This window comes from Leifsonia sp. Soil_N53 (assembly GCF_057655165.1).
Map to the genome: position 1 here is coordinate 1 of NZ_JBDGMM010000042.1, position 55351 is coordinate 55351.

The window sequence follows — 55351 nt, forward strand, 5'->3', positions numbered from 1 at the left end:
GACGCGCTGACCGAGCGCGTCATCGTCGGCGGTCCGGCGCGCACCCACCGCGTGCACGCTCTCGGCCGGCCCGCGCGGCTCGAACCCGGCGCGACGATGGCCGAGGTCGCGGGCCTCTACGCCGAGCTGCTGCGCGGCCGCTTCCGCACGCCCGCCGTGATCATGGGGGTGTCGACCGGAGCCAGCATCGCCCTCCAGCTCGCCGTCGACCATCCCGACCTCGTGGGCTCGCTCGTCGTGGCGGCGGGGGCGGCCGCGCTCGGGCGCGACGGCAGGGCCGTCCAGCGGCGCTACGCCGACCTGCTGAGCGCCGGCGACGCGGGCGCGACCGCCGAGCTCGCGCTGGCGACGATGGACGCCCCGCTGCTCGCGCCGGCCGTCCGGCTCGTGACCCGGCTGCTGCCCGGCCCGGCGGACCCCGTGGGTCTGCGCGCCCTGGTGGAGGCCGAGGACGGCTTCGACGTCCGCGACCGGCTGTCGCGGGTCTCCGCGCCCGCGCTGGTCGTCTCGGGGGGCCGCGACTTCTTCTACCCGCTGCCGCTCGCCGACGAGACCGTCCGCGGGCTCCCGCGCGCCACGCACGTCGTCTACCCGAACCGCTCGCACGCGGGCGTGCCGCTGCATCCCCGGTTCGCCCGCGACGTCGGCGCGTTCCTCCGCGCCTCCAGCTCGACGCCGGATTTGCGCGCCGGCCGCCCCATCACGTACCCTTGACGAAGCCAAAGACCGCTGGTCGAACGTGCATGCACGTTGAGAAGATCCACTCAGGTGGGCGCCCGCGCAGGTGTGTGAAGTGATTCCCGCAGTTTTCTGCGAGTCGAGCTCCGTGCCCCGCGCCGGAGCTTTTTTCTTTGCCCCGCGGTCGAGGCGCACACCGCTCCCGCGGTGTGCATGAAGACAACCGAGGAGTAGCCATGGCGAACAAGGAAGCCACGGTCGCCGAGCTCGAAGGACTGTTCGAGAGCTCGACCGCCGTTCTGCTGACCGAGTACCGCGGTCTCACTGTTGCTCAGCTCAAGACGCTGCGCAAGTCCATCAGTGAGCACGCGACGTACGCCGTGGTGAAGAACACGCTGACCAAGATCGCGGCCAACAACCAGGGAATCTCGTCGTTCGACGAGGAACTGGTCGGGCCGTCCGCGATCGCGTTCGTGCACGGCGACCCCGTCGCCGTCGCGAAGGCTCTGCGCGACTTCACCAAGGCAAACCCTCTGCTGGTGGTCAAGGGCGGTTACTTCGACGGTAACCCGCTGACCGCAGAAGAGGTAGGCAAGCTCGCCGACCTCGAGTCCCGTGAGGTTCTGCTGGCCAAGCTGGCCGGCGCCTTCAAGGCCTCGCTGTTCGGAGCCGCATATCTGTTCAACGCACCGCTGTCGAAGGCCGTTCGCACGGTCGACGCGCTGCGTGAGAAGCAGGAGTCCGCTGCCTAAGTCCTCCCGGGCTTACAAGCGGTGAGTAACCACACACACTAAGGAGAAAATCATGGCAAAGCTGTCGACTGAGGAGCTGCTCGACGCGTTCAAGGAGCTCACGCTCATTGAGCTCAGCGAGTTCGTGAAGAAGTTCGAGGAGACCTTCGAGGTCACCGCCGCCGCCCCCGTCGCCGTTGCTGCGGCCGGTGCCGGCGCTGCCGCCCCCGTGGAAGAGGTCGAGGAGAAGGACTCCTTCGACGTCGTCCTCGAGGCCGCTGGTGAGAAGAAGATCCAGGTCATCAAGGAGGTGCGCGCCCTCACCAGCCTCGGCCTCGGTGAGGCGAAGGCCCTCGTTGACGGCGCACCGAGCACCGTGCTCGAGGGCGCCAACAAGGAGACCGCCGAGAAGGCGAAGGCTCAGCTCGAAGAGGCTGGCGCCACCGTCAACCTCAAGTAGTCGACGCCCCATCGGGGCTTCTTCTACCGCAGGCTGACACAGCCACGCGACGCGGACTCCTTCTGTAACAGAGTGTTCCGCGTTGTGGAGGGCGTCGCCCCCGTAACGGGGCGGCGCCCTCCGTGGTTTAAGCCACGAAGGCCGGCCGCGACGCGGACGCTCGACCCACCAGAGCGTCCGATCGCGCCTGCCCGCGTGCATCGGTGTGCAAGGACGCACGACCGGAAGAAGAAACCACGATGAATACCTGGCGCACGTTCGCCTCCACCCTGCGCGGGCTCGGGTCCGCGCTCCTGTTCGGTGACGACCGCGACAGCGGCGCCCACCCGCCGGATCTGTGCCGCAGGACCCTCCTGTACGACCGGTACCTGCGGTAGACCCGAACCCATATGAAACGCCCCCGTCCGCGCGGACGGGGGCGTTTCCGCGTCCACTAGGGTCGGACGGATGGACAGTGAGAGCGAGGCGCGCACCGCCTACGACCTGGTGGCCGAGGACTACGCGGCGCTGCTGGAGGGCGAGCTCGCGACGGTGCCGCTAGAGCGGGCGATGCTCACCGCATTCGCCGAACAGGTCGCGTCCGACGGCGGCGGCGCGGTGGCCGACCTGGGCTGCGGCCCCGGCCGGGTGTCCGGCTTCCTGGCCGGCATCGGGGTGGACGTGCGCGGCGTCGACCTGTCGCCCGGGATGATCGAGGTCGCCCGGCGCGACCACCCGGGCATCCCGTTCGAGGTGGCGTCGATGGTGGCGCTGCCGTTCCGGGACGGCGAGCTCGCCGGCGCGCTGGCCTGGTACTCGATCATCCACATCCCGCAGGACCGGCAGGACGCCGTCTTCGCCGAGTTCGCGCGCGTGCTGCGACCGGGAGGCCGGCTGCTGCTCGGCTTCCAAGTGAGCGAGAGCGGCGACGAGGATGTCGTGCACCTCACCCAGGCCTACGGCCACGAGCTCGACCTGCGCACGCGGCGCCAGTCGCCGGCGCGCGTGACGGAGCGGCTGGCGGCCGCGGGCTTCACGCTGACGGCCGAGCTGACCCGCGAGCCGGTCGCGCCGGAGAAGTCGCGCCAGGCGTTCCTGCTGGCTCAGCGCAGAGCGGACTCGTCCTCGGAGGCCACGGCCCCGGCCTCCTGAGCGGTGTGCGCCCGCACGCGGCCGCGCACCAGGTACCAGCCGCCGACGAGCAGCGGCACGATGACGACGACCGCCGTGCCGACCGTGATGGTGCCCGTCGGCCAGTCGAGCAGGATCAGCACGCCGACGAGCCCGAGGAAGCCGAGCGTCAGATAGCTAGTGAACGGCGCCCCCGGCATCCGGAACGACGGCCGGGTGAGCCGCCCCGCCGCGGCCAGGGACTGCAGCTTGAGCTGGCAGATCACGATCACCGCCCAGGTCCAGAGCAGCCCGATGGAGGTCAGGTTGATCCCGATCTCGAACGCCTCGCCCGGCATGACCAGGTTCAGTCCGACACCGGCCAGGGCGACGACGCCGGTGATGAGGATGCCGCCGTACGGCACCCCGGCCCTGTTCATCCGGAGCGCGAACCGGGGCGCCGCGCCGCGCAGGGCCAGCGCGCGGGCGATCCGGCCGGTCGAGTAGAGGCCGGCGTTGAGCGACGAGAGCGCCGCGGTCAGCACGACGAGGTTCATGATCGCGTCGGCGCCGTCCACTCCGATCGAGGAGAAGAACGTGACGAACGGGCTCTGGTCCTTGCGGAACGCGGTGTACGGGAGCAGAAGCGAGAGAAGCAGCACGGAGCCCACGTAGAACAGCAGGATCCGCACCAGGATCGTGTTGATCGCGCGCGGCATCGTCTTCTGCGGGTCCTCGGTCTCGCCCGCGGCGGTGCCGATCAGCTCGATCGCACCGTAGGCGAAGACCACGCCCTGGACGACGAGGATCAGCGGCATCAGCCCGTTCGGGAAGAGGCCGCCGTTGTCGGCGAGCAGCGCGAAGCCCGGCGTGCGGCCGTCCACCGGGGTGCCGAAGACGACGAAGGCGATGCCGATCACGAGGAAGGCGACGAGCGCGACCACTTTGATCAGCGCGAACCAGAACTCCAGCTCGCCGAACACCTTCACCGAGAGCAGGTTGAGGAGCAGGACCACCGCCAGGGCGATCAGGGCGAAGATCCACTGCGGGATCTCGCCGAGCACCGGGACGTACTTGCCGAAGAAGTGCATGTACAGGGCGACAGCGGTCACGTCGACGATGCCGATCATGCCCCAGTACATCCAGTACATCCAGCCGGTCACGAAGGCGAGCTTCTCCCCGTAGAACTCGCGCGCGTAGGACACGAACGATCCGGAGTCCGGCCGGTGCAGGACGAGCTCGCCGAGCGCGCGGAGGATCAGGTAGGCGAAGACGCCGCAGATCGCGTAGACGACGAGCAGCCCGGGGCCGCCGGAGGCGAGGCGGCCGCCGGCGCCGAGGAACAGCCCGGTGCCGATCGCGCCGCCGATCGCGATCATCTGGATGTGCCGTCGCTTGAGGCCCTTGTGATACGTGCCGTCGCCGGCCGGGTCGGGGGAGGTCATCCGGCGATTCAACCAGCGACCGGCCGACTTGATTTATATAGGCTAGCTATATAAAATGGCTGTCGTGACCGAGACCCTGCACTCCCAGCCCCGCACCGCCGAGCCCGACACCGCCCAGCTCCGCCAGACCCTCGGCGACCTCGTCGTCGCGGCCCACCGGCTCACCCGGCTGGCCGCGCGCGTCACGGGCAGCACCGAGTCCCCGGCGACCTGGCGCACGCTCAGCGTGCTGCAGGCGTTCGGCGCGATGCGGCTCGGCGAGCTCGCCTCCCAGAGCCGGGTCTCGCAGCCCACGATGACCAAGCTCGTCCGCAACCTGGTCGAGGCGGAGTGGGTCAAGCGCATCGCCGACGTCGACGACGCCCGCGCCTGGCAGATCGCGATCACGCCCACGGGCGCCGCCGCGCTCCAGGATTGGCGCGACACTCTGTCCGACGCGCTCGTGCCGATGTTCGCCGGCCTCCGGGACGACGAGCTCGCCGCCATGCGGGCCACCGTCGAGGTCATCGCGTCGCGCGTCGATCTGTCGACGGCAGCCTCCGCCGCGGTCGACGGCCACTAGCCCGATTCACCTCTCCGTTCACTTTCACTCACCAGCAGCCCAAGGAGGCCTCACCCTTCCATGTCCCACCAGAAGCCGGACAACATCCTCAACCAGCCGACCGCCGTCTGGGCGGTCGCGTTCGCGTCGGTCATCGCCTTCATGGGCATCGGCCTCGTCGACCCGATCCTCCCGGCGATCGCCGCGAGCCTGCAGGCGACTCCGACGCAGACCGAGATGCTCTTCACGAGCTACCTGCTGATCACGGGTGTCGCGATGTTCTTCACGAGCTGGATCTCCAGCCGGATCGGCGCCAAGCGCACCCTCCTGATCGGCCTCGCGCTGATCGTGGTGTTCGCCCTGGCGGCCGGGCTGTCGCAGAACGTGGCCTCGATCATCGGCTTCCGGGCGGGCTGGGGCCTCGGCAACGCGCTGTTCATCTCGACGGCGCTGGCGACCATCGTCGGCGCCGCGGCGGGCGGCACCTCGGCGGCGATCATCCTCTACGAGGCGGCGCTCGGGCTCGGCATCGCCATCGGCCCCCTGCTCGGCGGCCTGCTCGGCAGCTGGAGCTGGCGCGGACCGTTCTTCGGCACGGCGACGCTGATGGCGATCGGCTTCATCGCGATCGTCGTCATGCTCAAGAAGAACCAGGAGAAGCCAGCGCCGACGACGCTGTCCGCCCCGTTCCGCGCCCTCGGCCGGCCCGCGCTCGGCTTCCTGGCTGCGGCGGCGCTGTTCTACAACATCGGCTTCTTCGTGCTGCTGGCGTACACGCCCTTCGCCCTGGCGGACCTCGGCATCACCGATGCGATCACGCTCGGCCTGATCTTCTTCGGCTGGGGCCTCGCGCTCGCGGTCACTTCGGTCCTGGTCGCCCCGCTGCTCACGGCGCGGCTGCCGCGCACCCGGGTGCTGTGGCTGATCATGCCGCTGCTCGCGCTCGACCTCGCGGTGGCCGGCCTCCTGGTTGGCTCTATCGTCGCGCTAATCGTCTGCGTGATCGTGGGCGGCCTGCTGCTCGGCATCCTGAACACCGTGCTGACCGAGAGCGTGATGGAGGCCACGGACCTGCCGCGCTCCGTCGCGTCGAGCGCCTACTCCGGCGTCCGGTTCCTCGGCGGTGCGATCGCCCCGCCCGCGGCCACCCTGCTCGCGGGTGTGTTCGCCCGGTCGACCCCCTTCTACGCCGGTGCGATCTCGGTCCTGATCGCCGCCGCCCTGATCGTGCTCGGCCACAAGCACCTCAAGCGCGTCGACGCCCCGCACGAGACGCGTGAGCAGGAGGCGGAGGTCCTGGCGCTGGCGGACGCCGACTGATCCCGCAGGCCGTCGAGCGCTGAACCGGTTCAAACGACGAAGAGCCGCCCTGTCCTAGTCAGGGCGGCTCTTCCCGTACGCGAGGCGTACGGACGGGCAGTCGGCGGTCGATCGTGCCTACCCGAAAGGCGCGATCGGCCAACGGCCGCGTGACCTATTGTTTCAGATCCGCGGACTCCGATCGTTCATATTCGCAAAGAGTCGCGTAAATCGCCGATTCATCGCGGCGGCGCGGTCGAAGTGCGCACCACGAGGTGTGCCGCCGACCGCACGGATCCGGCCTTGGGCTCGCCGCCGCCCAGCTCGTCGAGCAGGATCCGCGTCGCCGTCGCACCCTGCTCGAACGGGCTCTGCGCCATCGTCGTCAGCCCGAACGACTTCGAGTAGTCGTGATCGTCGATGCCGATGACCGAGAGGTCGTCCGGCACCCGGAGCCCATGGTCGGCCGCGGCCAGCATCGCGCCCATCGCCATCTCGTCGGAGCCGGCGAAGACCGCCGTCGGCCGCGGGCCCGGCCGGTCGAGCAGCCGGTTCGTCGCCGCCCGGCCCTCGGGGAGGGAGAACCCGCCGGGGATGACCCACTCCTGGCGCACGGCCAGGTGCGCGGAATGCATGGCCTTCTCGAAGCCGCGCAGCCTGCCGGTCGGGACGTTGCTGTTGAGGCCCTCCTCGTCCTCGCCGCCCAGGTGCGCGATCTCGGTGTGGCCGAGCCCGATCAGGTGGTTCGTCGCCTCCCGGGCCGTGGCCTTCTCGTCGATCCCGACGCTGCGCAGCCCCTTCACCGGGCCGCCGACGACGATCGTCGGGTGGCCGAGCGACGCGAGCTGCTCGCGCTCGTCCTGCGTGAAGTCGAGGCACAGCGCCAGCAGGGCGTCCGTGCGCTTGCGGAGGATGCTGCGGTGGAAGACGCGCTCCCGGTCGCCGCGGTGGCCGCCCAGATTGAAGAGGATCATGTCGTAGCTGGCCGAGCGCAGCTCGGCGTCGACGCCCTCCAGCACCTGCGTGTAGAACCAGCGGCTCACCGACGGGACGACGACGCCGAGCGCGAGCGTGCGCCCGCTGGCGAGGCCCGACGCGCTCGACGACGCGACGTAGCCGAGCTCGTCGGCTGCGCGGCGCACGGCCGCGCGGGTCGTGTCCGAGACGTTGGGGAGCCCCCGGAGCGCCCGCGAGACCGTCGCAGTGGAGACCCCGGTCGCGCGCGCGACCTCCTCGATGCCTGCCATGCTGCCCCCGTCAGGAGTCCTGGCCCGCTCGTGCCTCCTCCGCCCGCAGACGCGACGCCTGGATACGGCGCCGCGCCTGCAGCAGAGCGATGAAGACGATCACGAGCACGAGCGAGACCAGCGCCCAGGTGAGCGCGGGCTGGCCGGTGAGCTCGCAGACCGCCGTGATGATCACGAAGGCGACCGCGAAGAAGCCGACGAACCCCAGTCCGAGGTCGACGAGCTCCTTCGGGTCGTTCCTGCGCATCCGCTCAGCCCTTCACTCCACCGGCCGTGAGGCCCGCGACGATCCGGCGCTGGAAGATCAGCACCAGGATGATGAGCGGGACGGTCACGATCGTACCGGCTGCCATGATGGCGGTGTACGGCTCCTGGTGCGGCTGGCTCCCCGTGAACGAGGCGATGGCCACCGTCACCGGCTGCGTCGCGTCGCTTGAGAGCTGGCTGGAGATCAGGAACTCGTTCCACGAGGAGATGAACGCCAGGATCGCGGTCGTGAACACGGCGGGCGCCGCCAGCGGCAGGATGATCTTGCGGAACGCCTGCGCCTGCGTGCACCCGTCGATCCGTGCGGCCTCCTCCAGGTCCCACGGCATCTCGCGGAAGAACGACACGAGCGTGTAGACCGTCAGCGGGAGGGCGAAGGAGATCTCCGGGATGATCAGCGCCTGGTAGGTGCCCATCCACCCGATGTTCGTGAACAGCTGGAACAGCGGGGTGATGAGCGCGACGCCCGGGAACATCGACGCGGCCAGGATGACGCCGAGGATGATGCCCTTGAACTTGAACTCCAGGCGGGCCGACGCGTACGCGGCGAAGATGCCGACCACCAGCGAGATGATCGTCACGCACACGCCGATGAACAGCGAGTTCAGCAGCGCGCCGGGAAGGTTGTTGCCGAGCTTCGTCGACAGCGCTGTCGCGTAGTTGTCCCAGGTGAAGTGCGTGAACCACGGGGTGTTGTCGTTGGTGTAGCCGACGTCGCGGAACGACGTCACGACCATCCAGTAGAACGGCAGCAGACACCAGAGCACGACGACCAGCGCCTGCACCATCGTGCGGATGTTCTGGTTGCGGTTGCGCGACTTGCTGCGGTTCTTCGTGCGGGTGCGGGGGAGGGCGTTCGCCTCCGAGGTGGCCGATGCGGGCCCGGCGACGGTGGTCATTACTTCGCTCCCTTCGCTTGCGTCTCCTGCGTTCGCACCACGTTCGTGCCGAGGAACCGCACGAAGATGAAGGCGACCAGGAAGATCAGGATGAACGTGATGGTGGAGAGGGCGGCAGCGCTGTTGAAGCCCTGCCTGATCTGATCGACCACGAGGATGGACAGCGTCGTCGTCGCATGGCCGGTTCCGCCTCCGCCGCCGGTGAGGATCTGCGGCAGGTCGTAGATGCGCAGCGCGTCGAGCACGCGGAACAGGATCGCGACCATCAGCGCCGGCTTCAGCAGCGGCATCGTGACGCGCCAGAAGCGCTGCCAGGTGCTCGCGCCGTCCATCTTCGCCGCCTCGTAGACGTCCTCCGGGATGATCTGGAGGCCGGCCAGGATGAGCAGCGCCATGAACGGCGTCGTCTTCCAGGTGTCGGCGATGATGACCGCGAACCGGGATGCCCACTCGTCGCTCGTCCAGAGGATGTGCGCGTTGAGCACGGCGTTGGCGACACCGGCGACCGAGAAGATGAAGAACCACAGCTTCGCGGTGACGGCGGTGGGGATCGCCCACGGGATCAGGATGGCCGCGCGGACGAAGCCGCGGCCGCGGAAGGCGCGGTTCATGATCAGCGCGAACCAGAGGCCGAGGGCCGTCTCCAGGATCACGGTGGTGACCGTGAAGAAGAAGGTGACCCCGACCGCGCTCCAGAACGTGGAGCCGAGGTTGCCCGGCGGGCACGAGATCGTCGTGCCGTTCGGTCCCTGGCACTGCTGGAACAGCCAGTGCGCGTAGTTCTGGAATCCGGCGAAGCCGCCCTGCACGAACAGGCCGGTAGCGGGGTCGAGGCCCGCGTCCTTCTGGAACGACATCACGACGGCGCTGACGATCGGGTAGCCGATGACGATGGCCAGCAGGATCAGTGTCGGGAGGATGAGGTAGAGCGCCCAGCGGCTCTGCTGGCGGCGGGTGTGCTTGACTCCGGCGCGCTGCTCAGGCGGCCTGTTCTTCGTTGATGAGGGGGCGACGACGTTCGACGTTGACATGTGCTGCCTCCGGGAGGAAGGGGGGAAGTGTAGGGAGCCGGGCGGCGGGAGAGGTCCCGCCGCCCGGCGACCGTGCTGGGCCTTACTGGCCCGAACTCGCGGTCTTGATGGCCGCTGCCATGTCCTTCAACGCCTGGTCTACCGACTTGTCACCCTTGAGGGCGGCGTAGGAGTTGTCCTGAACGGCCTTGGTGATGGCCGGGTAGAACGGCGAGACGGGACGCGGGACCGCGTTCTCGATCGACGTCTTCAGGGTGGACAGGTAGGGCAGCTGGCTGTTCAGGCCGGCGTCGTCGTACAGCGAGCTGAGCACCGGCGCGAGCGAGCCCTGGGTCACGAAGAACTTCTGGGTCTCTTCGCTCTGCAGGAACTTGAGGAACGCGAACGCGGTCGCCTTGTGCTTGCTGTAGACGCTGATGGCGGCGTTGTGACCGCCCAGGCTGGACACGCCCGGCTTGTCCGCAGTGACGCCCGGCAGCGGTGCGATGCCGAAGGTGTCCTTCACCGTCGACGAGCCGTCGGTCTTGGCCAGGTTGTAGACGTACGGCCAGTTGCGCAGGAACATCAGCTTGCCGGCCTCGAACGCCTGGCGGCCCTGCTCCTCCTGGTAGGTGATGGCCTCGGCCGGGATCTGGCCGTTCTTGAAGCCGTCCACCAGGCGGGACAGACCCGCGTTGGCCTCGGAGCTGTCGACCGTGACGGTCTTGCCGTCGTCACCGACGATGGTGCCGCCGTTGGTGTTGATGGCCTCCGCCACGTTCACCGTCAGACCCTCGTACTGGGCGAACTGACCGGCGTAGCAGCCGATGCCCTTCGCCTTGGCGATGTCGCAGTCCTTGAGCATGTCGTCCCAGGTCTTGGGAGGCGTGGAGACGAGGTCCTTGCGGTAGTACAGGATGCCGCCGTCGGACGTCTGCGGCGCCGCGTACTGCGTGCCGTTGTAGGTGCCCGACTTGACCGTCGGGGCGAGCAGCTTCGAGTTGTCCATCTTCAGGTTGCCGGTGAGCGGCTGCAGCCAGCCCTTCGCGGCGAATTCACCCGTCCACACGACGTCGACATCGACCACGTCGTAGTTGGGGTCCTTCGCCTGGAAGTGCTGCACGAGGTCGTCGTGCTGCTGGTCGGCCTGGTCGGTCTGCTCCTTGAAGGTGACCTTCTCGCTGGGGTGTGCTGCGTTCCACTTGTCGATCAGGGGACGGACGACGTTGGAGTTGTCCTTGCCCTGCACGTACGTGATGGGGCCCTTGCTGTCGAGGTTCGCGTTGGCGTCTCCGCCCCCGCTGCCTCCTGAACCGCCGCCGGTGCATCCCGCAAGGGCGAGGCCCGCGAGGGCGACCCCTGCGATCACGGAGAGACGTGCTGCTTTCATTTCACTCCTCATTGAGCTGTTGGTGCTCCTGTCGAGCGCAGTGCTCTTGGTGCAGGCGCGGGTTGCGCCGACGCTCAAGGTACTCTGGGGGGCCGATCGAGTGCAAGCGTTTACGTCAAGCGCTTGCATTGCGATTCGGTCACGGCGGCGTCTACCCGCGGGCGGGGGGACGGGACAGATGGCGCGGGATTCCGCGGTTCCGCGCGGGGTTCCTCCGAGGGCGTAACGGGCTCGGCGCCTGCGCTTCCGGCCGGGACGTAGGCTTTCCGTGTGAGCGGGATGCGCGGCATGGGCGGTGGCGGTGGCGCCATGCGCTCGCGGGTCAGCGGCGGAGACGCGGCGGCGCAGCGGGCGCTGAACTCGGAGGCTCCGCGGATCCCGCACCTGCTCCGCCGGATCGTGTCGCTGTTCGCGCCGTACCGGGGCCCGATCATCACGACGATGGTGCTGGTGCTCATCGGCGCGGCGCTCTCCGTCGTCCCGCCGCTGCTCACCCAGCGCGCCTTCGACCACGGCCTCTTCCCGCCGTCCGGGGAGCCGGACCTGCCCGTGCTGATCGAGATCGTCGTCCTGATGATCGTCGTGTTCGTGGGGTCGGCGCTGCTGGGCGTCTGGCAGACCTACCTGACCTCCTCGGTCGGCAACCGGGTGATGGGGGCGCTGCGGGTGCGGCTGTTCTCGCACCTGCAGTCGATGGAGCTCAGCTTCTTCACCAAGACCAAGACCGGCATCATCCAGTCCCGGTTGCAGAACGACGTCGGCGGCGTCGCCAACGTGCTCACCAACACGATGTCGAGCATCCTCGGCAACACGGTCACCGTGATCGCCGCCTTGGTGGCCATGCTGCTGCTCAACTGGCAGCTGACGATCGTCGCGGTCATCCTGATGCCCATCCTGGTGATCGCCCAGCGCCGGGTCGGCCAGGTGCGCGCACGGATCGCGACCAGGACGCAGGAGTCGCTGTCGGACATGACCGCGATCACCCAGGAGACGCTGAGCGTGTCCGGCATCCTGCTCTCCAAGAGCTTCAACCGCCAGCAGGCCGAGATCGAGCGCTACTCGGACGAGAACCGCACCCAGATCCGGCTGCAGGTGTCGCAGTCGATGAGCGGGCAGTGGTTCTTCGCGATGGTGAACATCTTCCTGTCCTCCATCCCCGCGATCGTCTATCTCGTCTCCGGCTGGCTCATCCACGGCGGGACGACGGACATCACCGCCGGCACGATCGTCGCGTTCACGACGGTCCAGGCGCGGCTGCTCTTCCCGCTGCTCGCGCTCATGCGCGTGGCGCTCGACCTGCAGACCTCCGGCGCCCTGTTCGCACGGATCTTCGAGTACCTCGACCTGAAGCCCGCCATCGCCGACCGGCCGGAGGCGGCGCCGGTCGACCCGGGCCGCTACCTCGGCCGGATCGAGTTCGACCACGTCGTCTTCCGCTACCCCGACGCCCGGCCGGGGGAGCGCAACACCCTCGACGACGTGTCGTTCGTGATCGAGCCGGGCGAGTTCGCCGCGTTCGTCGGGCCGAGCGGCGCGGGCAAGACCACCGTGAGCTACCTCATCCCGCGCTTCTACGACACGACCTCGGGACGCATCCTGTTCGGCGACACCGACCTGCGCGACCTGCAGCAGGACTCGCTGGTGTCGCACATCGGGGTGGTGAGCCAGGAGACCTACCTGTTCCACGCGACCATCGCCGAGAACCTGCGCTATGCGCGGCCCGGCGCGACGCAGGAGGAGCTGGAGGCCGCGGCGCAGCGCGCGAACATCCACGAGACCATCGTCGGCTTCCCGGACGGCTACGACACCGTGGTCGGGGAGCGCGGCTACCGGCTGTCCGGCGGCGAGAAGCAGCGGATCGCGATCGCGCGGGTGCTGCTGAAGGACCCGGAGGTGCTCATCCTCGACGAGGCGACGAGCGCACTCGACACCATCTCGGAGCGGGTGGTGCAGCAGGCGCTCGACACGGCCTCCCGCGGGCGCACGACCATCGCGATCGCGCACCGGCTGTCGACCATCGTCGCCGCCGACGTCATCTTCGTGATCGACCACGGCCAGGTGGTCGAGCGCGGGACGCACCGCGAACTGCTGGAGGTCGGCGGCGTCTACGCGCGGCTCTACCGCGAGCAGACCGAGACGGCGCTCCTGGAGGACTGACCTCGTCCTGCCGCCGCCGCGATGTTAGACTCGCCTAACATTCGGATCAGCGGAGGCGATGATGGCGCTGAAGGTCGTGGAGCAGCCCGCGCGCTCCCGACTGCGCCTGTGGTTCCTGCTCGGCCCGGCGTTCGTGGCGTCGATCGCGTACGTCGACCCGGGCAACGTCGCCGCCAACCTGACCGCCGGCGCACGCTACGGCTACCTCCTGGTCTGGGTGCTCGTCGCCGCCAACGCGATCGCGGTGTTCGTGCAGCACCAGTCCGCGAAGCTCGGGATCGTCACCGGCCGCAGCCTCCCCGAGCTGCTCGGCGCGCGGCTCGGCAACGGACCCCGGCGCGCCTACTGGGTGCAGGCCGAGCTGGTCGCGGCCGCGACCGACATCGCCGAGGTCATCGGCGGGGCGATCGCGCTGAATCTGCTGTTCGGCCTCCCGCTGCCGCTGGGCGGGCTCATCGTCGGCGTGGCTGCCATCGCCCTGCTGGCCGTGCAGACCCGGCGCGGGCAGCGGCCGTTCGAGGCGGTCATCCTGGTGCTGCTCGGCGTCATCGCCGTCGGCTTCCTGGCCGGGCTCGTCGTCAGCCCGGTGGATTGGAGGGCGGCGGCCGGGGGACTGGTGCCCCGCTTCGACGGCGCACCGACCGTGCTGCTGGCCGCGAGCATGCTCGGGGCCACGGTCATGCCGCACGCGATCTACCTGCACTCCGCGCTCGCCCGCGACCGGCACGGCGTCAGCAGTGACGAGGGGCGGACGCGCACCCTCCTGCGCGCGACGCGGCTCGACGTCGTGCTCGCCCTCCTGCTCGCCGGGGCCGTCAACATCGCGATGCTGCTGCTCGCCGCCTCGGCCCTGCCGGGAGTCCCCGGCACCGACACCATCGAGGGGGCGCACGCCGCGATCAGTGCGGCGCTCGGCCCGGCGATCGGGGTGATCTTCGCGATCGGGCTGCTGGCGTCCGGGCTGGCGTCGACCTCGGTCGGGAGCTACGCGGGGGCGGCGATCATGAGCGGCCTGCTGCACGTGCGGGTGCCACTGCTGGCCCGGCGGGTGGTGACGCTCATCCCGGCCGTGATCATCCTCGCCCTCGGCGTCGACCCGACCTGGGCGCTGGTGCTGTCGCAGGTCTTCCTGAGCCTCGGCATCCCGTTCGCGATGATCCCGCTGCTGCGGCTCACGGGGTCGCGCGCCGTGATGGGCGACCGGGCCGACGCCCGGTGGGTGCGCGTGCTCGGCGGGGCCGTGGCGGGGCTGGTGGTCGCGCTGAACCTCACGCTCGTGGTGCTGACGGTGATGCCGGGCTGAGCCCGTCAGCCGGCGACGCTGACCGGTCAGCCGGCCACCCAGACGGCAGCCGCCGCCGTCGCGCCCAGGACGACCGCCGCGCCGTCGAGGCGCACGGTCACGTCGCCCGCGAACGCGCGGTGCTCGTCGATCGTGAGCACGGCGTCCAGGCCGATGCCGCGCTCGCCGAGGTAGCGCAGGACGGCCGGATCGGCGTCGGAGATGCGCACGACGCTGAGCGGGACCCCGGTGCCGGCGTCCAGCAACGGCACGGCCTCCGGTCGTCTGGGTGTGCCGTCGGCGGTCGGGATGGGGTCGCCGTGCGGATCGCGGGCCGGGTAGCCGAGCCGGCGGTCGATGCGGTCGACGAGCGCGTCGGAGACGGCGTGCTCCAGCACCTCGGCCTCGTCGTGGACCTCGTCCCAGCCGTAGCCGAGCTCCTCCACCAGGAAGGTCTCGATCAGCCGGTGCCTGCGCACCATCGCGACCGCCCCGCGGCGGCCGTCGTCGGTCAGCTCGATCGCGCCGTACGGCTCGTGCACGACCAGCCCCTGGTCGGCGAGCCTCCGGATGCCGTCGGACACGGTCGCCGCCCGCACGCCCATCCGCTCGGAGAGCTGTTTGACGGTGATCGGATCGCCGGACCACTCGGTCGCCGACCAGATCAGCTTCAGGTAGTCCTGAGCCACGGGCGAGAGATCGGACACGGGCATGGGTGAAGTCTAGGCGGCGGGTCCGAGCGCGGATGAGCCGCCGGCGCGCATGAGCGCGTAACGCAACAGGGCACCTCCGCGAGCGCCCTGTTACGGTGGAGCGCGTGAAGTACGCAGAGACCATCATCGACTTGGTCGGCGACACTCCGCTCGTGAAGCTCAACAGGCTGACCGACGGAATCGCGGCGACGGTGCTCGTCAAACTCGAGTACCTGAACCCCGGAGGTTCGTCGAAGGACCGCATCGCCTCCCGCATCATCGACGCTGCGGAGGCCGAGGGGCAGTTGAAGCCCGGCGGGACCATCGTGGAACCGACGAGCGGCAACACGGGCGTGGGCCTCGCGCTCGTCGCCCAGCAGCGCGGCTACCGCTGCGTGTTCGTGCTGCCCGACAAGGTCGGGGAGGACAAGCGCAACGTCCTCACCGCCTACGGCGCGGAGATCGTGGTGACGCCCACCTCGGTGCCGCCCGAGCATCCGGACTCCTACTACTCGGTGTCCGACCGGCTGGCGGCGGAGATCCCCGGGGCCTTCAAGCCCAACCAGTACTTCAACCCGAACGGCCCGCGCAGCCACTACGAGACCACCGGTCCGGAGATCTGGCGCGACACCGACGGCCGGATCACCCACCTGGTGGCGGGCGTCGGCACCGGCGGCACCATCACGGGCACCGGGCGGTACCTCAAGGAGGTCTCCGAGGGCCGCGTCCGCATCGTCGGAGCCGACCCGGAGGGCTCGGTCTACTCGGGCGGCACCGGCCGGCCCTACCTGGTGGAGGGCGTCGGCGAGGACTTCTGGCCCGGCGCGTACGACCCGAGCGTGGTCGACGAGGTCATCCCGGTCAGCGACGCCGACTCGTTCCACATGACCAGGCGGCTCGCGCGCGAGGAGGGCATCCTCGTCGGCGGCTCCAGCGGCATGGCCGTGGTGGCGGCGCTGCGGGCCGCGAAGGACCTGACCGCGGACGACATCGTCGTGGTCATCCTCCCCGACGGCGGCCGCGGCTACCTGGCGAAGATCTTCAACGACAAGTGGATGCGCTCCTACGGCTTCAGCGAGGTGCCGGACGAGGCCACCGTGCACGACGTCATCCGCACCAAGCGCGGCGACCTCCCCGACCTCGTGCACGCGCACCCGTCCGACACGGTCCACGACGCCATCGAGATCATGAACACCTACGGCGTCTCGCAGCTCCCGGTGCTCACGGCGGAGCCGCCGGTGGTCATGGGCGAGGTGGCCGGCGCGCTCGACGAGCGGTCGCTGGTCGACGCCGTGTTCGGCGGCCGCGCCCGGATGAGCGACCCGGTCGGGGCGCACCTGGGCGAGCCGCTGCCGCTGATCGGCATCAACGAGTCGGTGACCGCGGCCCGGGCGGCGCTCGCCGTCGCGAACGCACTGCTCGTCACCGAGGACGGCAAGCCCGTCGCCGTGCTGACCAGGCAGGACCTGCTCACCTACCTCAGCGAGTAGCCGCTCGCTCTCCCGCATCCCCACCCAACGCATCGAAGTAAGGATCCCGATGACCCACGGTTTCGCCACGCGCGCCATCCACGTCGGCCAGGAGTTCGACCCCGCCACCGGCGCTATCATCCCGCCGATCTACCAGACCTCGACGTTCGTGCAGGACGGCGTCGGCGGCCTGCGCGGCGGCTACGAGTACGGCCGCGCCGGCAACCCGACGCGCACCTCGCTCGAGTCGCTGCTGGCCTCCCTCGAGGGCGGCGTGCGCGCGCTGTCGTTCGCGTCGGGCCTCGCGGCGGAGGACGCCCTGCTGCGCGCGGTGCTGCGCCCGGGCGACCACGTCGTGCTCGGCAACGACGTCTACGGCGGCACCCACCGGCTGATCAACCGCATCCACGGTGCCTGGGACGTGCGCAACACGACGGTCGACCTGGGCGACCTGGACGCCGTCCGCAGGGCGCTCGCGACCGACGGCACCCGGGTGCTCTGGATCGAGACGCCGAGCAACCCGCTGATGAAGATCAGCGATCTCGCCGCCCTCGTCGAGCTGGGTCACGCCGCGGGCGCGCTCGTCGTCGTGGACAACACCTTCGCGTCGCCCGTGCTGCAGCAGCCGCTGTCGTTCGGCGCCGACGTGGTCGTGCACTCCACCACCAAGTACCTCGGCGGCCACTCCGACGTGATCGGCGGCGCGCTCGTGTTCGCCGACGCCGAGCTCGCCGAGAAGGCGCAGTTCATCCAGTTCGCCGCGGGCGCCGTGTCGTCGCCGATGGACGCCTGGCTCACCGTCCGCGGCATCAAGACCCTCGACGTGCGGATGAAGCGGCACAGCGAGAACGCGCAGGCCATCGCGGAGGCGCTGGTCGGGCGACCGGGGATCGACGCGGTCTACTACCCCGGCCTCCCCGAGCACCCCGGTCACGACCTCGCGGCGCGGCAGATGAGCGGCTTCGGCGGGATGCTCTCCGTCGCCCTCAGCGGGGGAGCGGCGGCGGCGCGCCGGTTCGCCGAGTCGACCGAGGTGTTCCAGCTGGCGGAGTCGCTCGGCGGCGTGGAGTCGCTGATCGGCTACCCGTCGGAGATGACGCACGCGTCGGTGCGCGGCACCGAGCTGGAGGTGCCGGACAACGTGATCCGGCTCTCGGTGGGCATCGAGGACGTCGCCGACCTGCTGGCCGACGTCGAGCAGGCGCTGGCCCGTTCGGTGTGAGGCACGGCATCCCGCAGGATGGGAGCATGACCTCCATCCGCCCGGCACGCCCCGGCGACGCCGACGCCGTCCTCGGCCTGTTCGACGACGCGATCGCGTGGTTCGTGACGATCGGCAACCCCGGGCAGTGGGGCACGCAGCCGTTCTCGGAGCGCCCGGAGCAGGTGACCAGGGTGCAGGGCTGGGTCGCCGAGCCCGGGGCGTGGATCGCCGAGCATCCGCAAGCGGGCGTCGTGGGCTTCCTCGCGCTCGGGGAGGCGACCGATTACGTGCCGGCGGCCACCGGGCCCGAGCTGTACGTGCGGGTCCTGATCGGCTCGCGCGACCCTCGCGCCAAGGGGACCGGACGCCGGCTGCTGGAGTTCGCGCACGACGAGGCGCGCGCCGCCGGAGTCCGCACGCTCCGGGTCGACTGCTACGCCGGAGGCACCGGCGACCTGGTCCGGTTCTACGAGTCGTGCGGGTACACGCGCACCGCCACGTTCACCGTCGGCGCCTGGCCGGGGCAGGTGCTCGAGCGGCCGGTCGAGGCCGTCGGCGGGGCCGGACGCTAAGCGGATTCACGGTATCCGGGGTCTTGCTCCCTGAGGAGTCCTCACCGATAGTGGAGGCGTGAGGACTTTCGGGGTGGAGGAAGAACTCCTCCTGGTTGACGAACGCGGGATCGCGACTCCGGTCGCCCCGTTCGCGCTGGCGGACGCCCCCGCCGGGACCGAGCAGCGGCTCGGCGCCGAGATCCAGCAGGAGATGATCGAGACACAGACGCTGCCGCGCATGAGCACCGACGACCTGTTCGCCGACATCGTCGAGGGGCGCACGCTCGCCGACACGCTCGCCCGAAGGCACGGCGCGCGAGCGGTGGCCGTGGCCATGTCGCCGATGCCGCTGCGCCCGCATGCCACGCCGGACCCGCGCTACGACCAGATGATGGCCAGGTACGGGCTGACCGCCAAGGGCACCCTGGTCTGCGGGTGCCACGTGCACGTGGCGATCCACTCCCGGGAGGAGGGCGTGGCCGTCCTCGACCGAATCCGCACCTGGCTGCCGGCGCTGCTGGCGCTCACCGCGAACTCGCCGTTCGTCGGCGGAGTCGACACCGGGCACGCCAGTTACCGGTTCGTCGCCTGGCACCAGTGGCAGAGCGCCGGTCCGACGGACGTGTTCGGGTCGGTGGAGGCCTACGACCGGTTCGAGCGGCTGCTCGTGGAGACCGGGGTCATCCTCGACAAGGCGATGCTCTACCTCGACGCGCGCGTCTCCCACAAGCAGCCGACCGTCGAGGTGCGGGTCGCCGACGTCTGCCTGGACGCCCGCGACACGGTCGTGCTGGCCGCCTTGGTCCGCGCCCTCGTCGACACCGCCGTCGGCGAGTGGCGCTCGGGCGTCGAACCGCTGGCGACGCCCTCCGCCGCGCTGCGGCTGGCCGAGTGGCAGGCCGCGCTGACCGGCGTCGGCGGGATGCTGCCGCATCCGGTGACCGGCCGGGAGGGCACGGCGGTGGCGGCCCTGGACGCCCTGCTCGCACACACGGCCGACGCCCTGGAGTCCTACGGCGACCTCGAACTGGCGCGCGACGGGATCGCGAGGATCCTGCGCACCGGGGGCGGCGCGGGCCGTCAGCGCGCGGCGCTCGCGCGGCACGGTCGGATGCGCGACGTCGTCACCGATGCGGTCGCGGCGACCCACGACGACGGCGACGAGGGCGACGGCCGTTTCGTGGCGTAGCAGTCCCTTCCGCCGGAGGCTCGACGCGCTTACGCTTCGGACATGAGGTGGGAGGCCATGACGTGGAGGCGGACATGACAGGGAAGGAACTGGCCCACCAGCACGCCGTGTACACCTACGGCTCGCTGCCGCTCACACTCATGTACAGCCCGACGGCGACGGCCGCCTGGGAGGTGTACTTCGGCGGCGACTACCTCGGGCTCGTGGAGGAGTCGCACACCTCCGGCGACCCGTGGCCGTCGTTCGTGGCGCGGCCGCCCGGCGAGGAGGAGACCGGCGACGGCATCCCCGCGCGCGACTGGCGCGTGGCCGTGGAACTGCTGGCGGCGCGCGCCGGGCTCTGACCGCAGGCGTCCGCGCGCTGCGGCCTTCGAGCGGGGTCGCTCAGAAGGCGAATTGGGCCCACTCGGCGCGGTCGAGGCTCTCGCGCTCGCCGTGCCGTTCGACGACCCAGTGCGAGGGCGTCCCCGCCAGATATGTGCAGAGCACGGTCTCGCTGCTCCAGCCGTCCGCCGAGCGGATCCATCTCACCAGATGGATGTCCTGACCCGGTTTCGGCGCGTTCCCGATCGGCGTCTCATAAGTCGTCACGCTGCACCCCTCCCCAGATGTGCAGCCGGTCCGCACCGGCGGAGGCCCGACGTGCGCAGCCTCCGCCAGCCAGGACTGGCTCCTTAGGACTAGACCCTAGTGGGGTACAAGCCCGGGGGACAAGAGGATACAGGTGAACGGGGATGGACAGCTTTCAGACGCCGGGGTCGTCCTCGTCGTCCGCCGCGGCGTCGTCCTCCGGCTCGAACACGCCGTCGGCGTCGTACGGGCCGCCGCCTTCGCCCTCGGCCAGGGCGTCGACGTCGATGGGCTCACCGGAGGGGGTCTCCGGCCAATTCTCTCTCGCATCGGTCATGCCGTGATCGTAGGCCGTCCGGGGTACTCGCAGTACCTCCCATTCGAGCGGGCTCGACGCGTAACGTCGACGCACCGCTGCCGACCGGGTACCGATGTCCGCCGCCCTCGGGATGACAGAACACGCCGTCTCGCGGGTGTGCGAGCCGGCGTGTTCTGTCGGTGCGGGGTGGTGTGGTGCGGTGCTTACGCCTCGGGCGCGGGCTCGGCGGCCTTGGCCTCGGCGATCGACTCGCGGACGGCGTCCATGTCGAGCCCCTTCACCTGTCCGATGAGGTCCTCGAAGGTCGGCGCGGGAAGCGCGCCCGGCTGCGAGAACACCAGGATGCCGTCGCGGAACGCCATGAGCGTCGGGATGGAGGTGATGCCGGCGGACGCGGCCAGGGCCTGCTCCGCCTCGGTGTCGACCTTGCCGAACACGACGTCGGTGTGCTCCTGCGACGCCTTCTCGAAGATGGGGCCGAACATGCGACACGGGCCGCACCACTCGGCCCAGAAGTCCACGAACACGATGCCGTTCTCGGTGATCTTGGACTCGATGTTCTGAGCGGTCAGCTCGACGGTTGCCATGAGTTTCTCCTGCTGGTCGAGGGAAGTCGGAGTGCCGGACCGGGTCGGCCCGCGCATCCTCATGGAGTGGAACGGTACGCCCGGCTTCGGCATTCCCGGCGCCCGGGGCCGTCGGGCTCGTGCCAGGGACCGCGGGGATTGGCCGCCGATCGGCGGGGATTGGCCGCCGATGGACGGCGGATGTCGGCGGTCCACGCCAGGATGGACCGGTGACGGACCGCGCCCAATCGACCACGCATGCGTCGACCACGCGAGCGCCCGCGGAGCAGGCCGCAGGGCCCCGCGGCCGCCTCGGCGTCGCCGGGGGCACCGCGCTCTACGTCGCCGCCGTGCTCGGCACCGGCATCCTCGTGCTCCCCGCGCTCGCCGCGGCCGCGGCCGGGCCGGGCGCCATCCTCGCCGTCGCCGCCCTCGCGCTCATCTCGGTCCCGCTGGCGGCGACCTTCGCCGCGCTGGCTCGAAGGCATCCCGACGCCGGTGGCGTCGCGACCTTCGCCCGCCGGGCGTTCGGCCCGACCTCCGCGCGGATCGTCAGCTACTGGTTCTTCTTCGGCACCCCGATCGGCGCCCCCATCGCCGCGCTGATGACCGCGCGGTACGTCGTCGCCGTCATCGGGGGCGACACCGCGCAGACCGTGCTCATCGCGATCGCCCTGATGGTCGTGCCCGTGGCCGTGACCGCGTTCGGCGTCCGCTTCGCCGCCTCCGTCCAGCTCGTGCTCTCGGGGGCGCTCGTCGCGGTGCTCGTGTTCGTCCTCGCTGCCGCCGCACCGCACGCGCGGCCCGAGAACCTCCAGCCGCTGCTGCCGCACGGCTGGTCGGGCGTCGGGCTCGCGATGAGCCTCTACATCTGGGCGTTCGCCGGCTGGGAGGCCGTGGCCGGCATCGGCGGCGAGTTCCGCAACCCCCGGCGCGACATCCCGCGCGCGACCGCGCTGGCGCTGGTGATCGTGTCGGTGGCCTACCTCGCGATCCAGATCGTCACCGTCGCGGTGCTGGGCGGGCGCGCCGCCACGTCGGCCGTGCCGCTGCTCGACCTGGTGTCGGTCGCGACGGGCTCCGGCGGCGGGGTGGTCGTCGCGGTCATCGCCGCCATCGTCGTCACGGGCGTCTTCAACGCCTACCTCGCCGCCTTCAGCAAGCTGGGCGCGGCGATGGGCCGCGACGGCGACCTGCCCGCCTGGTTCGGCCGCGGCGCCGAGAACGGCGCGGTCGCCCGGCGCGGGCTTCTGCTGTCGGCGGTGGTGATGGCGCTGTACTCGGTCGTGGTGCTGGCCAGCGGCGACCTCCAGCCGTTCATCCTGGTCCACACCAGCATCGCCGCGGCCGTCTACGGGCTCGGCGTCGCCAGCGCGATCGTCCTGCTGCCCCGCCGCTCGCCCGGCTGGTGGATGGCGGTGCTGTCGTGCGTCTTCGCCGCGGGACTGCTGGTGCTGGCGGGGTGGCACCTGGTCTTCCCGGTCGGGATCGCGGTCGTCGCGGTCCTCGTCGGGGTGGCCGCCCGCTGGCGGACTCGACGGCGCGGCTGATCGGCGCGGCGCGCGATGATCGCCGCGGCGCGGTCCGAGGGCGTCCGTCACGGATAATGGGGCGGTGACCCACGATCCCGCGACGCGCGCCGCGAGCATCCGCGACGTCGCGCAGCTCGCCGGAGTCTCGCACCAGACGGTGTCGCGGGTCATCAACGACCACCCCAGCATCCGGGACTCCACGCGCCAGCGGGTCCTCGACGCGATGGAGCAGCTCCAGTACCGGCCGAACCGCGCGGCGCGGGCGCTCGTCACCGCGCGCTCGCGGACTCTCGGCGTGCTCTCCACCACCGCCGCCGCGCTCTACGGGCCGGTGTCGAGCATCAACGCCGTGCAGGGCGCCGCGCGCGAGGCCGGCTACTACCTCGCGGTCGCCCAGCTCCCCGAGCTGAGCGACGCCGGGATCGCCGCCGCGCTCGACCACCTGCTCGCCCAGGCGGTGGAGGGCATCATCGTGATCGCCCCGCAGGACCTGGTCCTCGAGCACATCGCGGACGCCCGCCTCGCGATCCCGTACGTGACGCTCCAGGGCGGCTCGGAGTACGTCGCGCGCGAGCTGACCGTCGACCAGGAGGCCGGCGCCCGCGCCGCCACGGCCCACCTGATCGGCCTCGGACACCGCCGGATCGTGCATCTGACCGGCCCGCTCGCCTGGTTCGAGGCCCAAGCGCGCGTCGCGGGCTTCACCCGCGAGCTGGAGGCGGCCGGCCTCCCGGCGCCCGAGCTGCTGGAGGGCGACTGGTCGGCCGAGTCGGGCTACCGCGCCGCGCGATCGTTCGTCCACGACCCCGCGGTCACCGCCGTCTTCGCGTCGAACGACCAGATGGCGCTGGGCGTCTACCACGCGGCCAGGGAGGCCGGTCGCCGCATCCCCGAGGACCTGAGCGTGGTCGGCTTCGACGACATTCCGGAGGCCGCCCACTTCTGGCCGCCGCTGACGACGGTGCTGCAGGACTTCACCGAGCTCGGCCGCCGCAGCGTCGAACGGCTGGTCGCCGAGATCGAGGGCGGCGAGGAGCCGCGGCCGGCGAGCCTCCTGCCGGAGCTCATCGTGCGGGCGTCGACCGCTCCGCCGGCCGCGTGAACCGGGCCGGCCGCCGCTGCTCGGCCGTCGGCTCCGGGAGGTCGTAGGCTCGGGGGATGAGCACCGACGGGGGACCCACGGTCGCGGCCGGGCGCCTCGCCAAACCGGAGGGGGTGCTCGCCCCGCGGTACCGCTGGGTGAGCATCGGCATGTGCCTGCTCGTCACGCTGGCCGCCTTCGAGGCGTTGGCGGTCACCACGATCATGCCGACCGTCAGCCGCGAGCTCGACGGCGCCGCACTGTACGCGTTCGCGTTCGCCGGTCCGCTCGCGGTCGGCGTCGTCGGGATGGTGGTCGCCGGCACCTGGTGCGACCGCGGCAACCCGCGCACGGTGCTGTTCGCGTCCGTCGGGCTGTTCGCGGCCGGCCTCATCCTGGCCGGCCTCGCCCCGACGATGGGACTGTTCGTGACCGGCCGGCTCGTCCACGGGCTCGGCGGCGGCGCGCTCACGGTGGCCCTGTACGTGATCGTGGCGCGCGTCTACCCGCCGCGGCTGCACGCCCGCATCTTCGCCGGCTTCGCCGCCGCGTGGGTCATCCCGTCGCTGATCGGCCCCGTGATCGCGGGCGCCGTCGCCGAGACCGTCGGCTGGCGCTGGGTGTTCCTCGGGGTCGTGGCGCTCGTGGTGCTCGCCATGCTGATGGTCGTGCCCGCGATGCGCGCCGTGCACGGTCCCGAGCACCGGCCGGCGGGAGGCCGCCGCGAGCTGGCGCGCGCCGGGCTGGCCACGCTCGTGGCGGTCGCCGTCCTGGCGCTCACGCTGGCGGCGGAGGCCAGGGGACCCGTGCAGTGGCTGGTGCCGGTGTTCGCCGCCGCGGTCGCGATCGCCGCGCTGCGGCCGCTGATCCCGGCCGGCACGCTGCTCGCGCGGCGCGGCCTCCCGAGCGTCGTGCTGCTGCGCGCGATCGTCGCGGGGACGTTCTTCTCGACGGAGGTGTACGTCCCGCTCATGATGGTCAGCCAGTACGGCGCATCGCCGGCGGTGGCGGGTCTGGCGCTGACCGCGGCCGGGCTCAGCTGGGCGGCGGCATCGTGGGCGCAGGGCCGGTTCCCGTCGATCGGCCACCGCCTCGCCGCCCGCCTCGGAGCGCTCGGCCTGACCATCGCGATCGCCGCGCTGCTCGTGACGGCGGTGACCGGGGCTTCGCCGGCTCTGGTCGTCGTCGGCTGGGCGTTCGCCGGGCTCGGGATGGGCGTCCTGTACCCCCGCCTCGGCGTGCTCACCCTGGAGTACTCGACCCCGGCCGACCAGGGCTTCAACAGCTCGGCCCTGTCGATCGCCGACTCGACCGGCTCCGCGATCGCGCTGGCCACGACGGCGATCGCCTTCTCGGCGCTCGGCGGCGCGACGGCCCCGGCCGCGTTCGCCGGGGTGTTCGCGGTGAACGGGGTGCTGTGCGTGGCGGCATGGCTGTGCGGCGGGCGCATCGTCCGGCGGTGACCTTCCGTCGCCGCGCCGCGCCTCACGGAGCGCTCGACGCGGCCTCCGCCTCGCCGGCCTCGCCTGCGTCGCCGGCAGCGCCGGGCGCACCCGCCGTGTCGGCCGGGTCGCCCTGCCGGCGGCTGGCCAGCAGGAACGGGATCCCGATCAGCTCGATCGCCCCGCCGATGACGAGCGATGTCCCGTACCCCCACAGGTCTGCGGCGCGCCCGAGTCCCGGCTGGATGATCACCCCGCCGAGGCTCCCGAACAGCGAGTCGAACGACAGCACCGTCGCACGCTGCTTCGACGGGATCATGTCGTTGAGGTAGGCCTGCCGCACCGGTCCCGCCACCGCGAACACGAAGCCCCAGATCACCAGCAGCACCACGGCGAACCAGAAGAAGGCGGTCAGCCCGAGCGCCACCAGCACGACGATGCTGCACAGAGAAGCGGCGATCACGGTCGTCGTCCGCTTGGCGAACAGCCGCCGGAGCCGCGGCGCCAGGAGTCCGCCCGCCACTTGCGCGAGCGACAGGATGGCCGCCGCGAGACCGGCGATCGAGTACGCAGTGGGGTCGCCGTACAGTTCGAGCAGGTAGGGCTGGAGCGCGTAGAAGGCGTAGATCCCGACCCCGGAGGCGAACGGGGCCGACAGGATGACATAGCGCACCGAGCGCTTGCGCATGCCGTGCTCGATCGACTGGGCGAGGATGTTCCTGGTCGCCTTGATCGGTCCCATCGACTTGTCCGGGGTGAACCCCAGGTCGCGCATCGCGAGGAACGCGAACACGAACATCAGCACCAGCACGGCCGCCCGCAGCAGGAACGGGACGCCGAGGTTGGTCGCCTGCGCGATCACGCCGCCCAGCACCGATCCGGTGAACATCGCGATCCCGGTGACGACCAGGCCGCGCCCGAACACCGTCTCCAGGCTGCCCTTGTACCCGGTCACCGCGAGCGCATCGACCAGCCAGGCGTCGACCGCGCCGGAGAAGAAGGTGAAGCCGAGGCCGAGCAGCATGGAGACCAGCGCCCACCAGACGAACGGGGAGTGCCACAGCCAGAGCAGCCAGTACAGCGCGGTCGACAGCGAGAGCGTGATGGTGCCGAGCAGGTAGGAGGCGCGCCGCCCGATGGTGTCGGCGACGACGCCGGTCGGGATCTCGAAGATCACCATCCCCGCCGTGAAGAACGCGTTCGCGGCGAACGCCTCGAAGTTGGTGAGCCCGGCGTCCAGCAGGAACAGGGTGTTGATGCCCCAGATGAACGACGCGGCGAGGGTGTTGCCGAGGAGGAGCGTGAGATAGACGGCCTGCACCCGGCCCGGTGATGTGGTCATGGTCGGGGTCGAGGTCCGAGGTGCGCGTTCATGGGCGACATAATCGTCCGGTCAGGGCGGCGGCACCAGTGGGCGGGGGTCGCCGGACGGATTCTGTGCCAGGGTGAGAGGGATGAGCACCGTCGTCTTCGCCCCAGACTCGTTCAAGGGATCCGCGACCGCGGCCGAGGTGGCGTCGGCGCTCGCCGCGGGCTGGTCGTCCGTGCGGCCTGGCGATCGCGTCGTCCTGGCGCCGATGGCCGACGGTGGCGAGGGCACCATCGACGCGTTCGAGGCCGCCGTGCCCGGATCCTCCCGGGCACATGTCCGGGTGACCGGCCCGGACGGCGCCGCGCGCGACGCGAGCTGGCTGCTGCTGCCCGAAGGGACCGCCGTGGTCGAGCTGGCCGAGACGAGCGGGATCGGGCTGATGCCGGTGCTCGCGCCGTTCGACGCGCAGACGACCGGGTTCGGCCAGGCGGTCGCCGCCGCGCTGGACGACGGCGCGACCGGGCTGCTGCTCGCGATCGGCGGCAGCGCCTCCACCGACGGGGGAGCCGGGTTGCTGAGCGCACTCGGCGCCCGCCTGCTCGACGCCGCCGGCGACGACATCGCACCGGGCAACCGGGGCCTCGCCGACCTCGATCGCGCCGATCTGCGCGGTCTGCGCGCTCTTCCTCCCGGCGGGGCGCGCATCCTCAGCGACGTGACGAGCCCGCTGCTCGGGCCGGCCGGCGCGGCCGCGGTGTTCGGGCCGCAGAAGGGCGCGACCGCTGCCGACGTCGCGGTGCTGGAGGACGGGCTCGCCCGGCTCGCACGGGTGCTGCGGGAGGCCGGGATGCCTGTCGATCCCGTGACGCCGGGAGCCGGCGCCGCGGGCGGGACAGGGTTCGGCCTCCTCGCCTGGGGAGCCACGATCGCGGCGGGATCGGCCGCGGTCGGGGACGCGCTCGGGCTGCCCGGGGTGCTCGCCGCCGCGGATGCGGTGGTGACGGGGGAGGGCCGTTACGACGACCAGTCCGCCGCAGGCAAGGTCCCGGAGTACGTCGCCGGCCTCGCCGCGGCGGCGGGGATCCCCGCGTTCCTGGCCGCCGGCTCGATCGCCGCGGAGCCACGCGGCTTCGCCGCCGCGGCGTCGCTCTCCGACCTCGCCGGCGGCTCCGCCCCGGCCATCGCCGACCCGCTCCGCTGGGCCGCCGCCGCCGGAGCCCACCTGGCCCGCCACCAGCTGCCCTGACCCCGCAAACAACGGAGGAGACCAGCCCGCTCAGCGCGCCAATCTCCTCCGCACACCGCCATCACACGGTGGTCTTGCCCGGATCTCCTCCGTTACGACACCGGCAGGTACAGCGCCCGCTGCTCCCGGATGACCGGCCGCGTGTCCACGGCCAGCGGCGCCGCCGCCTCCACGGTCCAGGACGGCCGGGCGCCGGTCAGCGCCCACGCCGCCTGAACGGCCCCGCCGTCGGCGACATACTCGCCAGGGGCCGGCACCACGACCGGTGCGTCGAACACTTGCGCCGCGATCGCCGCGACCGCGCGGTTCTGCGCCGCTCCGCCGATCAGGAGGATGCGCTTCTCGCGCACGCCGACCACGCGCACGGCGTCGAGGCCGTCCGCGAGCCCGCACAGCATCCCCTCGATGGCGGCACGCGCGAAGGTCGCCGGCCGGGTGTTCGCGATGTTCAGTCCGTGGAAGCTCGCGGTCGCGTCCGGCAGGTTCGGTGTGCGCTCTCCCTCGAAGTACGGCACGAGCACGACGCCCTCCGCGCCAGGCTCCACCGACAGGGCGAGCTCGGCGAGCTGGTCGAAGTCCACCGAGAGCAGCTCGGCGACCGAGCTCAGCACGCGCGCGGCGTTGAGCGTCGCGATCAGCGGGAGGTTGAGTCCGCCCGCGTCCGCGAAGCCCGCCACCGTGCCGGTCGCGTCCGCGATCGGAGCGTCCGTCACGGCGAACACCGTCCCGCTGGTTCCGATGGAGACGACCACGTCGCCGTCCGCGGCGCCCAGGCCGAGAGCCGCGCCCGCGTTGTCGCCCGCGCCGGGGCCCACCAGCACGCCGGCCGGGGTGCGGCCGGCGGAGTCCGCGGGGCCGAGCACGCGGGGGAGGACGACCGCGCCGGCGGACGCCGGCGAGCCGGCCTCCCGTCCCGCGCGTCCCAGCGCCCGCTCGAACAGGTCGAAGTCGTACGCGCCCGTGGCCGCGCCCCAGTAGGCGGTGCCGCTGGCGTCCGAGCGGTCGGTGGTCAGCGCCTCCAAGTCGGGCCCGAGGGGGCTCTCGTCAGCCGGGCCGTAGCCAAGCAGACGCCAGGTCAGCCAGTCGTGCGGGAGGGCGACCGCGGCGACCCGCGCCGCGTTCTCCGGCTCGGCGTCGCGCAGCCAGCGCAGCTTGGTCGCCGTGAAGGAGGCCACCGGCACCACTCCGACGCGCTCGGCGTAGGCGTCGGCGCCGACCTCGTCGATCAGGTCGCGGGCGGCCTGCGCACTGCGGGTGTCGTTCCAGAGCAGGGCGTCGCGGATGACGCGGCCCTCGGCGTCCAGCACGACCATGCCGTGCTGCTGACCGCCGATGGAGATCGCGGCGACGTCGTCGAGGCCGCCGGCGGCCGACAGGGCCTCCTGCAGCGCGCTCCACCACGCGGCCGGATCGACCTCCGTGCCGTCCGGGTGCGTGGCCCGGCCGGTGCGCAGCAGCGCACCCGTCTCCAGGTCGCGCACGACCACCTTGCAGCTCTGCGTCGACGAGTCGACTCCCGCGACCAGCGTCACGAACTCACCTCACTTCTCAAGAATCAGCCGCCGAGGGGCACGTCGTTGTCGCTTTCCTCGTGGAGAAGTGACGACGACGTGCCCCTCGGCACACAACGGGTCGGGTCAGCCGCGGGCGCCGAGCAGGTGCTCGAGGGCGAGCTGCTGCAGGCGCACGAAGCCGAAGCCCTTGCCGCCGAAGTAGGCGCTCGCGTCGAAGTCCTCGTACGCGCTGCGGTCGGCGAGCAGGTCGTCGTAGCTCTCGCCCGCGCCGAGGGTCGGCTTCGACAGCTCGGTCACGCGCGCGGCCTCCAGCGCCTCCTGCACCTCCGGGTCGGCGCGGAACGCGGCCGCCCGCTCCTTGAGCAGCAGGTAGGTGCGCATGTTCGCGGCGGCCGAGTCCCACACGCCGGTGATGTCCTCGGTGCGCGACGGCTTGTAGTCGAAGTGGCGCGGGCCGTCGTAGGCCGGGCCGCCGTTCGGGCCGCCGTTCTCGAGCAGGTCGACGAGGGCGAAGGCGTTCTGGAGGTCGCCGTGGCCGAACACGAGGTCCTGGTCGTACTTGATGCCGCGCTGGCCGTTGAGGTCGATGTGGTAGAGCTTGCCGTGGTAGAGCGCCTGGGCGATGCCGGCGGCGAAGTTCAGGCCCGCCATCTGCTCGTGACCGACCTCGGGGTTGACGCCGACGAGCTCCGGGCGCTCCAGCGAGTCGATGAACGCCAGGGCGTGGCCGAGCGTCGGCAGCAGGATGTCGCCGCGCGGCTCGTTCGGCTTCGGCTCGATCGCGAAGCGGATGTCGTAGCCCTTGTCGGTGACGTAGTCGCCGAGCAGGTTGACGGCCTCCCGGTAGCGCTCGAGCGCGGCCTGGATGTTCTTGGCCGAGTCGTACTCGGCGCCCTCGCGGCCGCCCCACATCACGAACGTCTTGGCGCCGAGCTCGGCGGCCAGGTCGAGGTTGCGGAGGACCTTGCGCAGCGCGAAGCGGCGCACGGCGCGGTCGTTGGAGGTGAAGCCGCCGTCCTTGAAGACGGGGGCGCTGAACAGGTTGGTGGTGACCATCGGCACGATGACGCCGGTGTCGGCGAGCACCTGCTTGAGGCGGTCGATTTGCTTCTGGCGCTCGGCGTCGGTCGATCCGAAGGCGAACAGGTCGTCGTCGTGGAAGGTGAGGCCGTAGGCGCCGAGCTCGTTGAGCTTGGTCACCGCCTCAACGACGTCGAGCTGGGGCCGGGTCGGGCCGCCGAACGGGTCGGTGCCGTTGTAGCCGATGGTCCACAGACCGAACGAGAACTTGTCGGCGCGGGTGGGGGTGAGGCTCATGGAAGGTTCCTTCAGCGTCGTCGGTGATTTGTTGTTTCACTAAACTTATACCAGCCGAAGCGGCCGAGCGCCACTCCGGAGCCGGAGCTCAGATCCGCTCCGCCAGCCAGGCGGCCTGCTTGTGCCAGTGCGCCGCCTGCCCGCCCTCGTGGCCGTTGAACGGGTACACCTCGATCGCCCGGTCCGCCGCGGCCAGGTGGTTGTAGGCGGCGAACGTCGTGGAGGGCGGCACGATCGTGTCCATCAGCGCGACCGAGAACAGCGACGGGGCGTGGATGCGCCGGGCGAAGTTCACGCCGTCGAGGTACGAGAGCGTGCGGAAGACCGCGTCCACCTCGTCGCGGTGCACCGACAGGTAGGTGGCCAGCTCCTGGAACGGCCCGCCGATCGCGACGTCGGTGCCGCGCCGGTACGCGCACAGGAAGGCGACGTCCGGGAGCACCGCCTGCACGCCGGCCAGCGCGCCGGCCGCCAGCGCGATGCCGCCGCCCTGGCTGCCGCCGGTCACCGCGATCCGGTCCGGGTCGACGAACGGCAGCGTGCGGGCGGCGTCCACGGCGCGCACCGCGTCGGTGAACACGCGCCGGTAGTAGTGCGCGCGGGGGTCGTGGATGCCGCGCGTCATGTAGCCGGGGGACGCCGGCCCCGACCCGTGCGGGTCGGCCGTGTCGCCTCCCGTGCCCCAGCCGCTGCCCTGGCCGCGGGTGTCCATGAAGACGTGCACGTAGCCGGCGAGGGCCCAGCCGACGTTCTCGCCCGCGAGGCCGCGCCCGCCGCCGTAGCCCTGGTACTGCACGACCGTCGGCAGCGGGCCGTCCGCGTGCAGCGGCCGCGACACCCACGCGCGCACCGGCTCCCCGCCGAAGCCGGGGAAGGTGAGGTCCTCGACGATCAGCTGGGTCACCGGCGTCGTCGCCGGTATGAGCACGACGTCGCCGCTGGCCGCACGGGACTCCGCGAGGGTGGACTCCCAGAAGGCGTCGAAGTCGGCGGGCTCCTCGACCTCCGGGCGGAAGTCGACGAGGGAGGTGAAGGGCAGATCGGTGAGCGGCATCGGTCTCCTTGGGGCCGGAAGGGAGTACGGAAGTTTTCGCGAGACGGCACGAAAGCCTGGCCGACATTGTGGCACAGTGTCTCCATGCCTGAACCGACCGCTGCGCCGAGCCGTCCCACGCTGGACGCCATCGCGCAGCAGGCGGCGGTGTCGCTGTCCACCGTGTCGAAGGTCCTCAATGGGCGTCCCGGCGTCTCGGCGCCGACCAGGGCGCGCGTCGAGGAGCTGCTCCACGACTCCGGCTACGCGCGCCGTGGGCCGCTCCCGGAGCGCGGCGGCCTGATCGAGCTGGTGGTGACCGACCTCCTGAGCGAGTGGTCCGTCGAGATCATCCGCGGCGTCGAGCGGGTCACGAGGGAGGCCGGTTTCGTGCTCGCCCTCTCGGCGCTGGGCGACCACCTCGAGCCGGGCGGCGACTGGATCTCCGGCGTGCTCAACCGGAAGCCGGTCGCGGTGATCCTCCAGTTCTCCAACCTCACAGCCGAGCACCGGCAGCGGCTGCGCACGCGCAACATCCCGTTCGTGGTGGTGGACCCGGCCGGCGACCCGCCGCCGGACGTCCCGGCCATCGGCGCGACCAACTGGGCGGGCGGCGTCACGGCGACCCGGCACCTGATCGACCTCGGCCACGAGCGGATCGCGGTGGTCTCCGGCCCGCCCGACCTGATGTGCTCGCGAGCGCGTGTTGGCGGGTTCCAGTCCGCGCTCGCCGAGGCCGGCCTCGCGTTCGATCCATCGCTCGCCGGGGTGGGCGGCTTCTACCGCGCCGACGGGGAGCGCGAGGGCCGCCGGCTGCTCGACCGCGCCGACCGCCCGACCGCCATCGTCTGCGGCAACGACCTGCAGGCGCTCGGCGTGATGGACGCGGCGTTCGCCCTCGGCCTGGACGTGCCGGGCGACGTGTCGATCGTGGGCTTCGACGACGTCGCGCCCGCGTCCTGGGCGCGGCCCGCGCTGACGACCGTGCGCCAGCCGCTGCAGGAGATGGCCGAGGTCGCGACGCGCACGGCGATGCGCCTGCGCGCCGGCGACCTGGAGAACACCCGGCTGGAGTTGGCGACGTCGCTGGTCGTGCGCGACTCGACGGCGCCTCCGCGCGGCCGCTGAGCCGTCGGGGCCTGGAAAGTTTTCCAAGCTACGGCCGAAACTTGCGAACGCCGGTGGCCGCCGATTAGCGTCACGCACGAATACTGGAACAACACCCACGACGCGAAGGAGCGGGGACGGATGACGGAAGCGGCACGTGAGCTGCGGGTGGCGATGGTCGGCTACGGCTTCATGGGCGCCGCCCACTCCCAGGGCTGGCGGGTCGCACCGCGGTTCTTCGACCTGGACGCCGAGCCGGTGATGGCCACGATCGTCGGCCGCGACCGCGACCGGGTGGAGGCCGCCCGCGTGAAGTTCGGCTGGCAGCACGCCGAGACGGACTGGCGTCGCGTGGTGGAGGACCCGGACATCGACATCGTGGACATCTGCTCGCCCGGCTCCTCGCACGCCGAGATCGCGATCGCCGCGCTGGACGCCGGCAAGCACGTGCTGTGCGAGAAGCCGCTGGCCAATACCGTGGCGGAGGCGGAGGCGATGGTCGCCGCCGCCGAGCGCGCGGCCGCGCGCGGAGTGCGCTCGATGGTGGGCTTCAGCTACCGGCGCGTCCCGGCGATCGGCTACGCGCGGCAGCTCGTGCAGGAGGGCCGCCTCGGCGCGATCCGCCAGGTGCGCGCGCTCTACCTCCAGGACTGGCTGCGCGACGAGGACGGCCCGATGACCTGGCGGCTCGACAAGGAGGCCGCCGGCTCCGGCTCGCTCGGCGACATCGGCGCGCACGCGATCGACCTCGTCGAGCACCTGACCGGCTCGAAGCTGTCGACGGTCTCCGGCACGCTGGCGACGTTCGTGGAGGAGCGCCCGCTGCTGGGCGAGACGGTCGGCCTCTCCGGCACGGCCTCCACCGAGCGCGGCCGCGTGACCGTGGACGACGCCGCCTGGTTCACCGCGCGCCTCACCGGAGGCGCCGCGGCGGGCGCGATCGGGGCCTTCGAGGCCACCCGCTACGCGACCGGCCGCAAGAACTCGCTCCGGATCGAGCTGAGCGGCTCCCGCGGCGCGATCGCCTTCGACCTGGAGGCGATGAACGAGCTGGAGTTCTACGACGCCACAGCGCCCGCGGGGGAACAGGGCTTCACGCGGATCATCGTGACCGAGCCCGAGCACCCGTACATGGCGAACTGGTGGCCCACCGGCCACGCGATCGGCTACGAGCACGCGTTCAGCCACCAGATCAAGGACTTCGTCGACGCGGTCACCCGCGGCGCCGACCCGGAGCCGTCCTTCGCGGACGGCCTCCACATCCAGCACGTGCTGGCCGCCGTCGAGCAGTCCGCCGCCGACGGCAGCGCCTGGACGCCGACCTCCTGAGCTCCGCACCCGGCCGAGCGCCGCACCCTGCGCGAATGCCGCATCATCTGACCCGTACCACCCGGAAGGAACCATGACCAGACAAGCCCTCGTCGTCCGCGGCGGCTGGGACGGGCACATGCCCGTCGAGACCACCAACCTCTTCATCCCGTTCCTGGAGGAGAACGGCTTCACCGTGCGGGTGGAGGAGAGCACCGCCGTCTACACGGACGAGGCGTTCATGGACACGGTCGACCTCATCGTGCAGATCAACACCATGAACACCATCGAGGACGCCGAGTTCGCGGGCCTCCAGCGCGCGATCCTGAACGGCGCCGGGATGGCCGGCTGGCACGGCGGCATCGCCGACTCCTACCGGAACAACGCCGACTACCTGCACATGATCGGCGGCCAGTTCGCCCACCACGCGGGCAAGAACCCGGCCGAGCGCATCGGCGAGCAGTCCGACAACTACATCCCGTTCACCGTGCACATCACGGACTACGGCAAGGCGCACCCGATCACCACGGGGATCGACGACTTCGACCTGGTGACCGAGCAGTACTGGGTGCTGAGCGACGAGTACAACGACGTCCTGGCCACGACCACGCAGAGCGTGCGCCCGTGGGACGCCTGGAACCGACCGGTCACCGCACCGGCCATCTGGACGCGCCAGTGGGGCAAGGGCCGCATCTTCGTCTCCGCGCCGGGTCACCGGCTGGAGATCGTCGAGAGCCAGCCCGTGCGCACCATCATCGAGAGGGGGCTGCTGTGGGCAGCACGCTGAACGTCGGAGTGATCGGAGTCGGCGTCATCTCGGCGCAGTACTTCGCTGAGTTCCCGAAACTGCCGAACCTGCGCCTGCACGCGGTGGCCGACCTCGACCTCGACCGGGCGAGGGCCGTCGCCGCTGAGCAGGGCGTCGAGGCGATGAGCGTGGACGAGCTGCTCGCGCATCCCGAGGTGGATGTCGTGCTCAACCTGACCATCCCGCTGGCTCACGCGGACGTCGCCCTGCGCGCGCTCGCCGCGGGCAAGCACGTCTACGGCGAGAAGCCGCTCGCGCTGACGACCGCCGAGGCGGCGCCCGTGCTGGAGCGCGCCGACGAGCTCGGCCTCCGGGTGGGCTGCGCGCCGGACACGGTGCTCGGCACCGGAATCCAGACCGCGCGCGCCGTGCTCGACGAGGGCCGGATCGGCGTGCCGTTCGGCGCCGCCGTGGCGTGGACCGCGCCCGGGCACGAGCTGTGGCATCCCGCGCCCGCGTTCTACTACCAGCCGGGAGGCGGCCCGCTGCTCGACATGGGGCCGTACTACCTGACCTCGCTCGTGACCTTCTTCGGGCCGGTCGTGCGTGTCTCCGGGGCGACCAGGCGGACGGAGCGCGAGCGCACCATCGCCACCGGCCCCAACGCGGGCGCCGCTGTGCCCGTGGACGTGGAGACGCACGTGACGGCGATCCTCGAGCACGCCTCCGGCGTGGTCTCGACGGTGACCGTGTCGTTCGAGGTGTGGGCCTCCCGTGCGCCGCTGTTCGAGGTGTTCGGCACCGCGGGGACGCTCGCCGTGCCCGACCCCAACCACTTCTCGGATCCGGTGCTCATCGCGACCGCGGACGACCGCGAGTTCCGCGAGGTGGAGGTCGCCGGCGGGTACGCCGACGCGGGCCGCGGCTTCGGCCTGGCCGACCTCGCCCGCGCGATCGAGACCGGCCGGCCGCACCGCGCGTCGGGCGAGCTCGCGTTCCACGTGCTCGAGATCATGGAGGCCGTGCTCACCGCGGGCGCCCGGCACGAGGTCGTGACGCTGACCTCCACGGTCGAGCGGCCGGAGGCGGTGCCGCTGGGGTCGCGACCCGAGACGTGGTGACGGCTCGAGACGTGGTGACGGCTCGGTGACCTCGTGAGGCCCCGGTGACCCCGTGAGGTCCGGCCGACCCCTCGACCTGTAATACAGTGACCGGGACCATGAACGGCGGAACGACTGCGGGGACGAACCTCGACACGGTGCGGAGGCACAACCTCTCCGCCGTGCTCGGAATGGTGCACCGCGGCGGCCCGCTGGCGCGTTCGGCGCTCACGCAGGCCACCGGGCTGAACCGGTCGACCATCGGCGCGCTCGTGGGCGAGCTGGCCGACCTGGGGCTGGTGCGCGAGCGCGAGCCGGAGACCAGCAACCGGGTCGGGCGGCCGTCGCCGGTGGTCGCCGCCGACGGCCGGGTCGTGGCGCTCGCCGTGAACCCGGAGGTCGACGCCGTCACCGTCGGCATCGTCGGGCTCGACGCACAGGTGCACCGGCGGGTGCGCTATCCCACCGGGCACGTGCCGACCGCGCAGGAGGCCGCGGCCATCGCCTCGGCCGTGATCGACGGGCTGCGGCCCGAGCTGGCCGCGGCCTCCCGGATCGTCGGCATCGGCGTCGCGATGCCGGGCCTCGTGCGCGAGGAGGACGGCGTGGTCCGGCTCGCCCCGCACCTGGAATGGGCCGAGGAGCCGTTCGCGGCCGAGCTCGCCGAGGCGACCGGCTATCCGGTGGCCGCCGCCAACGACGCCCGCCTGGGCGCCAACGCCGAGCGCCTGTTCGGCGCGGGCAAGGGCGCCGAGGACCTCGTCTACGTCAACGGCGGCGCGTCCGGCATCGGCGCGGGCGTCATCGTCGGCGGGAGGCCGTTGACCGGCATCAGCGGGTACGCCGGCGAGCTCGGTCACACCCTGGTGAACTCGGTCGGCGTGCGCTGCCACTGCGGCGCGATCGGCTGCCTGGAGACCGAGGTGAGCCAGCGCGCGTTGCTGGGGGTGCTCGGCCTGGTGTCCGCCGACCCCGACGAGCTCTCCCGGGCGCTCACTGCGGCGGTCGCGGCGGGCGACGCGGCCGTGCTCGCGGAGGTGGACCGCCAGCTCGGCTTCCTCGCGGTCGCGCTGCGCAACGCGACCAACGTCTTCGATCCGGAGCGGATCGTGCTCGGTGGCTTCCTGGGAGCGCTGCACGAGCTGGCGCCGGGCCGCCTGCCCGAGCTCGTCGCCGCTCAGGCGCTGGCCGCCTCCGTCGAGACCCTGACGATCACGCGCGCCGCGCTCGGCAGCGACATCCTCATGATCGGCGCCGCCGAACTGGCTTTCGCACCGCTTCTCGCGTCCCCCTCCGCGGCGTAGCGACGCCGTCGGCCCCGGATACGTGGGGCGACGGGGTGGCCCGCGAAAATGGGGGGATGCGCACGTTCACATTTGTGCCGCGGAGGCTGTAAGCTTAGACCTGCGCCCAAGGTCGAATCGATTCGAACGGGCGGCTTCCAGCACCGCGACCCGTCGCGGTGCTGTCGTTTTGCGTCCAGCGCCGGGCGCGTACCCCCTCCCCGCAGGCCCTCCAGCAGAAGGACTCTTTTCGTGACCACCGTGGTGCATCCCGGCGACTCGCTCACCGGCCGTCAGCGCTTGGCGTACATCCTGATCCTCGGCGCGCTCACCGCACTCGGGCCGTTCACGATCGACATGTACCTGCCGGCGCTCCCCACGCTGGAGACCGACTTCAACGTCTCGACGGCGATCATCCAGCTGACACTCACGGCGACCACGATCGGCTTCGGGCTGGGTCAGCTCCTGGTGGGCCCGTGGTCGGACAAGATCGGCCGCCGGGTGCCGCTCATCGCCGCCACCGGCGTCCACATCTTCGCCTGTCTCGCCGCGGCGATCGCGCCCAACGTCGAGCTGCTGGGCATCGCCCGCGCGCTGATGGGGATCGGCGCCGCCGCGGGCGGTGTCGTCGCGATGGCGATGGTCCGCGACCTGTTCGGCGGCCGCCCGCTCGTGCGGATGCTCAGCCGGCTCGCGCTCGTCAACGGCCTCGCGCCCGTCCTGGCCCCGGTGCTCGGCTCCTGGCTGCTGCTGGTGATGCCGTGGCGGGGCATCTTCGTCGTGCTCGCCTGCTACGGGGTGTTCGTGATCACGTGCGTCTCGCTGTGGATCGCCGAGACGCTCCCGAAGGCCCGTCGCCGCGACGCCGGCCACTCGACCGTCGGGCAGCGCTACCGCTCCGTGCTGAGCGACCGGGTCTTCGTAGGCATCGCGATCGTCGGTGCCGCGAACTTCACCGGCCTGTTCTCCTACCTGTCGGCGAGCCCGTTCATCTTCCAGGGTCTCTACTCGTTCACACCGCAGGAGTACGGCCTGCTGTTCGCGGTGAACTCGATCGGCATCATCATCGGCGTCCAGTCGGCGTCGCGCCTGACCAAGTACGTCGGGCCGCAGTGGATCCTCGCGGTCTCGACGATCGTGATGCTGCTGGCGTCGCTGACGATCGTCGTTCTCGACCAGGCCCACGTCGGCATCTGGGGCGTCGCGATCCCGCTCTGGTTCTTCATCGCGGCCTGCGGGTTCGGCTTCCCGTGCGTGCAGGTGCTGGCGCTCAACAACCACGGTCACGAGGCCGGGACGGCGGCGAGCCTCCTGGGCGCGCTCAACTTCGGCTCGGCGGGCGTGTTCTCGCCGATCGTGGGGCTGCTGGGCACCGGCAGCGCGGCTCCGATGGGCGCGATGATGGCGATCTGCGCGACGGTGTCGATCGCCTCGCTGTGGCTGATCGTGCGCCCGCGGACCGTGCCGGCGCTCGCGCACTGAGGGAGGGCGGGCCGGGGTACCGTGATGGCATGACCGCGCCTCCGCCGCTCCGCCCCGCCGCGCGGATCCAGCGCCGCTGGCCGCTGATCTCCGCCACTGTCGCGATCGCCCTGGTGCTGGCCATCGGCGCGATCCTGGTGTTCCGGCACGACGAGCCGTTCGCCGTCGACCTGGCGTGGATGGAGGAGGTCATCGAGCACCGCTCGCCGGTGTGGACGGTGCCCGCCCTGTTCTTCAACTACGTCGGGGGCGGCATCCTCGGCTCGGTGGTCGTCCCGGTGCTGATCTTCCTGACGCTCCTGGCCTTCCGGAGGCCGTGGGGCGCCGGCTACTTCGCGATCGCGAGCGCGGCGTCGGTGATCTGCGTGCAGGTCCTCAAGCACACGGTCGGACGCGCACGGCCGACGGAGATCCTGGTCGTCTCCGACACGGGTTCATTCCCGTCCGGGCATACGGCCAACGCGGCGACGATGGCGGTCGTGTTCGCGATCCTCTTCCCGAGGGTGTGGGTGTGGTGCGCCGGGGCCGTGTGGACGGTCCTCATGGCGGTCAGCCGCACCTACCTCGGCGCGCACTGGCTGAGCGACACGATCGGCGGCATCCTGCTCGGTGCCGGCGTCGCGGTCATCGTGTGGGCTCCGCTCGCGTACAAGCTGGCCGAGGAGGGCCTCCGGCCGCACCCGTTCATTCTGAGCAGGGCCCCGGCGAAGACCTAGCCGCGAAGGCCTAGCCGCCGGAGCGCGAGCTCAGCGCTCGCGACGCCCGCAGCCCCACGCCGACGGCGATCGCCGCGTCGCCGCCGCCCCGCTCCGACCACGCCGCCGAAAGGCCGGCCCAGGCGAGCGCCCAGCGCAGCATCCGCCGCTCGCCGATCCCCGTCTCCGCGCCGATGACGGCCACGGCCCGCTCCAGCCGTCCCGGAGCCAGCGCCACCGCCACGTCCGGGTTGCAGAGGATGTTGGCGAAGTCGAACGCCGGGTCGCCGTGCAGGTGCTTGGGATCGATCGCCAGCCAGCCGTCGCCGCCGAAGTCGAGCACGTTGCCGTGGTGGAGGTCGCCGTGCAGCACGACATCGCCCTCTGGGGTGGCCAGCAGCGCGCGGGCCTCCGCCGCCGCGCGCACGAACATGCCGCCGTGGGCATGCGGGTGCGCGGCGGCGTGCTCGAACAGCTCCGCGAACCAGCGTCGGAGGTCGAAGAGGCCGTCCGGGCGGGGCCGATCGTCGATCCGGTGCAGCCGCAGCGCCGCGCGGCAGAGGATACGGGTCGCCTCGTCGTCGCCGTCCGCGCCGGAGGCCGCCGACGCCGCGAGGTCGCCGTCGCCTGAGGCGCGCGCGAGGACCAGCGCGTCGCCCTCGGCGGCCAGCACCGGAGCTGCGCCGCGTCCGTCCCACCAGCGCAGGACACGCCCGCCTGCAGCCTCCTCGGCTGCCGTCGCCAGCTTGAGGAACGCGGCGCGGCCTCCCAGCGAGACCGGCTGCAGCACGCTCGACGCCGTCGCGAACGCGGGGCCATCCGGCGCCAGCGCCCAGCGGGCTCGCCAGGGTGCGAGCAGCGCGTCGGGATCGGGACCGCCGCTCAGCGGCCCGGCGGGGGCGGACGGGCTCACGCTGCCATACTGGCACGGTGACGTCGATCCGCCTGTACCGCCCGGCCGACCGCGCGGACGTCTACGACGTCTGCGTCCGGACCGGCGCGGGCGGCGCCGACGCCAGCGGGCTCTACTCGGACGACGACCTCCTGCCCGATGTCTTCGCCGGGCCCTACCTGGAGTACCAGCCCGATCTGGCGTTCGTGGTCGACACGGGCGAGCGCGTGGCCGGCTACGTGATCGCGGTGGCGGACAGCAGGGCGTACGCCGACTGGTACGACGAGCAATGGCTGCCCGGCTTCCGCGAGCGTCATCCGCTCGACGCGGCGCCCACCGCGGAGGAGCGGGAGGCCATCGGCGATGGGCTGGACCAGCACGAGTCGATCGTGCCCGAGGCCGACCGGTATCCGGCCCACCTGCACATCGACCTGCTGCCGGAGCTCCAGCGCCGCGGCTTCGGCCGCCGCCTCATCCGGGAGCTCCTGGCCGCCCTCCGTGAGCGCGGCGTCCCGGGCGTCTACCTCCGGGTGTCGCCCACTAACACCGGCGCGCTGGCGTTCTATCGCCGGCTCGGCTTCCGGGAGCTGCCCTCCAGCCGTCCAGACGGGCCGGCACTCGCGATCGCGACCGACGCGGAGGTCTGAGCCGCAGGCGAGCGAGTCGCCGTCAGCGGAACCGCGGCATCCGCTCGAACCAGTACAGCAGCTCGGGCGAGCGGCGCCGGAGCTGCGTCATGGTCATGAAGTCCTCGGGCCGGGTCACCGGTACGTCGAGCTCCTCTGCGACCCGCTCCATGTCCTCCGTCGACCAGAACTGCCCGCGCATCCGGATGAGCATCCGGCCGTCGTTCCCGACGACGAAGAGCTGGGGGAGCGTGTCGAGGGTGCTGCCGTCGTACAGCCGGACCATCAGGATGGACCCGACGTCGGCGGGCCGGACGAACCGGACCTCGCCGAAGAAGCCGCGTTCCCTGACCCCGCCCTCCCGCAGCGTGATCGTTGCGCTGAGGAACGCGTACACGCCCACGATGGTCGCCAGCACGACGGCCAGGTGGGCGAAGAGGACGTACGTCCAGGCGCCGTCCGGGATGGTGAGCCAGTACAGCACAGCGAAGACCGGCGTCGTGAGGGCGAGGACGGCCGTGAGGCCGCGCGTGAACAGATCCCGGAACGGTCGAAGGACAGTCTCCTTCGCCACGTCCGTGCCGACCCCCGATTGCTGCTGCCTGCTCATCGTTTAGAGCTTGACGGATTCCTGTCGTCGTCTGTAGCGGCATTTTGGGGGACACGGCGCTGAACCTCGGCGAGGTGCTTCGCGCGCAGCGAGCGGACCCGGAAGGCGGACAGGATGGTGGCGAGCACCCCGACGGCGAACAGGATCGCCGTCGCGAGGTCGTGCATCGAGCGGCCGATCAGGACGGTCACGGCGGCCAGCGCCACGGTGGCGCACAGCTGCGAGAACATCTTGCCGGTCATCGTACATATCTAACATGCCGCGCAGGCGGCGGCCAACTCCGGAACGGCCGAGGGGCACGCGGAGTGCCCCTCGGCCCAGCCGGTGATCAGCCCAGCGCGACCGCCGTCCAGGAGACGGGCGGCAGCTCGACGGTCAGCACGCCGTCGGCGAGGGACGCCGTCGAGTTGGCGCGCAGGCCCACGCGCTCCGGCTCCGCGAGCGTGTTCTTCGCGTACACGTCGTCGTCGAACAGGCTCAGCGCCTCGCGCACCTCGGTCGCGCCCAGGTCGCGGACGTCGATCGTGACCGTCTCCGACTCGGTGAGGCTCCGGTTGACTAGGAACACCGCGGACGAGCCGGTCTCGGCGTCGTGGGTCGCCACGGCGTCCACGAGGTCCGCCGTCCCGTGCACCGCCGTGTCGTAGCTGCCCGTGCGCACGGCCAGCCGCAGCACCTCGCCGCGCGCGAGCCGGCTCGTGACCGAGAACGGGAAGAACGTGGTCTGCCGCCAGGCCGCGCCGCCCGGCTCGGTCATGATCGGCGCGATCACATTGACGAGTTGGGCGAGCGAGGCGCTGCGCACCCGGTCGTGGTTCTTCAGCAGCGTGATCAGGAGGTTGCCGACCACCACGGCGTCGGCCACCGAGTAGACGTCCTCCAGCTGCCGCGGGGCGACGCGCCACTCGTCGTTGACCTCCTGGGAGGCCTGGTGCTCGTCCAGGTACCAGACGTTCCACTCGTCGAACGAGATGGCGATCTTCTTGGCGCTCTTGCGCTTGCTCCCGACGTGGTCGGCCGCCGCGACGACGGTGTCGATGAAGTACTGCATGTCCACCGAGGAGGCCAGGAACGACCCGAGGTCGCCGCCGCGCTCCTGGTAGTAGGCGTGCGCCGAGATGAAGTCGACGTTGTCGTACGCGTGCTCCAGCACGGTGCGTTCCCAGTCGCCGAAGGTCGGCATCCCGGAGCCGGAGGACCCGCACGCGACGAGCTCGAGGTGGCGGTCGGCCGCCTTCATCGCCTGGGCGGTGCGGGCGGCGAGCTTGCCGTAGTCGTCGGCGGTCATGTAGCCGGTCTGCCAGGGGCCGTCCATCTCGTTGCCGAGGCACCACATCCGGATGTCGTGCGGCTCCACGGTGCCGTTCGCGATGCGCTGGTCGCTGAGCGCGGTGCCGGACGGGTGGTTGGCGTACTCCAGGAGGTCGAGCGCCTCGTCGATGCCGCGGGTGCCGAGGTTGACCGCGAGCATGAGCTCCGAGCCGGTGAGCTTCAGCCAGCGCGAGAACTCGTCCAGGCCGACCTGGTTGGTCTCCAGCGAGTGCCAGGCCAGGTCGCGGCGCACCGGGCGCTGCTCGCGCGGGCCGACGCTGTCCTCCCAGCGGAAGCCGGAGACGAAGTTGCCGCCCGGGTAGCGGATGGTGGTCGCGCCGAGCTCCTTGACCAGCTCGACCACGTCGAGGCGGAAGCCGTCCTCGTTCGCGGTCGGGTGCCCCGGCTCGTAGATGCCGTCGTAGACGCAGCGGCCGAGGTGCTCCACGAACGAGCCGAAGATGCGGCGGTCGATCGTGGCGACCCGGCTGGAGCGGTCGAGGGCGATGTGGGTTTCAGGCATGTCTGCTTCCTCGGTCTTCGCGCGATGGCGGCGTTTACAACGTTGTACAAGAATGATCGCCGAGCGGATCCGACCGTGTCAAACGGGCCCGCCTGCGAATTCTGCCAGGAAACGACTTTACAACGTTGGAGGAGGAGGCCGACCTTCGTCGCTCAGGCGTCGCGCACGTACGAATCCAGCCCCGCGCCCGGATTCAGCACCCCGTTCACGATCGCCTGGATGGCGAACTCGCTCGCCCCCGCGAGGTCGACCGCCGTGGGCTCCAGCAGCCACTGGAGCTGCAGGCCGTCCATGACGGCGAGGATCGCGGCGGCCGCCCGGTCGATCGTGTCGGGGTCGGTGACGCCCTCCTGGGCGCAGAGCTCCCGGAAGGCGTCGTCGATCTCGCGCCTGAGCGTCCGGTACCTGTCCTGGAAGTACGCCGTCGCCGGGTGGTCGTCGGTGACCGCCTCGGCCGAGAGCACGGTGTAGACCTGCACGATGCCGGGGCGGAGGGCGTTGCGCTGCGCGGTCGCGACGAGGTGCGCGAACAGCGCAGGGCCGCCGGGGATGTGGCGGTCGGCGAGGTGCGCGACATCGTCCTGGTCGCGGAACTCGAGCACCTCCAGCAGCAGGTTCTGCTTGGAGCCGAAGTGATGCAGGACGCCGGCGTGGGTCATCCCGACCTGCTCGGCGATGTCCGCGAGCGTGCCGTTGGTCGACCCCTTCGTGCCGAAGGTCTCGATCGCTGCGCGCAGGATGTCCTTGCGCTTGCGCTCGGTCTCCGGGCGCGTGCCGGTGCCGGTGCTGGTGCCGGTGCCGCTGCTGGCCATTTCCGTCGCTCCTGCCGTGCTGGTTGCGGCCGAGCTTACCAGTGAGTAACCTCACCTCAACCAACTTGCTTTCTGACCAGTAAGCAAGTTATCGTCAGCCGACATTCCGCAGCACCAGGGCACAACGGATGTGCCCGCCACGAAGGAGAAGCAATGAGGCTTAAAAAGTACGTCATCACGGCGACCGCGATCGCCGCGTTCAGCGCCATCGCACTCACCGGCTGCTCGTCCGACGCCAAGTCGGGCGCGAGCAGCGCGAGCGGCGGTTCGCTCACCGTCGCGAAGCCGGACGGCGCGGCCATCCTGGCGACGCAGATCAACAACCCGTTCATCACCACCGGCTCCGGCATGTCGCTCGGCTACGACCGGATGATCTACGAGCCCCTGGCGATCGTCAACCCGGTCGGCAAGAACGAGACCACCCCGTGGCTCGCCTCCAAGGTCCAGTGGAACGCGGACTACACGCAGCTCACCGTCACCCCCCGCAAGAACGTCACGTGGAGCGACGGCAAGGCGTTCGGCGCCGACGACATCGTCTTCACCTACAACCTGATCAAGAACACCCCGGCTCTCGACCTGGGCGGCCTCAAGCTGACCGAGGTCAAGAAGGACGGCGACAACGTGGTCCTGGACTTCAGCGAGTCGAAGTTCGTCAAGCAGGGCGACGTGCTGCAGGTCCCGATCGTCCCCGAGCACCAGTGGAAGGGCGTCGCCGACCCGACGAAGGACCCGGTCGCCAAGGCAGTGGGCACCGGCCCGTACACGATCAAGAGCTTCTCCTCGCAGGGCGTCGTCCTCCAGGCGCGCAAGGACTACTGGGGCGGCACGGTCCCGGTGGCCCAGCTGAAGTACCTCGAGTACAACGACAACACCGGCCTCCTCCGCGCGCTGCAGAGCGGCGAGACCGACTGGGCGCAGATCTTCATCACGGACTACCAGAAGAACTACGTGGACAAGGACCCGAAGCACAACGTCTTCTGGGGCGCCAACGTCCTGAGCCCGGACATGATCGTCGTCAACACGGCCAAGGCGCCGTTCAACGACGTCGCGCTCCGCAAGGCCGTGAACCTGGTCATCGACCGCAAGGCGCACGCCGAGAAGGCGCGCAGCAACGCCGGTCCCGAGCTGACCAACGTCACGGGCATCCCGCAGCCGACCGGCGACCAGTACATCGCGTCGGAGTACAAGGACCAGACGTTCAAGATCGACGTCGACGGCGCGAAGAAGATCCTCACCGACGCCGGCTACACCTGGAAGGACGGCGCACTGACCGACCCGTCCGGCAAGCCGGTCTCCTTCACGCTGCAGGACCCGCAGGGCTGGAACGACTACGTCACCGGCATCCAGCTGGTCGCGACTCAGCTGAAGAGCACGCTCGGCATCGACGCGAAGGTCGCGACGCCCGACGCCGACACCTGGTTCGCCAACGTGGCCTCGGGCGACTTCGACGCCGTGCTGCACTGGACCGGCTCCGGCTCGAACCCGTGGCACATCTACGACGACGTGATGAACAGCAGCTACATCGACCAGGCCGCCGACGGCAAGGTCTCGGACAACTTCGGGCGCTACAGCAACCCGGAGGCCACGGCCCTGCTCAAGGAGTACGCGCAGGCGTCCGACGACGGCGCCCGCACGGCCGCGCTGAACAAGCTGCAGAAGATCTTCGTGGACGACGTCCCGGCCATCCCGATCGGAACCCACCCGCAGCTCGCCGAGTACAACACCCGGAAGTTCGTCGGCTGGCCGAGCGAGAAGGACCAGTACGCCACCGCCGACCCGACGCAGCCGTCGGCCGTCCAGGTGCTGATGAACCTGAAGCCCGCCGGCAAGTAGTTACACCGAGCACGTCCGGGGTGGACGTCGGCACTCGTGCCGGCGTCCACCCCGGACGGCCCGCGGACAGCAGGAAAGCGACGCCCCCATGACAGACTCCCTCCTCTCCGTACGCGACTTCTCGGTCGTGTACGACGTCGACCCGCCGGTCCCGGCGGTCAAGAACGTCTCCCTCGACATCAAGCGCGGTGAGATCGTCGGCCTCGCCGGCGAGAGCGGCTGCGGCAAGACCACGCTCGCCTACGGGGTGCAGCGCCTGCTCAAGCCCCCGGCGGTGATCACCAGCGGCAGCGTCGTCTTCCACGACGACAGCGGCGAGGACATCGACATCAACGCCCTCGACGCGGAGCAGATGCGCCGCTTCCGCTGGGACAAGATCTCCATGGTCTTCCAGGGCGCCATGAACGCGCTCAACCCGGTGGCCACCATCGGCTCCCAGCTCGAGGACGTCTTCCAGGTGCACCGGCCCGGGATGAGCCGCTCCGAGCGCCGCGCTGCGGTGGCCGAGCTGCTGGAGATCGTGAAGGTGGGCGGCCAGCGGGCGCGCTCGTACCCCCACGAGCTCTCCGGCGGGATGCGGCAGCGGGTCATGATCGCCATGGCCCTCGCGCTCCGGCCGCAGCTGATGGTGATGGACGAGCCGACGACCGCGCTGGACGTGCTGGTGCAGCGCGAGATCCTCAAGCAGATCTCCCAGCTCCGCCACGAGTTCGGCTTCTCCGTCGTCTTCATCACCCATGACCTCCCGCTGCTGCTGGAGATCAGCGACCGGATCGCGATCATGCGGGAGGGCGAGATCGTGGAGCTGGCCACCGCGCAGCAGATCTGGACCGACCCGCAGCACGAGTACACACAGAAGCTGCTGCAGTCGTTCCCGCGGCTCACCGGCGAGAGAGGAGTGGTCGTCCGATGACCACGCTCGAGTTCAGCAACGTCACGAAGATCTACAACGTCCGCGGTTCCGGGCAGCTGAAGGCCCTGGACGACGTCAGCTTCACGCTGGGCCGGCGGCAGACGATCGGCCTCGTCGGCCAGTCGGGCAGCGGCAAGTCCACGATCGCGAAGATCCTGACCCAGCTGGAGACGCCGACCAGCGGCCAGGTGCTGCTGGACGGCGCTCCCATCCCGCGGTCGGGAAAGCGGCTGCGCCAGTACCGCCAGCAGCTGCGGATGGTGTTCCAGGACCCGTTCGCCTCGCTGAACCCCTCGCACTCGATCCGCCACCACATCGAACGCCCGCTCCGGCTGGACCGCGTCGTCCCGCGCGCCGAGGTGGACGACGAGGTGCGCCGCCTGCTGCAGCGCGTCCAGCTGGACGCCGACGCCGTGATCGACCGCCGCCCGCACGAGCTGTCCGGCGGCCAGCGCCAGCGCGTCGCCATCGCGCGCGCCCTGGCCTCCCGGCCGGCGCTGCTCGTGGCCGACGAGCCGGTCTCCATGCTCGACGTCTCGCTGCGCGTCGGCGTGCTGAACCTGCTCGCCGACCTGCAGCGGGAGGAAGGCCTCGGGGTGCTCTACATCACCCACGACCTGGCCACCGCCCGGCACTTCAGCGACGAGATCATCGTGCTCAACCAGGGCCGGATCGTCGAGCACGGGCCGGCCGACGACGTGATCCTGCGCCCGCAGGACCCCTACACGCGCGAGCTGCGCGCCGCGTCCCCCGATCCCGAGAAGCACTTCGGTGCCCTGTCCGGGCAGACTGCAGGAGGTGCGCTGTGAGCGCTGAGTCGGCTGTCGATCCCACCCTCGTCGGCACGAGCGCCGCCCGGGCCGAGCGTGCGGGCGTCCGCGTCCCGTGGCGTTTCATCGGCGGGAGGGTGGCGTTCTACGTGTTCACCCTCTGGGCGGCGATCACCATCAACTTCTTCATCCCGCGCCTGATGAAGGGCGACGCGGTCTCCGCGTACATGGCGCGCAGCCAGGGTCAGCTGACCCCCGACGCTGCGAAGGCGCTCCGGCTGCTCTTCGGCGTCGACAAGTCGGTGCCGCTGTGGCAGCAGTACCTCGACTACTGGAACATGCTGCTGCACGGCAACCTGGGCGTCTCGATCTCGACCGGTATGGCGCCGGTCGGCGACGCGATCGCCTCCGCCCTGCCGTGGACGCTCGGGCTGGTCGGCTTCGCCACGGTCATCTCGTTCCTGATCGGGACGAGCCTCGGCGCGGTGATCGGCTGGAAGCGCGGCGGCCCGCTGGACGTCTTCATCCCGGTGACGACGTTCCTCGGCACGATCCCGTACTTCTGGCTCGGCCTGATCTTCATCGCCATCTTCTCGACCACGCTCGGCTGGTTCCCGGCCGGCCACGCCTACGAGCTGGGCGTCGACCCGGGCTGGAACGCCGACTTCATCGGCCAGGTGGTCTCGCACGCCGCCCTGCCGATGGCCACCATCGTCGTCGTCTCGATCGGCGGCTGGGTGCTCGGCATGCGCAACATGATGCTCACCGTGCTCGACGAGGACTACATCACCGTGGCGCAGGCGAAGGGCATGCCGGAGCGGCGGGTGCTGTGGCGCTACGCGGCCCGCAACGCGGTGCTGCCGCAGATCCAGAGCTTCGCGCTGGCGCTCGGCTTCATCGTCAGCGGCACGATCGTGATGGAGATGGTGTTCTCCTACCCCGGCATCGGCCTGCTGCTGCTCAACGCGACCAACGCGAAGGACTACGCGCTGATGCAGGGCATCTTCCTCGTGCTCGTCCTGGCCGTGCTGGTGGCGAACATCATCGCGGACATCGCCTACGCCATCCTCGACCCGCGCACCCGCCAGACGGAGGCCTGACCCATGACCACGCAAGCACCCCGGACCGCCGAGCCGCGCACCGCCGAACCCCGGACGACCGAGCCGCGCACCGCCGCGATCCAGGCGGCCGCCCGCCAGCCCTCCGCCCCGGCGAAGGCCACCTTCTGGTCGCAGCTCAAGGCCTCCCTGGCCATGTTCAGCAACCCCAAGTCGGCCACCGGCCTGATCATCCTGGGCGTCTTCGTGCTGGTCGCGATCTTCGCGCCGCTGATCGCGCCGTACGACCCGGAGGCGCAGCACCTGGACGAGACGCTGCAGCCGCCGTCGTTCACGCACCTGCTGGGCACGACGCACATCGGCCAGGACGTCTTCAGCCAGCTCGTCTACGGAACCCGCGGCGTGCTCGTCGTCGGCTTCCTGGCGACGTTCATGGCCACGGTCGTCGCGATCGTCGTCGGCGTGACCGCCGGCTACCTGCGCGGCTGGAAGAGCGAGTCGCTGTCGGCGCTGTCGAACGTGTTCCTGGTCATCCCCGGCCTGCCGCTGATGATCATCGTCGCCTCGCAGTTCCAGGACCCGCCGCTCGCGCTCATCGCCGCCGTGCTCGGCCTGACCGGCTGGGCGTGGGGCGCCCGCGTGCTGCGCGCGCAGACCATGTCACTGCGCAACCGGGACTTCATCCAGGCCGCGCGCGCGAACGGCGAGCCGCTGCACCGGGTGATCCTGGTGGAGATGCTGCCGAACCTGATGGCGATCATCGCCTCCAGCTTCGTCGGCACCATGACCGCCGCGGTGCTGGGACTGACCACGCTCGCGTTCATCGGCGTCATCCCGGTGTCGAACCTGAACTGGGGCACCATCCTGTTCTGGGCGCAGCAGAACAACGCGTTCCCCGACTACTGGTGGTGGTACGTCCCCGCCGGCCTGTGCATCGCGCTCCTCGGCGTCTCCCTCGCCCTGATCAACTTCGGCATTGACGAGTACGTCAACCCGCGCCTCCGCTCGGCGGGCGAGCGCGCCAGGGCGATGAAGCGCAAGGGCATGAACGTCAACGCCGCCGTCACCCAGGTGCGCACGTCTCCCGTCACGGCCGTTCCGGCCGCAGCCACACCCGAAAGCGACTCCGCATGACCTCGACCCTCCCGTCCACCAGCACCGCGACCATCGAGGAGGCCCTTCCGTACAAGGACCCGGCACTGACCACCGCCGAACGTGTCCGCGACCTCCTCGGCCGCATGACGGTGGAGGAGAAGGTCGGGCAGATGCTCCAGCTCGACGCGCGCGACGACCTCCAGGACCACATCCTGCGCCGGGCCGTCGGCTCCATCCTGCACACGTCGCCGGAGCGCATCCTGGAGGCCAACAGGCTGACAGCCGAGACCCGGCTGCGGATCCCGCTGCTGGTCGGCGAGGACTGCATCCACGGCCACTCGTTCTGGCCCGGCGCGACGATCTACCCCACCCAGCTCGGCATGGCCGCGTCGTGGGACGCCGAGCTGATCGAGCGCGTCGCCCGCGCGAGCGCTGTGGAGGTCGCCGTGACGGGCGTGCACTGGACGTTCTCGCCGGTGCTCTGCATCGCCCGCGACCTCCGCTGGGGCCGGATCAGCGAGACCTTCGGTGAGGACCCGTTCCTCATCGGCGAGCTCGCCAGCGCCATGGTGCGCGGCTATCAGGGGACCGGGCTGGACGACCCGACCGCGATCCTCGCCACGGCCAAGCACTTCGCCGGCTACTCGGAGACGCAGGGCGGCCGGGACGCGAGCGAGGCCGACATCTCGCGGCGCAAGCTCCGCAGCTGGTTCCTGCCGCCGTTCGAGCGGGTGGCCCGCGAGGGCTGCCGCACCTTCATGCTCGGCTACCAGACCACGGACGGCGTGCCGATCACCGTGAACGACTGGCTGCTGAGCGAGGTGCTCCGCGGCGAGTGGGGGTACACCGGCACGCTGATCACCGACTGGGACAACGTCGGCCGGATGGTCTGGGAGCAGAAGGTGCAGCCCGACTACGCGCACGCATCGGCCGCAGCGGTGCGCGCGGGCAACGACATGGTGATGACGACCCCGGGGTTCTACGAGGGCGCACTGGAGGCCGTCGAGCGGGGGATGCTCGCGGAGGACGCATTCGACGCCGCCGTCGCCCGCATCCTGACGCTCAAGTTCGACCTCGGCCTGTTCGAGGACCCGCGCCTCCCGTCGCCGGACCTGGACGCCGTGGTCGGGAACGCCGCGCACGCCGAGCTCAACCTGGAGATCGCCCGCCGGTCGATCGTGCTGCTGGAGAACGACGGCACGCTGCCGCTGACGCAGCCGTCGCTGCGCGTCGCCCTGGTCGGCCCGCTCGCCGACGACGCCCAGACCCAGCTCGGCGACTGGGCCGGCGGCTCCGGCCAGGCCGGCTGGCTCGACGGGCAGCCGCGCGAGATGATCACGACGGTGCTCGACGGCCTGCGCGCGATCGACGGCTGGACCGTGCGTCACGCCCGTGGCGCCGACATCCTGACCCTGGAGGACGACCCGCGCGGTGCGACGTTCCCGGACGGGCAGCCGCGGCCCCCCGTGGTCGTGCCATCCGCGCCGGACGCGGACCTGATCGCCGAGGCGGTGGCCGCTGCTTCGGAGTCGGATGTGGTCGTGGCCGTGGTCGGCGACCGGATCGAGCTCGTCGGGGAGGGCCGCTCCACCGCGACGCTGGAGCTGATCGGCGGCCAGATCGCCCTGCTGGACGCGGTGATCGCGACCGGCAAACCGGTGATCGTCGTGCTGCTGGCCTCCAAGCCCCTCGTGCTGCCGGCATCGGTCGCGAGGGCCGCCGCCGTGCTGTGGGCCGCCAACCCCGGAATGCTCGGCGGCCAGGCGATCGCCGAGATCATGGCAGGCCGCGTCGAGCCCTCCGGCCGCCTCCCGATCTCGTTCGCCCGCCACGTCGGCCAGCAGCCGACGTACTACAACCAGCTCCGCGGCCAGCACGGCGACCGCTACGCCGATCTCACCCAGGCGCCGGCGTGGGCCTTCGGGCAGGGGCTGTCGTACACGACGGTGGAGTACGCCGACCTGACCCTCGCACACTCCGAACTCGACGTGCGCGACGACATCGAGGCCTGGGTGACGGTCACCAACACGGGCGACCGCGCGGTCCGCGAGACGGTGCAGGTCTACGTGCGCGACCTGGTCACGAGCGTGAGCTGGGCCGACAAGGAGCTGAAGACCTACCGCCAGGTGGAGCTCGCACCGGGGGAGTCCGCGCGAGTGGGGCTTCGCCTGCCGGTCGCCGAGTGCACGATCGTGGACGCGGCGGGGGAGCGGCTGGTGGAGGCGGGAGCTTTCGAGCTGCTGGTGGGGCCGTCATCGCGGGATGCGGAGCTGCTGGGGGTGGGGTTCGAGGTGCGGACGAAGTAGTAGGAGCGCTGGGTGGGAAGGCGCCGCCCTGAGCGTTCGTCCCTCGGAGATCATCCCGCGAGTTGCCAATTGCAGATGTAAGAAATAGTATTTCTGACATCGCGATTGGGCGATAAGCGAGTCTCGAGGAGGAGACGGGAATGACGAATTCGAGCGGGATCGACGGGACACGCAGACGCGGTTCGAAGCGGAGATTCTCCTTCCACATCGTGGCGCTGGTCGCAGCCGTCCTTACTCTTGGAATGATGTCGGCGCCGGCGAACGCCGCGGAGGTCGGTGGCGAACCGGCTTATGAGCTCACGATCGACGGTCAGACGGTCGCCTTCGCAGAGGGTGAAACGGTGACGGTCGGTATGGAGCGTATCGCTCCCGAGCCCGGCCCCGGTGGGATCTCGCTGTTCACGGTGTACAGCGGCAATGCCGGAACTCTGACGGTCACTGCTTCGAAGGGCGTCTTCTATTACGGCATCGCGATGTCCATCCCCGTCACGACCTTCGCCGGGGTTTTCACTGTGGCCAACCTGACGAACGGTCAGTCTGGCGGTCGAACTCCCGTCTTCGCGTTCTCCGGCTCGATCGCTACGAGCAATCTTCGTGGTCACACCTACAGCGGTGTCCTGGAAGGCACGGCGTTTCTTCTGGGAGCGGCTGTCGCGAAGACCATGCCGAACTACACGACCTTCAAGAACTGACGACCCCTCTGCTCTAATGACAGTGATCGAACGGCGTGTGGGGCGCCAGGGGTGAGAAAGGACGCGACGGCGATGGATGGCACGGGCCACAACCCTGCGGACGAGCTGCGGCGCATCATCGCTGAAGGCCGCATCTCGGAAGAAGCATTGCGCGCCATCACCGGCATAGCCGGCGAGCGTCTTGCCGATTTCCTCGACCGTTCCGTCGCCGGACTCTCGGCGAAGGCACCCGTCTTGTCCGGCGACGAGACCACGCGTCTGTCCGTGCTCGGATCGCAGCTCATCCAGGGGCTCGAAATCGACGACGACGAACGACTCCGCGGGATTCTCGAAGGTCTCGCGATCGAGTTCAAGCTCACCCCGCAGAACATCGCACTGCTCACCGCCACGAACCTGGAGGATGTCGAGACGTGCCTCAGAGACCCGGGAACCGTGCCGTCGGAACGGAAGTACTCGCTCGGGCTCAGGGTCTCGTATCTGAACCTCGCCATCGCCAACGCCCGGCGCAATTGACCTCGGCGTCCGTCCGGCTCCTGCTCGTGGCGGGGTTCGACCGGCGCTGACGCTCACCTGCCGGCGCTGCCGGCCCCCGTCCCCGCACCAGGGCCTCCGCCCCGCTCTCGAACCACGCCCCGGCCGGAGGGCCGCCGTTGCAGGTGCCGTCGCTCGAGCCGGGGTGCTTCACCCAGAGCAGAGCATCGAGTCTGGCCGTCGGGGACTCCGTGATCTGCGGGTTCTGGCCGAGCGCGGAGACGGGTGGGTTGCACCAGGTGCCCGTCCAGCCCTTGCCGTTGCGGGAGACGTCGATCACGAAGTGCTTCCCGCCGACGCGCGAAGACAGCTTGCCGGCGTAGTCGCGCTCGGCCTGCGTGGTGTCGAAGTTCGAGACGTTCGTGAAGAAGCCGCGCGCGCCGGCGACGCCCGCCGCCTTCAGATACGACGCCTGAAGGCCCGGGCTAAGCCAGCGCGCGTTGCCGCCGTCGAGGTAGGTGCTGAGCCCGGCCGCGCTGAGGATGCTCACGGCGGAGCGGAGGAGCGGGAGGCGGGTGTTCGCGACTCCCGCGCATTTCGCGCTCGGCAGCATGGAGAGGGAGTCCGGCTCGATCAGCACGACGGCCGAGCTGCCGGCAAGCGCCGCGGCGATCCGCCGGTTCCAGTCGAGGTACTGATCGGGCGCTAAGCCGCCGGCGGAATAGTCCCCGCAGTCGCGGTCTGGAATCGCATAGGTGACGAACACCGGTGTCGCGCCCTGCGCGGCCGCGGCCCGCAGATGGCTCTGGATCACGCTGTCCAGCAGCGCCGGGCCGTCCCAGTCGCCCAGCCAGACGGCCGTGGGCTGGCTCGCGATCTGCTCGATGAGCGCCGCCCGGTGAGCGTCTCCCGCGGCGGCCAGCCGGTCGGCCGTCCGGCGGGCGTCGCTGGTGGGGTCGACGTAGAGGCGACTGCCGAAGACGGAGTCGCCGGCGGGCGCCACCGCGCCCGTGGGAGCCCACAGGAGCGCCACGGCCAGCACTGCGCCGATCAGCGAAGCGACGAGTGTGCGCATACCGCTACTATCGCGGGACTTCGTTCGAAGATCAGCAGTTCGCGGCGGATCAGTCCTGAAGATCCCCAGAGAGTCACTGACCGTCCGTTTGCAGGGCCTCCGGAGCCGCAGAGTCGGCCTCCGAGTAGGCAGGATCGGCCGCGACCGCCCAGCAGTACCAGGCCACGAGGGTCCGACAGGGGCGAAAGGCGTCGCCCGCCGCCTCGAGCTGCTTCGGCGTCGGGGCCGGAACCCGCCACGCGAGGCCGTAGCCCCTGCGCACGGCCAGGTCGCCGACGGGCCAGACGTCGAGACGGTGGAGGTGGAAGATCAGGAACATCTGCGCCGACCACGGTCCGATCCCGCGCACACGCGAGAGCTGGGCGATCACCTCGTCGTCGCCGAGCTCGCCCAGCGACTCGTGGTCGAGCACGACGTCGCCGTCGACCACCCGTGCGGCGAGGTCGCGGAGGGATGCCACCTTGTTCTTCGACAGTCCGACGCGTCGCAGCTCGTCGTCCGACAGGGCCAGCATGCGCTCCGGCACGATGTCGCCGAGCGCGGCGACCAGGCGTCCGTGGATGGCCGACGCCGCCGCCCCGGCGATCTGCTGGTAGGTGATGCTGCGCACCAGCGACGCGAACGGGCTTTCGAAGGGGATCGGGAAATGCGGGATGCCGAGCTGTGCGTGGAGCCGCGCCAGCACCGGGTCGCGCTCAGCGAGCTCGAGTGCGGCGGCCTCCAGCGCGTCGGTCCGCTGCGCGGATTCGGAGCCGGTCATCCGAGGAAGCCCGGCACGTCGTCGGGGGAGATCGTCAGGCGTTTCGTGCTGTCCAGGTACCTTCCCATCCGGAGTCCTCCGCTCTGCGTCGATCGTCAGACGCGATCTTGGCACGACCTGGTGGCGGCGGCCAGCGCCGACCGCGGTCCCTCGCGTGCCGCCTTGTCCTCCTGCCCGGTGCTGTGGAATGCTGTCCCTCGTGATTCTGTAGCAGTGACTCCCTTCCTCCCCATGCCGTGGGTGAGTCGATCGATCCTGCCAACAAAGAGGTTTCATGTCTTCTTCAGATCACACCGTCATGCTCTCGGACTTCACCATCGAGCCGCTCGTCGTCCCCGCGAGCGTC

General features: G+C 70.9%; 56 protein-coding genes (1 of these 56 cut by a window edge). 35 read left to right on the plus strand and 21 right to left on the minus strand.

The window, feature by feature from the left end:
- The 5 genes from AC3A3H_RS04450 to AC3A3H_RS04470 form a co-directional block, all read left to right on the plus strand.
- A partial coding sequence (locus AC3A3H_RS04450; RefSeq protein ID WP_487613337.1) for an alpha/beta fold hydrolase occupies positions 1 to 714 on the plus strand: 714 nt, incomplete at its 5' end.
- Positions 715 to 914: 200 nt separating this feature from the next.
- Entirely contained in the window at positions 915 to 1430 is a 516-nt protein-coding gene (gene rplJ, locus AC3A3H_RS04455) for a 50S ribosomal protein L10 (protein WP_369960998.1), read from the plus strand.
- Between the two features lie 52 nt (positions 1431 to 1482).
- A complete protein-coding gene (gene rplL, locus AC3A3H_RS04460; RefSeq protein WP_487613338.1) occupies positions 1483 to 1869 on the plus strand; it encodes a 50S ribosomal protein L7/L12 in 387 nt (128 codons plus the stop codon).
- A gap of 239 nt (positions 1870 to 2108) precedes the next feature.
- Entirely contained in the window at positions 2109 to 2246 is a 138-nt protein-coding gene (locus AC3A3H_RS04465) for a hypothetical protein (protein WP_487613339.1), read from the plus strand.
- Positions 2247 to 2316: 70 nt separating this feature from the next.
- Positions 2317 to 3000 carry a class I SAM-dependent DNA methyltransferase gene (locus AC3A3H_RS04470; protein WP_487613340.1) on the plus strand — a complete coding sequence of 228 codons (684 nt, stop codon included), beginning with the start codon at positions 2317 to 2319 and terminating at the stop codon, positions 2998 to 3000.
- Here the strand turns inward: AC3A3H_RS04470 and AC3A3H_RS04475 are convergent.
- Positions 2952 to 4403, minus strand: coding sequence for an amino acid permease (locus AC3A3H_RS04475; protein WP_487613341.1), 1452 nt, complete (start codon positions 4401 to 4403; stop codon positions 2952 to 2954). The genes AC3A3H_RS04470 and AC3A3H_RS04475 overlap by 49 nt on opposite strands.
- 64 nt (positions 4404 to 4467) lie before the next feature.
- On the opposite strand from AC3A3H_RS04475, the gene AC3A3H_RS04480 reads away from it, so the two are divergent.
- Both AC3A3H_RS04480 and AC3A3H_RS04485 read left to right on the plus strand, forming a co-directional pair.
- Positions 4468 to 4965: a MarR family winged helix-turn-helix transcriptional regulator gene (locus AC3A3H_RS04480; RefSeq protein ID WP_487613342.1), complete on the plus strand. Its 498-nt coding sequence runs from the start codon at positions 4468 to 4470 to the stop codon at positions 4963 to 4965.
- Positions 4966 to 5025: 60 nt separating this feature from the next.
- A complete protein-coding gene (locus AC3A3H_RS04485; RefSeq protein WP_487613343.1) occupies positions 5026 to 6264 on the plus strand; it encodes an MFS transporter in 1239 nt (412 codons plus the stop codon).
- A gap of 218 nt (positions 6265 to 6482) precedes the next feature.
- Here the strand turns inward: AC3A3H_RS04485 and AC3A3H_RS04490 are convergent, their stop codons facing one another.
- The 5 genes from AC3A3H_RS04490 to AC3A3H_RS04510 all read right to left on the minus strand — a co-directional run bounded on the left by AC3A3H_RS04490 (position 6483) and on the right by AC3A3H_RS04510 (position 11056).
- Positions 6483 to 7490: a LacI family DNA-binding transcriptional regulator gene (locus AC3A3H_RS04490; RefSeq protein WP_487613344.1), complete on the minus strand. Its 1008-nt coding sequence runs from the start codon at positions 7488 to 7490 to the stop codon at positions 6483 to 6485.
- A 10-nt stretch (positions 7491 to 7500) separates the two neighbouring features.
- Positions 7501 to 7737 (minus strand): hypothetical protein, encoded by a 237-nt coding sequence (locus tag AC3A3H_RS04495; protein WP_487613345.1) that lies wholly within the window; start codon positions 7735 to 7737, stop codon positions 7501 to 7503.
- Positions 7738 to 7741: 4 nt separating this feature from the next.
- Positions 7742 to 8656 (minus strand): carbohydrate ABC transporter permease, encoded by a 915-nt coding sequence (locus tag AC3A3H_RS04500; protein WP_487613346.1) that lies wholly within the window; start codon positions 8654 to 8656, stop codon positions 7742 to 7744.
- A complete protein-coding gene (locus AC3A3H_RS04505) occupies positions 8656 to 9687 on the minus strand; it encodes a carbohydrate ABC transporter permease (RefSeq protein WP_487613347.1) in 1032 nt (343 codons plus the stop codon). Before AC3A3H_RS04505 ends, AC3A3H_RS04500 begins: the two co-directional genes overlap by 1 nt.
- A gap of 82 nt (positions 9688 to 9769) precedes the next feature.
- A complete protein-coding gene (locus AC3A3H_RS04510) occupies positions 9770 to 11056 on the minus strand; it encodes an ABC transporter substrate-binding protein (protein WP_487613348.1) in 1287 nt (428 codons plus the stop codon).
- A gap of 279 nt (positions 11057 to 11335) precedes the next feature.
- Between AC3A3H_RS04510 and AC3A3H_RS04515 the strand changes: the two genes are divergently transcribed.
- Positions 11336 to 13213 carry an ABC transporter ATP-binding protein gene (locus AC3A3H_RS04515; protein WP_487613404.1) on the plus strand — a complete coding sequence of 626 codons (1878 nt, stop codon included), beginning with the start codon at positions 11336 to 11338 and terminating at the stop codon, positions 13211 to 13213.
- A gap of 58 nt (positions 13214 to 13271) precedes the next feature.
- A complete protein-coding gene (locus AC3A3H_RS04520) occupies positions 13272 to 14516 on the plus strand; it encodes an Nramp family divalent metal transporter (protein WP_487613349.1) in 1245 nt (414 codons plus the stop codon).
- Between the two features lie 26 nt (positions 14517 to 14542).
- Here the strand turns inward: AC3A3H_RS04520 and AC3A3H_RS04525 are convergent, their stop codons facing one another.
- Complete coding sequence (locus AC3A3H_RS04525; protein ID WP_487613350.1) at positions 14543 to 15208, minus strand: metal-dependent transcriptional regulator; 666 nt, start codon at positions 15206 to 15208, stop codon at positions 14543 to 14545.
- A 104-nt stretch (positions 15209 to 15312) separates the two neighbouring features.
- Between AC3A3H_RS04525 and AC3A3H_RS04530 the strand changes: the two genes are divergently transcribed.
- The 5 genes from AC3A3H_RS04530 (at position 15313) to AC3A3H_RS04550 (ending at position 19947) form a co-directional block, all read left to right on the plus strand.
- A complete protein-coding gene (locus AC3A3H_RS04530; protein WP_487613351.1) occupies positions 15313 to 16677 on the plus strand; it encodes a cystathionine beta-synthase in 1365 nt (454 codons plus the stop codon).
- Positions 16678 to 16726: 49 nt separating this feature from the next.
- The gene (locus AC3A3H_RS04535; protein ID WP_487613352.1) at positions 16727 to 17878 is read left to right on the plus strand and encodes a cystathionine gamma-synthase; all 1152 of its coding nucleotides are present in this window, start codon (positions 16727 to 16729) and stop codon (positions 17876 to 17878) included.
- A gap of 26 nt (positions 17879 to 17904) precedes the next feature.
- The gene (locus tag AC3A3H_RS04540) at positions 17905 to 18432 is read left to right on the plus strand and encodes an N-acetyltransferase family protein (protein WP_487613353.1); all 528 of its coding nucleotides are present in this window, start codon (positions 17905 to 17907) and stop codon (positions 18430 to 18432) included.
- Positions 18433 to 18490: 58 nt separating this feature from the next.
- Positions 18491 to 19603: a carboxylate-amine ligase gene (locus tag AC3A3H_RS04545; protein WP_487613354.1), complete on the plus strand. Its 1113-nt coding sequence runs from the start codon at positions 18491 to 18493 to the stop codon at positions 19601 to 19603.
- 74 nt (positions 19604 to 19677) lie between these two features.
- Positions 19678 to 19947, plus strand: a complete 270-nt coding sequence (locus AC3A3H_RS04550) for a hypothetical protein (RefSeq protein WP_487613355.1) — start codon at positions 19678 to 19680, stop codon at positions 19945 to 19947.
- Positions 19948 to 19987: 40 nt separating this feature from the next.
- Here the strand turns inward: AC3A3H_RS04550 and AC3A3H_RS04555 are convergent, their stop codons facing one another.
- The 3 genes from AC3A3H_RS04555 to trxA all read right to left on the minus strand — a co-directional run bounded on the left by AC3A3H_RS04555 (position 19988) and on the right by trxA (position 21079).
- Positions 19988 to 20134: a hypothetical protein gene (locus AC3A3H_RS04555; protein ID WP_487613356.1), complete on the minus strand. Its 147-nt coding sequence runs from the start codon at positions 20132 to 20134 to the stop codon at positions 19988 to 19990.
- A gap of 214 nt (positions 20135 to 20348) precedes the next feature.
- Positions 20349 to 20510 carry a hypothetical protein gene (locus AC3A3H_RS04560; RefSeq protein ID WP_487613357.1) on the minus strand — a complete coding sequence of 54 codons (162 nt, stop codon included), beginning with the start codon at positions 20508 to 20510 and terminating at the stop codon, positions 20349 to 20351.
- A 185-nt stretch (positions 20511 to 20695) separates the two neighbouring features.
- Positions 20696 to 21079: a thioredoxin gene (trxA, locus tag AC3A3H_RS04565; protein WP_487613358.1), complete on the minus strand. Its 384-nt coding sequence runs from the start codon at positions 21077 to 21079 to the stop codon at positions 20696 to 20698.
- Between the two features lie 209 nt (positions 21080 to 21288).
- On the opposite strand from trxA, the gene AC3A3H_RS04570 reads away from it, so the two are divergent.
- The 3 genes from AC3A3H_RS04570 to AC3A3H_RS04580 all read left to right on the plus strand — a co-directional run bounded on the left by AC3A3H_RS04570 (position 21289) and on the right by AC3A3H_RS04580 (position 25134).
- Positions 21289 to 22608 (plus strand): APC family permease, encoded by a 1320-nt coding sequence (locus AC3A3H_RS04570; RefSeq protein ID WP_487613359.1) that lies wholly within the window; start codon positions 21289 to 21291, stop codon positions 22606 to 22608.
- Positions 22609 to 22672: 64 nt separating this feature from the next.
- A complete protein-coding gene (locus tag AC3A3H_RS04575) occupies positions 22673 to 23692 on the plus strand; it encodes a LacI family DNA-binding transcriptional regulator (protein ID WP_487613360.1) in 1020 nt (339 codons plus the stop codon).
- A gap of 56 nt (positions 23693 to 23748) precedes the next feature.
- Positions 23749 to 25134: an MFS transporter gene (locus AC3A3H_RS04580; protein WP_487613361.1), complete on the plus strand. Its 1386-nt coding sequence runs from the start codon at positions 23749 to 23751 to the stop codon at positions 25132 to 25134.
- A gap of 22 nt (positions 25135 to 25156) precedes the next feature.
- Here the strand turns inward: AC3A3H_RS04580 and AC3A3H_RS04585 are convergent, their stop codons facing one another.
- On the minus strand, positions 25157 to 26455 hold the full coding sequence (locus AC3A3H_RS04585) for an MFS transporter (RefSeq protein WP_487613362.1): 1299 nt from the start codon (positions 26453 to 26455) through the stop codon (positions 25157 to 25159).
- A gap of 112 nt (positions 26456 to 26567) precedes the next feature.
- On the opposite strand from AC3A3H_RS04585, the gene AC3A3H_RS04590 reads away from it, so the two are divergent.
- Positions 26568 to 27671 carry a glycerate kinase gene (locus AC3A3H_RS04590; protein ID WP_487613363.1) on the plus strand — a complete coding sequence of 368 codons (1104 nt, stop codon included), beginning with the start codon at positions 26568 to 26570 and terminating at the stop codon, positions 27669 to 27671.
- Between the two features lie 92 nt (positions 27672 to 27763).
- Here AC3A3H_RS04590 and xylB read toward each other — a convergent pair whose 3' ends face one another.
- The 3 genes from xylB to AC3A3H_RS04605 form a co-directional block, all read right to left on the minus strand.
- Positions 27764 to 29203, minus strand: coding sequence for a xylulokinase (xylB, locus tag AC3A3H_RS04595; RefSeq protein ID WP_487613364.1), 1440 nt, complete (start codon positions 29201 to 29203; stop codon positions 27764 to 27766).
- A gap of 105 nt (positions 29204 to 29308) precedes the next feature.
- Positions 29309 to 30502: a xylose isomerase gene (gene xylA, locus AC3A3H_RS04600; RefSeq protein ID WP_487613365.1), complete on the minus strand. Its 1194-nt coding sequence runs from the start codon at positions 30500 to 30502 to the stop codon at positions 29309 to 29311.
- A gap of 88 nt (positions 30503 to 30590) precedes the next feature.
- Positions 30591 to 31556 (minus strand): acetylxylan esterase, encoded by a 966-nt coding sequence (locus AC3A3H_RS04605; protein ID WP_487613366.1) that lies wholly within the window; start codon positions 31554 to 31556, stop codon positions 30591 to 30593.
- An 84-nt stretch (positions 31557 to 31640) separates the two neighbouring features.
- On the opposite strand from AC3A3H_RS04605, the gene AC3A3H_RS04610 reads away from it, so the two are divergent.
- From AC3A3H_RS04610 to AC3A3H_RS04640, 7 genes are all read left to right on the plus strand, one after another.
- Positions 31641 to 32663, plus strand: coding sequence for a LacI family DNA-binding transcriptional regulator (locus tag AC3A3H_RS04610; RefSeq protein WP_487613367.1), 1023 nt, complete (start codon positions 31641 to 31643; stop codon positions 32661 to 32663).
- Between the two features lie 120 nt (positions 32664 to 32783).
- Entirely contained in the window at positions 32784 to 33971 is a 1188-nt protein-coding gene (locus AC3A3H_RS04615) for a Gfo/Idh/MocA family protein (protein ID WP_487613368.1), read from the plus strand.
- A gap of 73 nt (positions 33972 to 34044) precedes the next feature.
- On the plus strand, positions 34045 to 34737 hold the full coding sequence (locus tag AC3A3H_RS04620; RefSeq protein ID WP_487613369.1) for a ThuA domain-containing protein: 693 nt from the start codon (positions 34045 to 34047) through the stop codon (positions 34735 to 34737).
- The gene (locus AC3A3H_RS04625; RefSeq protein WP_487613370.1) at positions 34722 to 35819 is read left to right on the plus strand and encodes a Gfo/Idh/MocA family protein; all 1098 of its coding nucleotides are present in this window, start codon (positions 34722 to 34724) and stop codon (positions 35817 to 35819) included. The genes AC3A3H_RS04620 and AC3A3H_RS04625 overlap by 16 nt, the downstream gene beginning before the upstream one ends.
- 98 nt (positions 35820 to 35917) lie before the next feature.
- Positions 35918 to 37102 (plus strand): ROK family transcriptional regulator, encoded by a 1185-nt coding sequence (locus AC3A3H_RS04630; protein WP_487613371.1) that lies wholly within the window; start codon positions 35918 to 35920, stop codon positions 37100 to 37102.
- Positions 37103 to 37333: 231 nt separating this feature from the next.
- Positions 37334 to 38563 carry a multidrug effflux MFS transporter gene (locus AC3A3H_RS04635; RefSeq protein WP_487613372.1) on the plus strand — a complete coding sequence of 410 codons (1230 nt, stop codon included), beginning with the start codon at positions 37334 to 37336 and terminating at the stop codon, positions 38561 to 38563.
- A 29-nt stretch (positions 38564 to 38592) separates the two neighbouring features.
- A complete protein-coding gene (locus AC3A3H_RS04640) occupies positions 38593 to 39279 on the plus strand; it encodes a phosphatase PAP2 family protein (protein WP_487613373.1) in 687 nt (228 codons plus the stop codon).
- 10 nt (positions 39280 to 39289) lie between these two features.
- Here the strand turns inward: AC3A3H_RS04640 and AC3A3H_RS04645 are convergent, their stop codons facing one another.
- Positions 39290 to 40171: an aminoglycoside phosphotransferase family protein gene (locus tag AC3A3H_RS04645; protein ID WP_487613374.1), complete on the minus strand. Its 882-nt coding sequence runs from the start codon at positions 40169 to 40171 to the stop codon at positions 39290 to 39292.
- A gap of 17 nt (positions 40172 to 40188) precedes the next feature.
- Here AC3A3H_RS04645 and AC3A3H_RS04650 point away from each other — a divergent pair, with 17 nt between their 5' ends.
- The gene (locus tag AC3A3H_RS04650; RefSeq protein WP_487613375.1) at positions 40189 to 40797 is read left to right on the plus strand and encodes a GNAT family N-acetyltransferase; all 609 of its coding nucleotides are present in this window, start codon (positions 40189 to 40191) and stop codon (positions 40795 to 40797) included.
- Positions 40798 to 40819: 22 nt separating this feature from the next.
- Here AC3A3H_RS04650 and AC3A3H_RS04655 read toward each other — a convergent pair whose 3' ends face one another.
- From AC3A3H_RS04655 to AC3A3H_RS04670, 4 genes are all read right to left on the minus strand, one after another.
- Entirely contained in the window at positions 40820 to 41386 is a 567-nt protein-coding gene (locus tag AC3A3H_RS04655; RefSeq protein WP_487613376.1) for a hypothetical protein, read from the minus strand.
- Positions 41383 to 41628: a hypothetical protein gene (locus AC3A3H_RS04660; protein WP_487613377.1), complete on the minus strand. Its 246-nt coding sequence runs from the start codon at positions 41626 to 41628 to the stop codon at positions 41383 to 41385. The genes AC3A3H_RS04655 and AC3A3H_RS04660 overlap by 4 nt, the downstream gene beginning before the upstream one ends.
- A gap of 86 nt (positions 41629 to 41714) precedes the next feature.
- A complete protein-coding gene (gene arfA, locus AC3A3H_RS04665) occupies positions 41715 to 43220 on the minus strand; it encodes an arabinosylfuranosidase ArfA (RefSeq protein WP_487613378.1) in 1506 nt (501 codons plus the stop codon).
- Between the two features lie 152 nt (positions 43221 to 43372).
- Complete coding sequence (locus AC3A3H_RS04670) at positions 43373 to 44032, minus strand: TetR/AcrR family transcriptional regulator (protein ID WP_487613379.1); 660 nt, start codon at positions 44030 to 44032, stop codon at positions 43373 to 43375.
- Between the two features lie 153 nt (positions 44033 to 44185).
- On the opposite strand from AC3A3H_RS04670, the gene AC3A3H_RS04675 reads away from it, so the two are divergent.
- The 8 genes from AC3A3H_RS04675 (at position 44186) to AC3A3H_RS04710 (ending at position 53212) form a co-directional block, all read left to right on the plus strand.
- Positions 44186 to 45865, plus strand: coding sequence for an ABC transporter substrate-binding protein (locus AC3A3H_RS04675; RefSeq protein ID WP_487613380.1), 1680 nt, complete (start codon positions 44186 to 44188; stop codon positions 45863 to 45865).
- Positions 45866 to 45953: 88 nt separating this feature from the next.
- Complete coding sequence (locus AC3A3H_RS04680) at positions 45954 to 46778, plus strand: ABC transporter ATP-binding protein (protein ID WP_487613381.1); 825 nt, start codon at positions 45954 to 45956, stop codon at positions 46776 to 46778.
- A complete protein-coding gene (locus AC3A3H_RS04685) occupies positions 46775 to 47587 on the plus strand; it encodes an ABC transporter ATP-binding protein (protein WP_487613382.1) in 813 nt (270 codons plus the stop codon). The genes AC3A3H_RS04680 and AC3A3H_RS04685 overlap by 4 nt, the downstream gene beginning before the upstream one ends.
- On the plus strand, positions 47584 to 48648 hold the full coding sequence (locus AC3A3H_RS04690; RefSeq protein WP_487613383.1) for an ABC transporter permease: 1065 nt from the start codon (positions 47584 to 47586) through the stop codon (positions 48646 to 48648). The genes AC3A3H_RS04685 and AC3A3H_RS04690 overlap by 4 nt, the downstream gene beginning before the upstream one ends.
- A 3-nt stretch (positions 48649 to 48651) precedes the next feature.
- Entirely contained in the window at positions 48652 to 49740 is a 1089-nt protein-coding gene (locus AC3A3H_RS04695; protein ID WP_487613384.1) for an ABC transporter permease, read from the plus strand.
- Positions 49737 to 52007: an exo-beta-d-1,3/1,6-glucosidase gene (locus tag AC3A3H_RS04700; protein ID WP_487613385.1), complete on the plus strand. Its 2271-nt coding sequence runs from the start codon at positions 49737 to 49739 to the stop codon at positions 52005 to 52007. The genes AC3A3H_RS04695 and AC3A3H_RS04700 overlap by 4 nt, the downstream gene beginning before the upstream one ends.
- 140 nt (positions 52008 to 52147) lie before the next feature.
- The gene (locus AC3A3H_RS04705) at positions 52148 to 52699 is read left to right on the plus strand and encodes a hypothetical protein (RefSeq protein WP_487613386.1); all 552 of its coding nucleotides are present in this window, start codon (positions 52148 to 52150) and stop codon (positions 52697 to 52699) included.
- A gap of 51 nt (positions 52700 to 52750) precedes the next feature.
- A complete protein-coding gene (locus AC3A3H_RS04710; protein WP_487613387.1) occupies positions 52751 to 53212 on the plus strand; it encodes an HTH domain-containing protein in 462 nt (153 codons plus the stop codon).
- Here the strand turns inward: AC3A3H_RS04710 and AC3A3H_RS04715 are convergent.
- On the minus strand, positions 53163 to 54245 hold the full coding sequence (locus AC3A3H_RS04715) for a glycoside hydrolase family 6 protein (protein WP_487613388.1): 1083 nt from the start codon (positions 54243 to 54245) through the stop codon (positions 53163 to 53165). The genes AC3A3H_RS04710 and AC3A3H_RS04715 overlap by 50 nt on opposite strands.
- A 73-nt stretch (positions 54246 to 54318) precedes the next feature.
- The gene (locus tag AC3A3H_RS04720; protein ID WP_487613389.1) at positions 54319 to 55005 is read right to left on the minus strand and encodes a DNA-3-methyladenine glycosylase family protein; all 687 of its coding nucleotides are present in this window, start codon (positions 55003 to 55005) and stop codon (positions 54319 to 54321) included.
- A gap of 274 nt (positions 55006 to 55279) precedes the next feature.
- Between AC3A3H_RS04720 and AC3A3H_RS04725 the strand changes: the two genes are divergently transcribed.
- Positions 55280 to 55351, plus strand: the start of a protein-coding gene (locus tag AC3A3H_RS04725; protein WP_487613390.1) for a GNAT family N-acetyltransferase. The gene runs 1020 nt beyond the window's last position; the window shows 72 of its 1092 coding nt (coding positions 1-72); it begins with the start codon at positions 55280 to 55282; its stop codon lies beyond the right edge, outside the window.

Coding starts and splice junctions, on each gene's coding strand:
- AC3A3H_RS04675 (WP_487613380.1), top strand. CDS start 44,186: ATGAGGCTTAAAAAGTACGTCATCACGGCGACCGCGATCGCCGCGTTC.
- AC3A3H_RS04585 (WP_487613362.1), bottom strand. CDS start 26,455: ATGACCACATCACCGGGCCGGGTGCAGGCCGTCTATCTCACGCTCCTC.
- AC3A3H_RS04590 (WP_487613363.1), top strand. CDS start 26,568: ATGAGCACCGTCGTCTTCGCCCCAGACTCGTTCAAGGGATCCGCGACC.
- AC3A3H_RS04700 (WP_487613385.1), top strand. CDS start 49,737: ATGACCTCGACCCTCCCGTCCACCAGCACCGCGACCATCGAGGAGGCC.
- AC3A3H_RS04490 (WP_487613344.1), bottom strand. CDS start 7,490: ATGGCAGGCATCGAGGAGGTCGCGCGCGCGACCGGGGTCTCCACTGCG.
- rplJ (WP_369960998.1), top strand. CDS start 915: ATGGCGAACAAGGAAGCCACGGTCGCCGAGCTCGAAGGACTGTTCGAG.
- arfA (WP_487613378.1), bottom strand. CDS start 43,220: ATGCCTGAAACCCACATCGCCCTCGACCGCTCCAGCCGGGTCGCCACG.
- AC3A3H_RS04615 (WP_487613368.1), top strand. CDS start 32,784: ATGACGGAAGCGGCACGTGAGCTGCGGGTGGCGATGGTCGGCTACGGC.
- trxA (WP_487613358.1), bottom strand. CDS start 21,079: ATGGCAACCGTCGAGCTGACCGCTCAGAACATCGAGTCCAAGATCACC.
- AC3A3H_RS04560 (WP_487613357.1), bottom strand. CDS start 20,510: ATGACCGATGCGAGAGAGAATTGGCCGGAGACCCCCTCCGGTGAGCCC.
- AC3A3H_RS04660 (WP_487613377.1), bottom strand. CDS start 41,628: ATGACCGGCAAGATGTTCTCGCAGCTGTGCGCCACCGTGGCGCTGGCC.
- AC3A3H_RS04630 (WP_487613371.1), top strand. CDS start 35,918: ATGAACGGCGGAACGACTGCGGGGACGAACCTCGACACGGTGCGGAGG.
- AC3A3H_RS04540 (WP_487613353.1), top strand. CDS start 17,905: ATGACCTCCATCCGCCCGGCACGCCCCGGCGACGCCGACGCCGTCCTC.
- AC3A3H_RS04505 (WP_487613347.1), bottom strand. CDS start 9,687: ATGTCAACGTCGAACGTCGTCGCCCCCTCATCAACGAAGAACAGGCCG.
- AC3A3H_RS04720 (WP_487613389.1), bottom strand. CDS start 55,005: ATGACCGGCTCCGAATCCGCGCAGCGGACCGACGCGCTGGAGGCCGCC.
- rplL (WP_487613338.1), top strand. CDS start 1,483: ATGGCAAAGCTGTCGACTGAGGAGCTGCTCGACGCGTTCAAGGAGCTC.
- AC3A3H_RS04695 (WP_487613384.1), top strand. CDS start 48,652: ATGACCACGCAAGCACCCCGGACCGCCGAGCCGCGCACCGCCGAACCC.
- AC3A3H_RS04715 (WP_487613388.1), bottom strand. CDS start 54,245: ATGCGCACACTCGTCGCTTCGCTGATCGGCGCAGTGCTGGCCGTGGCG.
- AC3A3H_RS04580 (WP_487613361.1), top strand. CDS start 23,749: ATGAGCACCGACGGGGGACCCACGGTCGCGGCCGGGCGCCTCGCCAAA.
- AC3A3H_RS04705 (WP_487613386.1), top strand. CDS start 52,148: ATGACGAATTCGAGCGGGATCGACGGGACACGCAGACGCGGTTCGAAG.
- AC3A3H_RS04510 (WP_487613348.1), bottom strand. CDS start 11,056: ATGAAAGCAGCACGTCTCTCCGTGATCGCAGGGGTCGCCCTCGCGGGC.
- AC3A3H_RS04475 (WP_487613341.1), bottom strand. CDS start 4,403: ATGACCTCCCCCGACCCGGCCGGCGACGGCACGTATCACAAGGGCCTC.
- AC3A3H_RS04525 (WP_487613350.1), bottom strand. CDS start 15,208: ATGCCCGTGTCCGATCTCTCGCCCGTGGCTCAGGACTACCTGAAGCTG.
- xylA (WP_487613365.1), bottom strand. CDS start 30,502: ATGAGCCTCACCCCCACCCGCGCCGACAAGTTCTCGTTCGGTCTGTGG.
- AC3A3H_RS04495 (WP_487613345.1), bottom strand. CDS start 7,737: ATGCGCAGGAACGACCCGAAGGAGCTCGTCGACCTCGGACTGGGGTTC.
- AC3A3H_RS04670 (WP_487613379.1), bottom strand. CDS start 44,032: ATGGCCAGCAGCGGCACCGGCACCAGCACCGGCACCGGCACGCGCCCG.
- AC3A3H_RS04535 (WP_487613352.1), top strand. CDS start 16,727: ATGACCCACGGTTTCGCCACGCGCGCCATCCACGTCGGCCAGGAGTTC.
- AC3A3H_RS04620 (WP_487613369.1), top strand. CDS start 34,045: ATGACCAGACAAGCCCTCGTCGTCCGCGGCGGCTGGGACGGGCACATG.
- AC3A3H_RS04500 (WP_487613346.1), bottom strand. CDS start 8,656: ATGACCACCGTCGCCGGGCCCGCATCGGCCACCTCGGAGGCGAACGCC.
- AC3A3H_RS04610 (WP_487613367.1), top strand. CDS start 31,641: ATGCCTGAACCGACCGCTGCGCCGAGCCGTCCCACGCTGGACGCCATC.
- AC3A3H_RS04520 (WP_487613349.1), top strand. CDS start 13,272: ATGATGGCGCTGAAGGTCGTGGAGCAGCCCGCGCGCTCCCGACTGCGC.
- AC3A3H_RS04640 (WP_487613373.1), top strand. CDS start 38,593: ATGACCGCGCCTCCGCCGCTCCGCCCCGCCGCGCGGATCCAGCGCCGC.
- AC3A3H_RS04465 (WP_487613339.1), top strand. CDS start 2,109: ATGAATACCTGGCGCACGTTCGCCTCCACCCTGCGCGGGCTCGGGTCC.
- AC3A3H_RS04685 (WP_487613382.1), top strand. CDS start 46,775: ATGACCACGCTCGAGTTCAGCAACGTCACGAAGATCTACAACGTCCGC.
- AC3A3H_RS04680 (WP_487613381.1), top strand. CDS start 45,954: ATGACAGACTCCCTCCTCTCCGTACGCGACTTCTCGGTCGTGTACGAC.
- AC3A3H_RS04605 (WP_487613366.1), bottom strand. CDS start 31,556: ATGCCGCTCACCGATCTGCCCTTCACCTCCCTCGTCGACTTCCGCCCG.
- AC3A3H_RS04550 (WP_487613355.1), top strand. CDS start 19,678: ATGACAGGGAAGGAACTGGCCCACCAGCACGCCGTGTACACCTACGGC.
- AC3A3H_RS04470 (WP_487613340.1), top strand. CDS start 2,317: ATGGACAGTGAGAGCGAGGCGCGCACCGCCTACGACCTGGTGGCCGAG.
- AC3A3H_RS04655 (WP_487613376.1), bottom strand. CDS start 41,386: ATGAGCAGGCAGCAGCAATCGGGGGTCGGCACGGACGTGGCGAAGGAG.
- AC3A3H_RS04485 (WP_487613343.1), top strand. CDS start 5,026: ATGTCCCACCAGAAGCCGGACAACATCCTCAACCAGCCGACCGCCGTC.
- AC3A3H_RS04515 (WP_487613404.1), top strand. CDS start 11,336: ATGCGCGGCATGGGCGGTGGCGGTGGCGCCATGCGCTCGCGGGTCAGC.